Raw genomic sequence first — 56,841 nt, forward strand, 5'->3', positions numbered from 1 at the left:
CTCTTCCGCGGTACCCCCTAGAAAGGAGCCCTACGGCCGAGGTTTTTGGCATTTGACATTGTGCACGCTGTTGAGTTCTCAAGGATCGGACGCACTCGACTTCAAACCCCACAGGGGCTGTCGCTTCGAGGCAACTTACATAACTTAGCTGCCCGGCCACACCCTGTCAAATCACGGAAAGCAGCCGATTCCGAGTGCGCCAAAGCGACTCGGACAACCACCCACCAGACCAAACACGCAGCCGGAGAGAGTTACCATCTTAGGCCTCCCCCACACCCACCTGAGACAGGAACAAGCATGAGACGAAGCGAAAAACTGTGGTTCCACATGAGGCCGGGAAGCTCTGCGGCTTTCCGCACCTGTGGGGTACGTTTGAATACATTACGGCCGACACACCAGGCCGTCAAAACCAGCAACCGCCCGGGCGTGTCACGCCCCAACGGGGCGGAAACACGGCTTCCGTGCAGCCGGGACGGCACCCTATTTCAGCACAGCGGCAGTGCCGCTCGGGGCAAGAGTCTCGGCCTCGTCGTTCTTCACTTCGGCGGAAACCGAGTCATCCGCAACGGGGTGGGCGGCGCCCCTGTCCCCGCGGTACTTCCACAGGCCGATGCCGACCACGACGCCCGCAAGCAGGAGGGACATCAGGAGTTCCATGCGGGTGCGTTCGAGAATGGCCATGCCCGCGAGCAGTGCAACGATGGCGCCGATAGCCAGCCAGGTCAGGTAGGGGAAGGCCCACATCTTCAGGCTCAGGCGACTGGCGGCATCCGTGCCCATGCGCCGTCGCAGGATCAGCTGCGACACGGCGATGACGAGCCAGACGAGAAGCGCGATCGCGCCAGAGGTGTTGACGAGGAGAAGGAAGACCGTGTCGGGCGCGATGTAGTTCAGACCCACCGTGATGAACCCGACGACGGTGGAAGACAAGACGGCGGCGCGCGGCACGCCGCGGACGGAGATTTTCGACCACGCCGGGGGTGCGTCCCCGCGTTCCGACAGGGAGAAAAGCATGCGGCTCGCGGTGTAGAGACCCGAGTTCAGGCAGGAGAGCACACTGGTAAGCACGATGATGTCCATGATCGTGCCGGCCCCGGGGATTCCGTAGAGCTCGATCACAGCGACATAGGGACTCTTGGCCACGGAAGCGCTGTTCCACGGAAGCAGCGTGACGACGACGGCGATGGATCCGATGTAGAAGACGAGGATGCGCCAGACGGTGGATTTGACAGCCTTCTTGACCGCGTCGACCGGGTTCTCGGACTCGCCGGCAGCGATCGTGGCGATTTCGGCGCCGAAGAACGAGAAAACGACCACGAGCACGCCGCCGAGGACGGCGCCGCTACCGCTGGGGAAGAACCCACCGTTGCCGGTGAGGTTGCTCAGGCCGGGGGCCGCGACCCCGGGCATCAACCCGAGGACGGCCACGACGCCGAGCAGCAGGAAGACGGCGATGGCCGCCACCTTGATCGACGCGAACCAGAACTCGAATTCACCGAACATTTTCACGGAGGCGACATTGGTGCCCGTGAGGAGCACCATCAGTAGGAGTGCCCAGACCCACTGGTCGACCTCCGGCACCCAGCGGTGCACGATGGCGGCGCCGGCCGTGGCCTCGATGCCGAGGACGATGATCCAGAACCAGGCGTACAACCAGCCGATGCTCAGCCCCGCCCAGCGACCGAGGGCTTTGTCGGCGTAGGTAGAGAACGAACCGGTTTCTGGATGCGCCGCCGCCATTTCGCCCAGCATCCGCATGACCAGGATAACAAGCAGTCCCGCGGCCGAGTAGGCCACGAGGATGCCCGGCCCGGCCTGCTGGATGGCAGCTCCGGACCCGACGAAAAGGCCGGCTCCGATCACGCCGGCGATTGCGATCATCGAGAGGTGTCGCGGTTTCAGGGACTTGGACAGCTGCTGGCCTCCCCCGCCCTTTTTTGCGGCAGTGCGGTCTGTGTCTGTCTCGTTGGCCATGTCACTCCAGTTTCAGTGGGATGCTGCCACCCCGACGGTGGGGCCGACTGCTATCCATTGGTGCTTCGTGAGTCAGCGTATGACCGGCGATTACCGGCGCCGAAATCAACCCGCGGGTGGAAACGTGCTTGTAACGTGCGATTAATCGGCGGGCATGAGTGCGAGGACTTCGTCGCGGATGCGCACCATCACCTCAGGGGTCCCGGCCTCCACGGTGAGTCGCAGCTCGGGCCGCACCTGCTTCTGTTGCTGCTGCGGCGCTCGCTCCGGCTCGGTGCGCGATGGGCGCACGTTAAACCACCAGAACGGTTCGTCGACGCTCGTGAGGCCGATGACCGTAAGGCCGTCGATCTCCTCGAAGTCGGCGGAACCCGTGTAGGCGTCGACGACGCGCGCGTAGACCCCGGGCAGGTCGTCGACGGCCATGCTGATCTCGCCGGAATGGGCGTAGGGCATGGCATCCGCCGCCAGCGCCGACAACGGGCGGGGCTGGAATCCGAGCTCCGCCAGAACGTGCAGGGCCGCGAGCAGACCGCTGTCGGCGCACCAGAACTGCGGGAAGTAGTAGTCGCCGGAGTACCCGAACCCGAACACTGCCCCGGTGGCCCGCAACTCGGCCCGCATCAGGGATCCGCCGACCGAGGTGGGGACCGCGGCCGCACCGGCCGCCTCGATCGTCTCCGCCACGAAGCGGGAGACGTTGAGGTCGTGCAGAACCACCACATCCCGGCCAGGGTCCTCAATCCGCGCGCTCGCGATGGCGCGCCGGGCGAGCACGGCGCCGATCGCGGACGAGGGCACGACGCACCCGGTCTCGTCGACCACCACGCAGCGGCCGCCGTCGGCGTCGAAGCCGAGCCCGAGGTCGGCCTCGTGCTGGATCACGGCATTCCGCAAATCGGTGAGGGTGGCCGGGTCGGCAGGGTCGATGGTGTGCGGCGGGAGGTCCGGGCCCTGATCGAAGAAGAGCGGGACGATGGTGAGGGCTGCTGCGCGCGGTGTTTCGGCGGGGTCCGCCGCCGCGGAGGCGCCGCCGGCCGGGTCTCCGGCAGCTTCGCGGACATCGTCGCCGAAAACGTAGGGCACCGTGACGGCGGCGGCGCCGCGGCCGGCGTCGACCACGACGGTGAGCGGGCGGATGCCGGTGAGCCCGACGAGCGCGCGCAGCCCGGCCGCGTAGTCGGGCAGCAGGTCGAACTCGCGGCGGCGGCCGGGTGTCGCCACCGGGGCCGGCCCGGCGGCCAGATAGCCGACGGCGCGGTCACGAATGGCGCCGAGACCGTGGTCGTGCCCGATCTCTTGGGCACCCGCCCGAAGCATGGTGAGCGAGGAGGCGGTGATCCGGGCGGCCGGGGCGTTTCGGGCTCCCGAGCCGAATCGAATTTCGTCGGTGGAGCACACGCCGAGGTCGACGACGGTGGCCCCTCGGGCTTCCGCACCCCGGGTGAAGGCGGCCACGAGCTCGCCCGCCTCGCCCCGGCCGTGACCGAGGAGTACCTCGCGGCTCTGCGCACCGACTTCGTCGACGAAGGCAGCGGCGAGGGCAGCCACCAACTGCGCGGTCAACGGTGCGGCAGTCGTGCCGCACACCTCGCCCGGGCCGACGACGGCGCCCAGGCAGGCGGCGGCATCCGTCTGGTCCGTCATTCCGCGGATCCCGACTCGGCGTCCGGCCCGGCGGCCGGCTGTGCGTCCGGCCCGTCGGCCGGCTCGGTCGCCGGCCCGTCGGTGCGGAGGCGCACCAGCTGCCAGCCCTGCGGGGCTGCGGTCAGCCGGGCGTGCCGGGCGCAGAGGTCGAAGGTGTGCGGCTCGCGCTGCACGGCAAGCGGACCGAGGACGGCCATCGCGTCGGCATAGTCGAAAGTGAGAGTCGCGGCGGATTCCTCCGAGCAGGCGACACGGGAGCAGGGCCGGAATGACATTGGCTACAGGATACCCGTCAACGGGTCGAACTAGGATGAGGGCATGTCTCGAGTTCGCCGTTCCGCCGTATCGACGCCGGCCCCCGTTCAGCGCGGGCGAGGTCGGGACCGGCACGGCCGGGGCATCCGCAGCTCGGCGACCGGGCCTTATTTGCCGCCTCTGCAGACGCGCATCGACACCTTCGATATGACCGTGGCGTCAACCGTTGACTACCTCCGCTCGGTCTGGCCGGAGCAGCTGGGTGATGTGAGGTTCGTGGTTGCGGCCGGTCCTTCCTCGGTGCTGCCGGCCATCGGAGTGGAGCGCTGGGCCGTGAACGCCGCGGAGCGTCGCGTGGTCTTCTACCGTTTGCCGATCCAGCGCCTGACGCGGCTGCATCGGAACGACGACCTGCACCGGCGGATGGTGATCGAGAGCTGCGTGTTCCGCGCGATCGCCGAGCTGCTCGGCAAGGACCCGTGGGACCTGGCGCCGGATCGGTTCCGGCACTTCTAAGGTTCCGCTCGCGTCTTTTGCTGGCGGCGGCCGGAGTGCGCTCGGTCGCTTTTTTGTGCCCGGATCCCCGTAATTACGGAGCTTGTGGCCGAAGTTTGCCCCAATTTGAACTAATTCCAAACCGTTTGACGGAGGGGACCGAACCTCATTCAGCACCAAGAACCGCTGAATCCCAACCACAGACCCTAAGGATTTTCTCATGCGCTCATTCACCAAGACCACGCTCAGCCTCGCCACCGCGGGCCTCCTCATCGCCGGCCTCTCCGCCTGCTCGACCACAGCCGATGCGACCGCCCCGGCCGAGAATTCCTCCTCCTCTTCCTCCCCTTCCTCCGAGGGAGCAACCCCCAAGGCCCTCGCTTCGATCCCCGCATTGTCGGGCGTCGACACGTCCGTTCTCCTCGACGCCGACTTCGCTGCGGCGCTGACCAGCCTCGGCCTCACCCCCGGCACCGTGGGCACCGCCACCCTGACCGACGGCAGCCTGCACTTCCCGATCACCGGTGGAAACGTGGACTACTACGACCCCGAAGAGGACTACCGGCCCTTCGTCCAGGGCTCCATCGAGCACGAGGGCTCCGGCTTCTCACTGACCGCCGGCGAGACCACGGTCGAATTGACCAACTTCACGATCGACCCGGGCACCAGCAAGCTGTTCGGTGACGTGAGCGTCAACGGAGAGTCAGCCGCCACTCAGGTCCTCCTCTTCAACCTCTACGGCGGGACCCTGAAGCCGCTCCAGATGGACGGCGATAACGCCATCCTCGAGGGCACCACCGTGCACATCTCGGCTGAGGCCGCCGGCCTGCTCAACGACACGTTCATGACGGATGCTGTCGCTGACCAGCTCCTGGTCGGCATCGCGAAGATCACGGTCGCCACCAAGTAACACCGCTTTTCAGGAAGGGCCCGCTGCGCAGATGCGCAGCGGGCCCTTCCTTGTGTTGCTCGCTGTGGTCGAGACGCTGACCCGGCGGCCCGGCGGCTCGGCGGCCCGGCGGCCCGGTTCTGCCGCCCGCCCGGGGCATCCGGGGCGGCCGCGGTCGCTAACTTCGGGGATTTTCGCAACACGCCGCACACCCAGGCGCCACAACCGGCATTTCGCGAAAATCTCCGCGTTTACGTCACACAGCGGATGCGAGGTGAGGGCCGTGTGACCGATGCCAGCGGCGGACAGTTAAACGGATTGCGCCGTGGCCCCTCTTCTCCTTCACAATATGGGCGTCATCGGGTTATCCACAGAGCGATGACTGGTGCCGATCTGGGGCATGGAATGTCAGTGGATACCCGTAGCGTCTCCCTCATGAAGCCCACTTACAGCGAGAAGTTCGAGGCCCGGGGCGACACTTCGAGGCGATTCAGGCGACGCAGGCGGAGTCCGCCCGAGTCGACGCCCGATTCGCCGCGCAGGTCAATGGAGCCCGCCGGTATTCCGAGATCACGGCCCGGAACGCGACTCGGGGATGCTCCGTGCACCTGCCCGACGGGACGCTGAAGAAGACGTCACCGACCGGGCGCGCCCTCCTCAGCGAACCAGCCACGATCATCCGCCCGGCGGGGCATCCGGCGGAGAAGGAGGAGAAGCCGGAAGAGTAGAAGGTGAAGAAGGCGCGCGAGCCGGATTCGGACGTGCCGGTACCGTTCTGATCGGGCGGAACAGGCGTCGTGCCACCTCGGGGCGGGCGCGGTGGATCGACATGACGACGATGACGACGATAGCCGTGGCGATGGCCACCCGGGTAAGCGGAATCGACGGGACCAGCAAGCGGAGGGTGAGGGCCATCGGCACCAGAAGCCATTCCCAGCGGCCGCTGAGGGCGATGAACGGCAGCAGCAGCAGGGCATACCAGGAGTACCGCGGGCTCAGAATGAGCAGCGCACTGCCGATCATGGCAAGTTGGCCCAGCCAGGGCTGGTCGGGGTCCGTCTTCCAGATCACGAGCACGGCGATGACGAAAAGCAGCACACCGGCAACGATGACGGCCGAGCCGCCCGGGGCGACCAGCGAGAGCAGGGCGAAGCGGGTGCCGTCCTCGTACCCTTCCTCGGAGAGGTAGCCGGGCAGATAGCCGAGCACCCCGATACCGGTGGTCAGCACATACGGCACGTACAGCAGCAGGAAGGTGGCCACGGCGGCCACGGCGACCTTCCACCCCTGGCGCCGCAGCATGGCAGGGGCCGCGAGCACGGGAATCAGCTTGGTCGCGATCGCCGCGCCGAGCGCGATCCCACCGCTCCAATAGCGCCGGCCGGTGACCAGGAACACCGCGCTCAACGTGAAGACGACGCCGAGCATGTCGATGTGGGAATTCGTGACCGCTTCCGTGGCCACGAGCGGACACCAGGCCCAAAGCGCGGCGAACCGCTGGTCGATGCCGCGGCGGCGCATCCCGACCAGCAGCATCACCGTGGTGCCGACGCTGAGCAGGAGGCCCGTCAGTTGCAGGGGCCAGTACTCCGCATTCGGCCCGGTGACCGCCCGGACGCCGGCGAAGAAGATCTCGGCGGCCGGCGGATAGATCGTGGGCACTCCGGTGCGGTTCAGTGCCGAACAGAGAATCTCGTCGGACTCGCTTTTCAGCGCCGTCTGGATGCGTTCGCCGACGCACACGAGATCGCCGGCCGCGGTCAGCTCTGGAGCCGGAAACAACCAGTCGGGGCGCAGGGCGTCGAGCCGATCGTCGGCCGGCGTGTAGGCATACGGCGAAATGCCCGCGGTGGCGACGATGCCGTCCCAGGCGTAGCGCGCGGAGTCCGTGCTCGTGTTCGGCGGACCGACCATGGCCGCGGCCCCGATCCCGACCGAACCCGCCAGGATCAGCACGACCACGGCCCGGCCCCGCACCCCGCGCAGCAGAACCACGGCGAGCGCGAAAAGCAGCCACAGCCCGCTGGTGCAGATGACCAGAGGCACCGTGTCGCGTCCCGGCTTGAACAGGTCATACGCGAGCACGCTGAAGGCCGTCAGGGCCGCACTGGCGGCAAGGAGGAGGGAGACAACGGCGATACGCACCCTGCCATCCTGACGGAACCCGGGCATTCGGGCCCAACCGTCCCGGTGCGCGTCACCGGACCGTAAGGATTGCGCCGCCTCTCCGGGCACCCCGGATGATGCAATGGAACCATGAGACGAATGATGTACGAGGCCCAGCGCGCGCTGGCCTCCCCGGTGCGCAATCCCCGGCTGGCGGTCGTGATCGGCCGGCTGCTCGGCGCCGCGTTCATCGTCTGCTTCGGCACCGGCCTGTACAGCCATTTCCTGCAGGAGCCGCTGCCGTGGATGCGGTTCCCGACCCGGCCCGCGTCGCTCTACCAGATCACCCAGGGCACGCACATCGTGGCCGGCATCGCATGCTTCCCGCTGCTGCTGGCCAAGCTCTACATCGTCTTCCCCGACCTGTTCCAGTGGCCGCCGGTGAAATCGTTCCTACACCTGCTCGAACGCGCGTCGATCGCCCTCTTCGTGGGCGCATCCCTGGTGCAGATCACCATCGGCCTGATCAACACCTACCAGTGGTACCCGTGGCCCTTTCCCTTCCGCGAGGTGCACTACGCCCTCGGCTGGGTGTTGGTGGGACTGCTGGTACTGCACATCGGCATCAAGCTGCCGATCATCACACGGTTCTGGAACGGGCGCGCCGCTGCCGAGCACGAGGCAACGGATGCCGCGAGCGACGTTGAGTCACCGGCCGACGTCGAGGCGGTGCGGCTCTGGGGCAGCGGACGTCCGTCCGGTGTGACGGGCCGGTTGATCGCCTGGATCGACGCCACGCCCCCGTTCGTGAGCGAGACGAAGACCGTGAGCGAGACGACGACCGTGAGTCGCCGGGGCTTCCTCACCACCGTCGGAATCGCCTGCGCCGCCGTGGTGGGGCTGACCGCCGGCCAGACCTTTGCGCCTCTGGACGCGGTGAACGTGTTCGGTCCGCGCAAGAAGGGCGTCGGCCCGCAGGGCCTCCCGGTGAACCGCACGGCCGAGGAGGCAAAGGTCACCGCGTCGGCCGTCGCCGCCGGCTGGGTGCTCACCCTCGCTGCCGGTGGCGTGGAGCGCAGCTTCAGCCGCGCCGAGCTCGAGGCCCTGCCGCAGACCGAGGTGGAACTGCCGATCGCCTGCGTCGAGGGCTGGAGCCAACTGGCGCTCTGGCGCGGGGTTCGCCTGTCGGAACTGGCCGACCTGGTCGGCGCCGACACCGGCGCATCCTTTCGCCTGATCAGTCTCGAAGAGCGCGGCAGCTTCAAGAAGACCGAGATGGGACCGGAATACGTGCGGGACCCGCTGACCCTGGTGGCGCTCGAGCTGAACGGCGAGACGCTCGACCTGCAGCACGGTTACCCGGCACGCATGATCGCCCCGGGACGGCCCGGAGTGCTGCAAACCAAATGGCTGAGCCGGATCGAGGCGATCACCGCATGAACACCGCAGGTATGACAACAGCACGCGCGACCACCGCGCTCCCCCACGCCGGCGACCGACGGATGCGCGCAGCCCGCACCACGCTGATCCTGCTCGGCACGTCCGGGCTCCTCTTCGGCCTCTACGTTCTGTTCGACACAGTGCGGATCACCCGACTGCCCGGGGTGGCGCTCTGGATCGGCGCGGCGATCGTGCTGCACGACGCCGTGCTGGCGCCCCTGGTCTTCTTCTGCGGCCTTCTGCTGCGCCGCGCGGGGCGCCGCGTCACGGGCACGATCGTGCTGGTCGTGCAGGCCGCCATCGTGGTCGGCTCGATCATGACGCTGATCGTGGTGCCCGCGATCGTCGCCCGGTCGCTCACCTCGAACAATCCGAGCATCCTTCCGCTCGACTACGGTCGGAACCTCGCTCTGTTCTGGGTGGCCGTCGCCCTGGTCGCGACGGTCTGGTCGGTCGTGCTCTACGCTCGCAGCAGGCGCGCAAACCAGCGGCCGTCCAGCCGCCAGTCCTGAGCCACGACCAGACCGGTCGCTCCGGCACGGTCGCGGAGGCCGTTAATGCCGATTTCCGCCCAGGGGAACACGGCGCTGCGGCTCCCGGTTGAATCCTCGATGGTGCCGAGGTAGCTGTCGTCCCGGGCCGGGTCGTGGCTGAGTTCGACCAGGAGAACGCCGTCCGGCGCCAGCAGGTCGGCGCAGCGCGTGAGCAGAACGGATGCGTCGCCGCCGATTCCGATGTTGCCGTCGACGAGCAGCGCGGCCGCCCAGCCACCCTCCAGCGGCAGAGGGTCGAAGACGCTGCCCTGCAACACGTCGAGGCCGGCGTCTGCGGCCATGCGCACGGCGGTCGCCGACACGTCGAGGCCGAGCGCGGTCAGCCCCAGCCCCATGGCGGCCCGCACCATGCGGCCGGGGCCGCAGCCGATGTCGAGCACCGGGCCGGTGATCCCGTCGAGCAGGCAGAGGTCGGTGTCGTCGGCGTCGGCGCTCCACCGACCGGCGTCGATGGTGGCGTGCTCGCCGGAGGATATCCGGCGCAGGTAGAGCACGTTGTCGGCGTTCCGCAGCGCGGCGGCATAGGGCTCCGCGCCGCCGGCACCGAAGGTGGTCGGTTCGGCCCACTCCCCCTCGAGTTGTGCGGCCAGCAGCGTCATCGGAAATTGTCCGTCGGGCTCGGCGGCATCATGGCGGCCAGAGCCGTGGCGAATCTGCCGGTGGGCGCGATCCCCGCCACCCGGTGGGCGTCTTCGATGGTGTCCACATCGGTGAGGGTAGGCAGCAGGTTCACGCGCAACCCGGCATCCGTCAGCCGTTTCAGCTGCACAGCGCCAGTATCGTCCCGGGACATCGGCACGCCGCGGATCAGGTCGCCGGTCGGGTCGTTCAGGGCGAGCGCCCAGAAGCCGCCGTCGTTCGCGAAGCCGAACCAGGCATCCACGTCATCGGTCCAGTCGGTGAAGACGGGTTCGAGCAGGGCGGGGGTGACCTGCGGGGTGTCCATGCCGACCAGCAGCATGGGACCCTCGCAGGCGTCGAACACGGCCGCGAGCCGCAGGTCGAGGGTGCCCTCCACCTGTGGCAGGATCTCGTAGCCGGCGGCTGCGTTCGGCGCAATCACACCGTCGAAGGCCAGGATGCGGCGGGTCGCGGGCAGGGTGGCGACCGCGGCGAGAGTGTCGTCGAGGCTGGCCGCCGCCAGATCGGCGGCCTGTTCGAGGCTCAGCGGCGGGTGCAGCCGGGTCTTCACCCGACCGGGAAGGCATTCCTTGGCGATCACGACGATGGTCGTCATCGGCGCGTCTCCCGGAGGAGGGCGGACATGTCATTGACCGCGGTCAGGGTGCCGCGCACGGTTCCGGTCACCTTGCTGCGGCCGACCCTGGGCGAATACGTCGTGTCAACCTCGAGGATGCGCCAGTTCGCCGACGCCGCCTTCAAGAACATCTCCAGCGGATACCCGCTGCGGCGGTCCTGGAGATTGAGGTCCAGCACGGATTCGCGGAGCGCGGCGCGCATGGGGCCGAGGTCATGGATGTTCACCCCTGTTATTCGGCGCAGACGCCAGGACAGACTGGAATTGGCGAGGCGCGCGTGCAGCGGCCAGGATTTGGCGGTCGCGGGCCGGCGGCGGCCGAGCACCAGGTCGGCGGATCCGGCCCGCACGGGATCGACCAGGAGCGGCAGTTCGGCCGGGTCCATCGACGCGTCGGCGTCGCAGAAGGCGACAATCGGCGCGGTGGCCGCCAGGAGGCCCGCGTGAGCGGCGGCTCCGAAGCCGCGGCGCGCCTCGTGCACGACCTGGGCGCCGGCCATGGCGGCGATCTCAGCCGATCCGTCGGTCGAGCCGTTGTCGACGACGATGGCCCGATACCCCTCCGGGAGTCGCGACAGCACCCAGGGCAGGGCGTCGGCCTCGTTCAGGCATGGCAGCACGAGGTCCACCTGGAACACAGTCATGGGTCGACACTATGGGGGCCGGCTCCGCCGAAACGGCCAAAGAGATTACGGAGTGAGGAAGAAACGGTGTCGCCTGCTCCGGCCCGGCACACCCGGTGCCTGCCGCTCTATCCTGATTTCGTGCCTCCTTCCCTGCCCCCGGGCGATTTGCGCCCGCTACCGCCTCTCGAGCGCCGCATCCTCGTCGTCGACGACGACCCGACGGTGTCCGAGATCGTCTGCCGGTATCTGCGGGCGTCCGGGTTCGTGGTCGACGAGGCGGCAGACGGCTTGGACGGGCTCGCGAAAGCCGAACAGCTGCGGCCAGACCTGGTCGTGCTCGACCGGATGCTGCCACTCCTGGACGGAATCGAGGTGTGCCGGCGCATCCGCGGGGACTGGGAGATCCCGGTGATCATGTTGACCGCCCTCAACCAGGAGGAGGACCGCATCGACGGCCTCGAGGCCGGCGCCGACGACTACCTGACCAAACCGTTCTCCCCGCGCGAACTCGTGCTGCGGGTGCAGTCGGTGCTGCGCCGGAGCACCGCGCCCGCCGTGCCGGCCGGTCTGGTCTCGGCCGGCGACTTCGCCCTGGACGCGCAGGCGCACGAGGTGCGGCTGCGCGGCGAGCCACTGGTGCTCACCGCGCGGGAATTCGACCTGCTGGCCCACCTGATCAGGCGACCGCACACCGTGCTCAGCCGAGAGGACCTGCTTCGTTCCGTCTGGGGCTGGGAGTTCGGCGACCTGTCCACGGTGACGGTGCACGTGCGCCGGCTGCGGGAGAAGATCGAGGCTGACCCGGCGCAGCCCCGGCTGCTGAACACGGTCTGGGGGGTCGGCTACCGGTTCGACCCGGTTCCGCTGGCTCCCACGGGGCGGCAGTCATGACACCGGATGTGCTCCTCACGGTCTCGCTGTTCACGCTGGCCTGCGCGGTGGTCGTCGGCGGCGCCGGCCTGCTCACCCTGCGCCTGCTTTCCCGCACCTCCCTCGTACTGCAGCTGATGGTGATCGCCCTTGCCACGGTGGTGTCGGTCGTCGGCGGGATGGCGGCGGTCGCCTCGCAGACATACGTCTCCCGGCACGACCTCACGGTCTTCTACTCCGTGGCCAGTGTCGCCGGACTGGTGTCGCTGGCCATGGCCGCGGTGCTCAGCCGTCAGCTCGCCCGGGACAGCCGCTCCCTGCGCTCGGCCGCGGCCAGCATCGAGCGCGGCGAACGGGTCGCGGCGACCGACCGGCACAGCAACAACGAGTTCACGGCGCTGGCCGGGGAGCTGGCCGCGACCGGGGAACACCTCGCCGAATCCCGTGTCCGCGAGAATCAGATCGAGGAGTCACGGCACGAGCTGATCGCCTGGATCTCTCATGACCTGCGCACGCCGCTCGCGGGCATCCGTGCCATGGCCGAAGCCCTCGAGGATGGCATGGTCGAGGACCCGGAACGGTACTACACGCAGATGCGCGGGCAGGTGGACCGGCTCACGGGCATGGTCGACGACCTGTTCGAGCTGTCGAAAATCCACTCCGGCACCCTGCGCCTGAGGCTGCAGCCGGTCTCGCTCTACGACCTGATCAGCGACACCGTCGCCGGACTCTGGCCGATCGCCCAGGCCAAGTCGCTCGACCTGCGATTCGCCGGAGAGAAGGGGCTGACCATCCTCGCGGACCCGCGCGAACTGTCCCGGGTGGTCGGCAACCTCGTCATGAACGCCATCCAGCATTCGCCGGCCGGCAGCTCGATCGTGGTCTCGGTCACGGCCAGCACCGGATCGGGTGCCGGTGCCACCGACCACGCCGTGATCTCGGTAACGGATGCCGCTGGCGGCATCCCCGAGCAGGACCTCAGCCGGGTCTTCGAAGCCGGCTGGCGGGCGAGCGGTCCGCGCACCCCGGTGGCCGAACCGTTGGGCACCGGCGGCGCTGGCCTCGGCCTGGCCATCGTGCAGGGGATCGTGCGGGCGCACCACGGCGAAGTGCGGGTGCGGAACGTGCCCGGCGGGTGCCGGTTCGAGGTGCTGTTGCCGCGGCATCCGATCGCTACGCGCTGATCCGCGCCGGACGCCCCGAACGAATTCGACGGAGATTTTGCCCATAAACCCTGTTTTCGGCCTCAAACCGACTCTTTTCGGCAAAATCTCCGTCGAATTGGTTCATACCGGGGCTACCGGGTGACGGCGGCGCGCAGGGGCGCGTTCGCGAAAGCGCGCATGCCCTCCTCGAATGAAATGCTGGGTGCCCAGTCCAGTTCGCGGCGGAGTCGCCCCGAGGAGGCAGTGATGTGGCGCACATCGCCGAGCCGGAATTGCCCGGTGACGACGGGGGTCGGTCCGTCGGTGGCCACGCTGAGGGCCGCGGCCATCTCGCCGATGGTGTGCACGACGCCGCTGCCCACGTTGAAGGGGCGGAAAGTGGACGGCTCGATGCCGGCGGTCCAGTCGAGCGCGGCGAGGTTGGCCGAGGCGACGTCGGCGACGTGCACGAAGTCGCGACGCTGGCCGCCGTCTTCGTAGACCCGTGGGGCCTCGCCGCGTTCCAGCGCCGAGCGGAACAACGACGCGACACCCGCGTAGGGCGTGTTCTGCGGCATCCCCGGCCCGTAGACGTTGTGGTAACGGAGCGCCGCGGCCCGGCCTCCGGTGGCGCGGGCCCATGCCGACGCGAGGTATTCCTGTCCCAGCTTGGTGCTCGCGTAGACGTTGCGCGGGTCGAGCGGGTCGTCCTCGGAGATGAGCAGTGGCTCGAGGGCCTCACCGGTGGCCTCATCGACGGGGTCGAACACGCCTCGCAGCAGATCGGCCTCGCGGCGCGGTCCCGGACGCGTGAAACCCTCCGAGCCGCGGTAGCTTCCCTCCCCGTAGACCACCATCGAGGAGGCCAGCACGAACCGGTTGATCCCGGCCTCGGTCATCACCGCGAGCAGAACGGCCGTGCCGACCTCGTTGCTGTGCACATAGTCGGGGGCGTCGGCGAAGTCCACGCCGAGGCCGACCTTCGCGGCCTGGTGACAGACGGCATCCGTGTCGCGGAGAGCGAGCGCGACGACGGATGCGTCGGTCACGTCGCCGACGATCACGTCAACACCGTTCGGCAGCACCGGGAGTCCACCGTGCACGTCACTGCGGAGGGAATCGAGCACCCGTACCTGCCAGCCGCGGGCGAGCGCGTCCCGGACGATCGCGCCGCCGATGAAACCGGCCCCACCCGTGACGAGCAGGCGCCGGGTCACGCGTCGGCTCCGGCCGGCGCGGCAGGGGCAGGTGCAGGACGACGATCGAGCACGACGCCGACCTGCTCGGGGGCGATCAGCTCGCGAGGGGAGAAATTCTCGGGCAGGGCACGCAGGATGCCGTCGATCGCGGCCAGGATCCGCGGCTGGGCGGCCCGGAGACGCGTGAAGACCAGGCTGGCGGAAACGGTATCCGGGTCGGCCTCGACCTCGGCCTGAGGTGTGTCGATCTGAGCGGTGTCGGTTTGAACGGTGGGCACCGGGGCCAGGCCTGCGTCGGCGTCGGTGACGAAGGAGAGATTGACCGTGCCCATGTTGAGTTCGGCGGCCAGGACGACCTCCGGGTACTGCGTCATGTTGACGGTGTGCGCGCCCGCGGCGCGGAACCAGAGCGATTCCGCCCGGGTGGAGAACCGCGGGCCCTGAATCACGACGCAGGTGCCGGTGGGTGCGAAGTTCTCCTCCAGCGTCGCGAGCGCGCCGATCGCGAGGCGGCGCAACTCCGGATCGAACGGGTCGGCCGCGGCCAGGTGCGCGACCGTGCCCTGGTCGTAGAAGGTGTCGGCACGGCCCGAGGTGCGGTCGATGAACTGGTCGGTCACCACCAGCATCCCCGGCGGGTATGCGGGGCTGACGCCGCCGACGGCCGACGAGGAGATGATGGCCTTCACGCCCAGCGACGCGAGCGCCCAGATGTTGGCCCGATAGTTGATCAGGTGCGGCGCCACCGAATGGTCGCCGCCGTGCCGGGCCAGGAAGGCGACCCGCCGGCCGGCCCGCAATCCGATGGAGATCGACGCCGAGGGAGGGCCATAGGGCGTGATGATGTCGACGGATGTCTCGGTGCCGGCGTCGAAGAGCCGGTACAGTCCGGACCCGCCGATGACGGCGACGCCCACGTCGGCGGTGCTGGTGGTGCTAGTGGTGGTGCTGGTGGTCTCGATCACGGGATCTCCAGAGGTTGGAAGACGGTTAGCGGGGGTAGACCCGGATCGGGGCCGCCAGCGGCCCGGCCTGGCTCAGCGGGAATGCCGCGAGCAGCCCGTCGCCCGCGTAGGCCACCGAAGCCACGGTCGAGGTGCCGCCGGACACGAGGTAGCGCTGCGACTGCTCCAACGGCATCGTGGCCGAGCCGCCGGCCGGCACCGCCACTGTGCTGGATGTGCCATTGTCGGGGGTGGCCGTGTAGGTGGCGTCGACGGTGCCCATGTTGACCAGGTTGAGTTGCGGGGACGGGCCGTCGGCGGCGGCCACCAGGAACTCGTCGGCGAGAGCGTCGGACGACGCGAACCAGGCGAAGTCGCGGCCTGCGGAACCCGCCGCGGAACTCTGCGCCGCGGCCACGATCGGCTCGCTGGCGGTCAGTTCCAGCGAGTAGGTACCGGGCACGAGCCCGGTCAGGGGCACCTCGGTGGCAACCCCCGGCTGGATGTCGACCTGGACCGAGGCCCCGGCCGCCTGGCCGGTCGCACCGGTCACACCGACCTGGACCGTCGCCGCCACCGTTCCGGGAACAAGCACCCGCACCGAGGTGACGTCGTCACTAAGACCGCCGACCTCGTCGGGGGCATCCGATCCGGCAGCGTTGGAGACGATCACGCCGGCGATCGCCAGGGCTTCGGCGGGGCCGTTTGAGGGACCGAGGAGGTCGACGCCGCCGGGTTCCAGCCCGCGCACAATGCTCTGCTGCAGCGTGGCCGCCACCTGGCCGCCCTTGGATTGCACGTGCAGCACGGGTGAGCGGAGGTTGGGGGCCAGTCCGGCGAGGGAAACGACCCGCTGGGTGCCCGGCTGCACGAGGATTCCGGTGGAGCCGGGGGCATCCACCTGACCGGTCTCGCCGAACACGGCCAGGTCGACGGTGGCCACGACCGTGGTGGGGTTGCTGAGCAGCACGAGGCTGGTGCGGCCGATGTCGGTGGAACCGCCGACGAGCCAGCTATCACCGGCCGCCTCCCCGCAGCCCGCGACGGCCAGGCCACCGAGCGATTCGCCGCCCGCGATCTGGGACTGGCTGCCCGTGACCAGCGGTGCCGCCCCCGACCCGGGCGGGGTCGGCACGCGCAGCAACTGCGGTGCGCCGAACGATTCGGGGTTCGCGTTGTCCGGGGCCGCGATGGCTGTAACCTCCGGTTCGATCCACCCCGGCTCGCCCGACGCCGCATGGGCGCCGAAAACGGCTGCAGCGCTTCCGACGGAACTGGCTGCCTGTGCCTGGCTGGAATCCTCGGCCAGCACGAGGAGCGGCCCCGGGCAGACTCGTTGCTGCTCGCTCGGAGTCGGCGACACGATGATGGACGACGGCCCCTTCTCAAACATGGGCCAGGTGACGAGGGTTGCCGCGCCGACGGATGCGACGACGACGCCGAGACCGACCAATCCGGCCACCGCCCGCGCCCCGAGCAGGGCGATTCCGCCTTTACTGGGCATGGTCGTGCTCCTCCGAACGGGCGCCGATTTCCGTGTCAGGTCCGGAATCGGGTCCGGTACCGGAACCGGAACCGGAACCGACGTACGGTGACGTTCCAGGGACGGCTTCAGTCGACGTGACCGGTGCGGCTGTGTCGAAGGCGCCCGCCGCCGCGGGCGTGACGGCGCGCTCGGTGGAGGGCCGGAAGCCGGGCGCGGGCTTCCTACGGGCCGCCGCCTTGGCGATACGTTTGTTCTCTCTGGTGCGGGCCTTCGCCGTGTTGCGGATGGCGTCCCGGCTGGCCTGACGCACCGCCTCCGGCCCCGCACCGGTGGGGATCGACAGGAGCACGGTGGCCCCGACCACAAGCACGGCGATGACGAGGAACACCAGACCGAGGGTGCCGCCGGCGTTGGCCGGGATGGCGCCGTTGGCCGCGGTGGGGACCGGGGCATCCGTCACCTCGTACTGCCAGAGCCGGCCGAAGACCGTGTCTCCCACCGGTGCCAGGGCGGCGTTGCCGTCGAGGGCGGTCGTGGTGCGGCCGGCGGTCTCTTCTGCCGCGGGGGTGACCGGCGCCGTGTTTCCGGGACCGGCCGGTGCGACGGCGGCCGGTCGAAGCAGCACGAAACGGATGCCGAAGTCGGCCAGGCCGGCCGCGGCGTCGAGCCCGCTGCGCGAGGCGAGGTTTCCGGCCAAAGTGGCCAGCTCCTCCTCCCGCGGGCTGAGGGTCACGTCGGTGCTGCTGAGGGTGGACTGGGTGTTCAGGGTGGCGCCGGGACCGCGCACGATGGTGGCGAGGATGCCCCCGTCGGGTTGCGGCACGATCTGCAGGGTGCCGACCCGGGCATCCGTCTGCGCCTCGGCGCTGACGAACGCGGGCTGGGTGCGGTCGATGCCCTCGGCCACGACACTGGTGCCGAGGGGCAGGGCTGCGACCAGCGGCGCCACCACGATCACGAGCAGGGCGACCACGGTGACCGCCGGGGCGATGGCGAAGCGGCGCAGGCCGCGCAGGGCGAAGACGACCGCGCCGACCAGTCCGAGCCAGTACAGGCTGAGCCCGGCGCCGGCCCAGATGCCGACCGGCTGGCCGCCGACCGAGGAAAGGGAGAGCTGGCTGGCGGCGATGGCCGTGCCCGCACCGAGCAGGGCGGTCAGCAGCGCGAAGCTCGCGCCGCGGGCCCCAGGCAGGAAGAGGGCAAGGGCGCCGAGTACGGCCAGCGGGATCAGGAGCACCGGCACGAGCACGGACGCGTCGACACCGGGCAGCCCGAGCGTCTCGAGCAGCGGGGTCCACCCGCCGAGCTCACCGGACGGGAAGCCGAGCAACAGCTGCCACACCGAGACGTCGGGGGCGGGCAGAGGCAGGCCCGGGTCCGCCAGCAGGGCCAGCCAGTTGCCGCGCAGTCCCTGATTCCAGATCAGAGGTGCCGCGAGGGCGAGCGCCGGCAGAGGGATGCCGATGAACCGCATACCACTGCGCCCACTGAGCAGCATGGCGATCAGCCAGACCACCAGGAGCGCGGGCGCGAGCGACGGCGCCGCAGCCACGATGGCGGCGAACAGCAGGGCCGCGGAGCCGGACGCCGACCACGAGCGGGCGGCCATGAACCCGGCGAAGAACAGCCACGGCAGCAGCAGGTGCACGAGGATCGCAGCCGGACGCCCGGCAGCGAGGGCGCTGAGGAAGGTGGGCGACAGCATCCAGAGCACGGCGGCGATGGCGCGAATGGACGCGCGCTCGGAGAGGCGGGTCGCGGCAAGCCAGGCGCCGAGGGCGGCCAGCGGCAGGGCAAGGAAGTGGAGCAGGACGAGCGAGAAGGACGGCGCCCAGAAGGTGAGCGAGCCCAGCACCGCCAGCACCGTGGCGAATGGGTCGGCGCCGCCGACAAAGCCCAGGCCGATGTCGCGCCAGCCGTAGCCGATGCTCCCCCAGAGTTCGGCGGGGGTGTCCGACAGTGGCAGCAGCCCGCCGCCGGTGAGGGTGCGGGCGCCGATCAGAGGGCCCAGGACGATGAGGCCGGCCACCAGGGCGGCCAACACGGTCCACGCGCCGCCACCGGAGATGAAGCGGATTTCGGGCACCTCGCCGTTCACGCTGGTGAGGCTGGCCTCACGGCGGAGCGCCTGGCGGCGGCGCACCTCGACGGTGGGCACGCGCAGCGAGGCGATCGACGCCCAGCCCAGGGTGCGGGTGGCACCGAAGCGGCGCCGGGCAGCACTCACCCGCAGACCGCTGAAAGCCGCGGCGAACGCGGCGGAGTACTCACCCAGAATCGCCCCGGGTTCCTTCTGCAGCAACTGCCCGAACGAGCGCAGCACCGCGAGGGGAACCAGGGCCAGCCAGTGCAGAGGGATCATCCAGCGCGGGGAGTAGACAAGCCGGCGATGCAGCTGCGCGGCGCGCATGGCACGGAGGCGCTTGCGGCGCGCGCGGCCGCGGGAGGAGCCGCTGGTGCCGGCAACGCCGTCTCCGGCTGAGGCCACCTGAGCCGCGGCGACGCCGGAGACGCGGTAACCGGCCATCCGCACGCGCACACAGAAATCGAGGGAGTCGTCCGCGGACGGCAGGGCCGGGTCGAAGCCGCCGAGCTGCTGCCAGACGAGGTGGCGCACCAGCATGCCGCCGGCGCTCACAGCGAGCACGTCGCCCATTCCATCGTGCTGGCCCTGGTCGAGTTCGCTCTCCACCAGGGTGACGGTCGCACCGCCGGGCGTCAGGGACTGCCCGAATTCGTGGATATAGTCGCCGGCGTCCCAGTCCATGACCTTGGGACCGGCCACGGCAACGGATGGCGCAATCTCCAGTTCGCCGAGCAGGGCCGTCAGGGCGTCGGGTTCCGGCGCACTGTCCTGGGCGAGGAGCCACAGCATTTCGCTATCGGACTCGGCGGGCGCGATGACCCTCTCGGCCGTGACGATGGCCTCGCCGAAGCTGAGTCCGGCATCCGCTGAGATGAAGTGAGTCGGTGCGTAGGCAGCCAGAAGCGCGGCCGTAGTGTCGGTCGATCCGCAGTCGACCGTGATCACGACGTCGGGTTGACGTGTCTGGCGACTCAGCGCCTCGAGAGTGCGGTCGAGGTGCTTGGCGCCGTTACGGGCAACGAGGATGGCGGTGACTCTGGCATGCATATGGAGAACAGCCTAGATTGGTTCGGGCCCGATGAGGAGCAATGGGAGGGGCGAGCCTGAAAAACACTGCTTCGCCTCCGGTGCCGCAGCCGGCGTCGGGTCCGGATTCGCATGCCGTGGGTCGTTTTACGGCCCGTCTGAGGCCTAGCTGGCCCGCTTGCGCAGTTTGCGCCGTTCCCGCTCGGACAGGCCGCCCCAGATTCCGAACCGCTCGTCGTTGGCGAGCGCGTATTGCAGGCACTGGGTTTTCACCTCGCACGAGGAGCAGATCTTCTTGGCATCGCGGGTCGACCCTCCCTTTTCGGGGAAGAACGCCTCCGGATCGGTCTGCGCGCAGAGCGAGTCCGATTGCCACGACAGAAGATCGCCGTCGCCCACTTCCTTACGGACCCCGGGAACACCCAGACGAACCGGGTCAATGAACCAGTCCTCCGGTACCCCGGCACGAGACTCTGATAGCGCCATATCGTCATCCACCCCACTGCAAAATGTGCCCAAAATTACGCGTCAGCCCTAATTACAGCCGTGTAATTCCTTGCCGTCAAGTCGCTGATACTAAACCGTCAATATTTGTTGGAGGGTTTCGACTCGCCCAAGAGCGAAAATCGGTGCGATTTGATTGGTCACAACGCTGAGACGGATGCCGCCTGCCGCGATTCCCAGGCGCTTTGCACCATCTCCTCCAGGCTGTGGCGCATGGCCCAGTCCAGATCGCGGGCCGCGAGTTCGCCGGAGGCGACGATCCGGTCGGGGTCGCCCGCGCGGCGCGGACCGATCACGGGCGCGAAGTCGATGCCGGTGACGGCCGCCACGGTGGACATGATCTGCCCCACCGACACTCCGTCGCCGCTGCCGAGGTTGTAGACGGGCAGCACCGGCTCGCCGGCGTCCAGGTGCCGGGCCGCGGCCACGTGCGAGAGGGCCAGGTCTGCCACGTGGATGTAGTCCCGCACGCACGTTCCGTCGGCGGTGGCGTAGTCGTCGCCGTTGATGCTCGGGATGCGGCCCTCCATCAGCGCGTCGAAGACGAGGGGGAAGAGGTTGTGCGGGCTGGTGTCGCGCAGGTCGAGCGCTCCGGACCCGACCACGTTGAAGTAGCGCAGCGCCGTGTAGCGCAGTCCGGCGGCGACGGCCTGATCGCGCAGCAACCATTCGCCGATCAGTTTGGACTCACCGTAGGGAGATTCGGGGTTCTTCGGGGTTTCCTCGGTGACCAGGTCGGTGTGCGGGGTGCCGTAGACGGCCGCGCTCGAGGAGAACACCATCCGTTTGACCTCGCACTCCTGCATGACCGCCAGCAGGGTGGCCATGGCCGTGACGTTCTGCTCGTAGGTGTGCAGCGGGCGCTGCACCGAGACCCCGGCGTACTTGTAACCCGCGACGTGCACGACGCCGGTCACGGTGTGCTCGGCGAAGGTGCGCACCAGCAGCTCGCGGTCGAGGAGGGTGCCGCGCACAAACGGCACGTCGGCAGGCACGAATTCAGCGTGCCCGCTGGAGAGGTCGTCGATGACGACCACCTCGATGCCCTCTTTCAGGAAAGCACGAACGATGTGGGAACCGATGTATCCGGCACCTCCGGTGACAAGCCACGCCATCTGAACCTCGCAAGATCTGACGGCAATCAAGCACTGCCGCTCTGCAAGCCTAGCCTCGGTGGCGGGGCTGTCGCTGGTCGATCAGCGCGGCAGGTCGTCGGGGCGGGTCGCCCGGACGCCCGGCGCAGCCTGCCGCTGCCCGGCGCGAGTTCCCGGAGGGTGGCGGACGCGGGGGCGGGCAGGGTCGGGCAACGGATGGGGCCGTGATCGCGACGCGCGCGGGTGCGCCAGGCGGCTCGACCGCGAGCTGATCGGGTGCTCGCCGCGGCGCAGGGGCGACACCTGATGCGGGGGCCGGGAACCGACCCGGGCCCTAGCCGAGACGGTGGCGCGCCCGCAGCATCCGCTCGTGGAACGGCGGAAACGCTGCCGACGGCTCGCGCTGGTAGTCGTACTCCAGCGCCGTGACCATCGCCCGCACACACAACCCCCACTGTTTGCGAAGGAGCGTGTAGCTGAACCTCAGGGTGCGCCCGTTCTGGCTTGCAACCAGCAGATCGCGTTCCCGGTCGACCTCGAAGGCGATCGGATCGTCATGCCAGTCCTTCCCCTCGATCTCGACGAAGGTCGACGGCCCGATCTGGCCATCGAGATGCCCGACCCCGCTGACGAACGGTTGCGGAACGAAGGGGATGCCCGCGGCCAGGGCCTTGAGTCGGAATTCCGTTTCCCCACCCGCGGCGGCGCGTCCGTCGACCTCGTCACGCCAGGACTGAACCCGCAGCGGCGCGCGGGCGAAGATCCAGCCCAGGTCGTCGCGGATAATCCCGACGCCGTTTTCCTGGGCGCTGTGCAACGCGGCATCCAGACACACGATTGCGGTGACCCGGTCGTGGTTGTGCAGAATGCGCACCAGGGCCTCGTGCACGCTGGTACGCCACACGCAGTCGCCCCGTCCGTCGATCGCGTCGTCGCTCCACGTCACGCGACACCGCACACCGTCGAGCACATCCAGCCGTGCGCGCATGTCCGTCGGGCGCCGCAACCCGCGCGCGGCGCTGGGGACGCTGACGTGGAGCCTGCCGGTGGTCGGGGTCCAGATCCCGTAGGACTTCAGGCAGCTCAATCCGGCCAGCCGGCCTCCGATCCGGAACGCCTCGACGGCCGACGGCGGCGCCGACGGAACCGAGTACCAGCCCTTGCGCACCCGCACGACCGTTCCCCGGTTGACCTCGCCGCGGAGGTGCCCATCGCTCCAGCCTCGGGCGCGGAGTGCGGCGCGTTTGACGAAGAGTCCGTGGTCGAGGATGTCCCTGGTGAGTGAGCGCATGGCCCGCAGCCTCGCAGCGGAGTCGAACCCGCGCCGCGGCATCCGTCACCTTGGGGATAACACGCCGCCCCCACCGGGTCGGGGGCACCGTTTCCCGCCCGGACGCTACCGATCAGACCGCCCCAGCACCCCCGCGCTGCTGCGCGGAAGGGCGACCGCGAACGAATTCGACGGAGATTTTGCTCCGAACAGCGCACAAACCGGCAAATAGCGGGTTCGAGCGCAAAATCTCCGTCGAATTGGTGGGGAGCCAGGGCTAGGGGGTCGTGGCCAGGAAGACCTCGCCGACGCCGGCGAACGTGAGCGTGCCTTCGTCGGGCGTGATGTAGACGGACTCGCCGCGCTTGAGGGCGACGGATGCCCCCGCACCGGCCACCAGGAATCCCCCGGCCGTGCAGATGGCGATCGCGGGCCCCGTCAGCGTGAACTGCCGCATCGGCACTCCCGCGCGAGAAGCCGCAGCCGCATGAGCACCAGCACCCGCATCCCCGGGAGAAGCCGCAGCCGCAGGCGCGCCCGCACCCCCGGCTTCCGCCGCGATGTGCACGAGCACGAAGTCGTCCACGTCGGGTCGGTACTCCGAGACGCCCGGAGACGACAGCACGGGCGGAAGGTACGGCACGGGCAGCGGCGTGAATTCGAGCACCTCGAGCAGTTCGTCGACGTCGATGTGCTTGGGGCTCAGCCCGCCGCGCAGCACGTTGTCCGAGGCGGCCATCAGCTCCACACCGAGGCCGGACAGGTAGGCGTGGATGTTCCCGGCAGGCAGGTAGAGCACCTCGCCTCGGCGCAGCGACACCCGGTTCGTCAGCAGCGAGATCACGATGCCGGGATCCCCCGGGTAGGCACGGGCCAGGTCCCGCACGGTGGCGAGTTCGAGCGGGTAGTCGAGGATCGCGCCGCTCTCGGCCAGGTCGGCCGCGCTGACGGCGAGGGCAACCACCCGCTCGACCAGCCAGGCCACCTCGCCGGAATCGCCGCCGCGGCCGTCGCGCAACAACCAGTCGACGCAGTCGCGCAGTGCGTCGTCGCCGAGCAGGTGCCGCTCGAGCGCATCGAGCGCGCCGGGCTGCGGGTCGTCCGAGGCCACGTCGAGGGCGCGCAGCTCGCCCAGGATGCCGCGGATCTCGACCGGCTCGCGGAACCCACAGAGGGCCTCGAAGGTGTCGCTCAGGGCGAAAATCACCTCGGGCTTATGGAACGGGTCGCGGTAGTTGCGGTCCGCCGCATCCTGCGGAATACCGGCCGCGTTCTCCAGGCCGAAGCCGATCCGTGCCCGCTCCGCGGTCGGGTGCGCCTGCAGCGAGAGCGGTCCCGCGGCGGCGAGGATCTTCAGGAGATACGGCAACCGCGGAGCAGCGGGCGCGGCGAGCGCGGCGCCGAGGGCCTCCTCCGGGGCTGCGTGGATCCAGTCCAGGAGGGTGTGGTGGCCGCCGACCTGCTCGGGGTCGGTGATGACGCTCGGCGATCCCGGGTGTGCGCCCAGCCAGAGTTCGGCCTCAGCTGTGCCCGACGGATCGTAGCCGAGCAGACCCGCGATGGCGGTGGTCGAACCCCAGGCATAGTGCCGCGGCGTATTGGTGATGCCCACAAACATGGCGCTCTCCTGCACTCTTAGGTTTAGACCAAACTACCAACCGCTTGCGGCGTGCCGGTTCCGCGACCGTAGGCTGCGAACATCCGCCGACCGCCGCACGCCGGCCGTCGCCACCTTTGCAATGGAGCACCTGATGACCTTCGAGCTACTTCCCAGCGACTTCTACGGCTACGAGAATCTGCTGACCGATCAGGAGAAGACCGCGCTCGCCAATCTGCGCGCCTACCTCGAGTCCGACGTTCGGCCCATCGTGAACGGATGCTGGGAGCGCGCCGAGTTCCCGGCCGAGGTCATCCGGCCGCTGGCGGCGCTCGGGGCCTACTCCTTCGGCTGGCCTGAGACCCGGCCCTTCCAGAACTCCGCGGTGTTCCGCGGCTTCGTGGCCCTGGAGACGGCGCGCGTGGACGCATCCGTCGCCACGTTCGTCGGCGTGCAGAACGGCCTCGCCTGCGGAACCGTCTCGGCGACCGGCTCGCCGGAGCAACGCGACGAGTGGCTGCCGCGCCTGGCGAGCGGGGAGCTCGTGGGGGCATTCGGGCTGACCGAGCCGCTCTCCGGCTCGGACGCGGCGCAGGGACTGCGCACGACGGCCACCCGCACCGGCGACACTTGGCTTCTGAACGGCGCCAAGCGCTGGATCGGCAACGCCACCTTTTCCGACATCACCATCATCTGGGCGAAAGACACCGCCGACGGCATGGTCAAGGGCTTCATCGTGACCACCGACACCCCCGGCTACAGCGCCACCCGCATCGAGGGCAAGATCAGCCTGCGCTCGGTGCAGAACGCCGACATCGTGCTCGAGAACGTGATCGTGCCCGAAAAGAACCGGCTGCAGAACGCGAACTCGTTCAAGGACACCGCCAAGGTTCTGCGCCTGACCCGAGCCGAGGTGGCCTGGGCGGCCGTGGGAACGTCGATCGGCGCCTACGAGGCGGCCGTCGCGTACGCGAAGGAGCGCACGCAGTTCGGCAAGGAGATCGGCGGCCACCAGCTGGTGCAGGACCTGCTGGTGAAGTCGCTGGGCAACATCACCGCCAGCCTGGGCATGGTCGTGCGGGTCTCGCAGATGCTCGACGAGGGCAGCCAGCGCGACGAGCACGCCGCCCTGGCCAAGCTCTTCACGACTGCCCGGATGCGCGAAACGGTCGCCTGGTGCCGCGAACTATTCGGCGGCAACGGCATCGTGCTCTCGTACGATGTGGCGCGCTTCTTCTCCGACGCCGAGGCCGTCTACTCCTATGAGGGCACCCGGGAGATGAACACCCTGATCGTGGGGCGCAGCATCACCGGCCAGGCGGCCTTCGTCTAGGCGAGTCAGGGGCCGCGCCCGCCCTAGCCGCGAGCCCCGAGCCCCGAGCCCCGAACCGCGAGCCCCGAGCCCCGAACGAATTCGACGGAGATTTTGGCCAAACTAGTCCCCAGAACCCCGAAAAAGCGCTTTCACGGGAGAATCTCCGTCGAATTGGTTCAACGCCGAGCGGGCCCGACTCGCGTCGGGAGGCTACGCCAGCGTCAGGAAGAGCTTCTCCAGCTCCTCGACCGTGAGGGAGTTCTCCCCCTGCGGGTTGTCGAGGCACTCGCGCATCGCCGTGGAGACGATGACGAAACCGGCCTTGTCGAGGGCGCTGGACACGGCGGCGAGCTGAGTGACGACATCCTTGCAGCTGCCGCCGGCCTCGACGGCGGTGATGACCGCCGCGAGCTGGCCCTGGGCCCGGCGCAACCGGTTGAGGATCTTCTTCTGGTTCTGTTCCCCAGCGACGTCGGCAGCAGCGACGTCGGCAGCGGTAGCGGTGATTTCGGTCATGCCGGAATCCTTTCAGACTTGGCGGCGATGAGGGGCATCAGGCCGAGAGCGGTTTCGCCGGCGATCCAGGTGCGGTAGCCGCCGTCGAGGTTCTGCACGTCCAGCCCGTTCTGGCTCAAAATGCGTGCGGCCGTGTGCCCGCGCTGGCCCACCTGGCAGTGCACGATCACAGGTGCGTCGGGCAGCTCGGCCAGGCGGTCCCGCAGTTCGTCCACCGGAACGTTGATCGCGCCGGGAATGTTCCCGGCGGCGAACTCCGCCGCCGAGCGCACATCCACGAGCACCGCGCCCGCGGCCCGGGCGGCGGCCAGCTCGTGCCACTGCAGCGCACGCGTCGTTCCCGCGGCAAGGTTGTCGGCGACATAGCCGAGCTGGTTGATCGGGTCCTTCGCCGACGCGTACTGCGGCGCGTAAGCCAGCTCGAGGCGGGTGAGAGCGGATGCCGTCAGTCCGCCGGTCATCGCCGTCGCCAAGATGTCGATGCGCTTGTCGACGCCGCTGCCGCCGACGATCTGGGCGCCGAGGATGGCATCCGTCGCCGGGTCGACCAGGAGCTTCATCGACATGCCCTCGGCGCCGGGGTAGTAGGTGGCGTGCGACGCCGGGTGGGTGTGCACGACCCGGTGCGCGCGGCCGCGCTGCACGAGACGCTTCTCGCTCCAGCCGACCATGGCCGCCGTCAGGCCGAAGATGCCGAGGATGGCGGTTCCGAGCACCGGGGAGGCCGACGCGGGCTCGCCGGCGATGCTGTCGGCGGCCGCCCGGCCGTGCCGGTTTGCGAGGCCGGCCATGGTGATCAGGATGCCGCTGTCGTCGACGGCGTCGATCTTCTCGACGCCGTCGCCGACCGCGTAGATCGACGGGTCGTTGGTCTGCTGACTGCCATCGACGGCGATACCGCCGCTCGCGCCGATCGTGATGCCCGCCCGGGCGGCGAGCGAGGTGTCGGGGAGCACGCCGACGGAGTCGATGACGAGGTCGGCCGGAACGACGGATCCGTCGCTGAGCTTGACTCCCGCGTCGGCGGCGGCGACGACGGTCGTGTTCAGGCGTACGTCAACGCCCCGCAAGAGCAGCTCGTCGAAGATCGGCGCGGCCATCTCGGCGTCGAAGGGCCCGAAGACCTGGGAGCCGAACTCGACCAGGGTCACGTGCACGCCGCGGCGAACGAGGTTTTCGACGGCCTCCAAGCCGATGAACCCGGCGCCGATGACGACGGCGGAGGCCTGACCCGTGACGCCGGCCAGCAGAGCGGTGATGTGGTCGACGTCGTCGACCGTGCGCAGGGTGCGAGTGGCGAGGCCGGCCGGGGTGATCCCGGTTCGGGCCGTCGCTCCGGCAGCCAGGATGAGGCGGTCGTACGTCTCGGTGATCTCGGCGCCGGTCTGCGTTTGGCGCACGGAGACCGTCTTCGCCTCCCGGTCGATCGCCGTGACCTCGTGGTCGACGCGCACGTCGAGGCGGAAGCGGGCCCCGAGGGATGCCGGGGTCTGGAGTAAAAGATTGCTGCGGTCCGTGATCACGCCGCCCACGTAATAGGGAAGTCCGCAGTTTGCGAACGAGACATAGTGGCCGCGTTCAAATACAATGATGTCTGCCGTCTCGTCCAGCCGACGCAACCGCGTCGCCGCCGACATTCCGCCCGCAACTCCACCAACAATGATCGTTTTCATTCGAACCTCCGGAATAAGTATACCCCAGGGGGTATAGAAAATGATCGGTGACCGCCCCGGCACGCTTTAGCCTTAGACACATGCCCGCCGTCCAGAGCCGATTCGTCGTTCGCACCTTCGCGACGCTCGTCTTTTTCTCCGTCCTGGCCGGCCAGTTCTGGCGCAGCCTGTTCGGCTGGTGGGGCTACGGCGCGATCGCGCTGGTCATCGTCGTGAGCAGCGTCGTCGCCCTCGTCACATTGAACCCGGACTGGATGTGGTCGCGGTTCCCGAAATCGCTCATCGCCTTCCTCGGTCTGGCCACCCTGTCGCTGGCCTGGTCGTTCTACCTCGGCGCCTCCCTGATCGGAGTCACCCTGCAGTGGGCAACCACGCTGGCCGCATTGTTCCTCGCCCTGTGCCTGAGTTGGGCAGAGCTGCTGCGCACGCTCGCCGCCGCACTGCGCTGGATCCTCGCCCTGTCCCTCGCCTTCGAGCTCATCGTCGCCCTGTTCGTGCGGCAGGCCGTGCTCCCCTTCTGGGTCGACTACGGCACCCGCAACGTGCCGGAGTCGTACTACTGGACCCGCGGTATCCTGCTGCAGGGCGGGCCAATCGAGGGCATCGTCGCCAACCGCAATTTGCTCGGGTTCGTGGCACTGATCGCCGTGATCGTCTTCGCCGTTCAGCTCGCCGCCGGCACCGTGAGCCGCAACTGGGGTCTGGCGTGGCTGGGCCTCGGGGTGTTCGTGCTGCTGCTGACCCGGTCCGCGACCGTGACGCTTGCTGCTGCCGCCGTCGCCGCAGCGCTGCTTTTCGCCCTCTGGGCCCGCCGCCGGCTCCCCGAGGGGCGCCGGCCGGTGTACCTGGTGGCCGGGGCATCCGTGGTCGTCGGCGGTGTCGGCCTGGTGGCCCTCACGCCGCAGCTCCTCGCCCTGCTCGGCAAATCCGCCGACCTCACCGGCCGCCTCGACATCTGGCGCAGCGTGGCCGGGCTGGCCGCCGAGCGCCCGGTGTTCGGCTGGGGGTGGGTGAGCTACTGGGCCCCCTGGGTCGAACCCTTCGAGGGTCTCGCCGTGCGCCGCGGCGTCGTCTACCTTCAGGCGCACAACGCCTGGCTCGACGTCTGGCTTCAGCTGGGCGTCCTCGGGCTGATCATCTTCGCCGCCGCCGTTTTCTCCACGCTGTGGCGCTGCTGGTTCCTCGCGGTCGACCGGCCCAGGCGCGCCCTCGCCGACACGGAACCCTACGCGGCCTCCGCCCTGCTCCCGCTGCTGCTCCTGGTAGCCCTGATCGCCCAGAGCCTGGCCGAAAGCCGCATCCTGATCGAGTCCGGCTGGCTGCTGCTGGTCGTGCTCGCCGTGATCACGAAGCGACAGCAGGCAACCAATCAACGGATGCCTTAGGCGGTAGCGTGGGAACGTCATGACCTACCGCGCGTATCCCCCCGCCGTGCCGGACCAGTTCACACGGCTGTTCGCCTCCCCCAAGTTCGCCTCCTCGCTGGCGCTGGTCATCATCGGCTTCGCCTTTTCGACCACTGCCCTGCGCGCCGTGATCGGCCCGCCCGGCGTCGTCGGCATTCTCGTGGGCCTCGTCGTGCTGGCCGCGTTCTCGCTCACCGCCCGCTGGGCCGGCGTCGACTGGCACGGGCTCCTGCCGATCTCGATCATGGTCTTCGTGGGCTGGTGTGCCCTGTCGGTGCTGTGGTCCAGCTACCCGCTGCACACCCTCAGCGCCTCGCTCTACCAGCTCGCCTTCACCTTTTTGGCCATCTACATCGCCCTGGCCCGCGACACCATCCAGGTCGTGCGCGCCACCGGCGACGTGCTGCGGGTGCTGCTCGGAGTGTCCCTGGCTCTGGAGGTGCTCTCCGGCCTGCTGCTCGACACGCCCTTCGTCTTCCTCGGCATCCAGGGCAACATCGACTCTTTCGGGCCCGTGCAGGGCCTCTTCGGCTCCCGCAACGTGTTTGGGTTGGTCTCGCTGATCGCGGCGGTCACTTTCGCGGTCGAGCTGCGGTCCCGGTCGGTGCGGCGCGGGCTCGGCATCGGCTCCATCGCCCTGGCCGTGTTCGGCCTGCTACTCACCCGCTCCCCCGTCATCCTCGTGGTGGCCCTGTTCGTGGGCCTCGCCGCGCTGGCGCTGATCTGGCTGCGCGCCACGCCCGCCGCGAACCGGTGGCTGCTACAGATCGGGCTGCTCGGCGGCACCGTCGTGGCCGGCATCATCGCGATTGCGGCCCGCGCGCGCATCACCGACCAGCTGAACGCGGGCAGCGAGTTCGAGGCCCGCACCACACTCTGGGGCGAAATCTGGCGTCTGGCCATGCTGAACCCGCTCGAGGGCTGGGGCTGGGCCGGTCTCTGGCCCATCGACGTCACGCCCTACGGCTGGCTCAGCTTCGTCACCGGGCGCCCGCAGGCCTCCGCGCTGAACGCGTTCCTCGACGTCTACTTCCAGGTCGGCCTGGTCGGCCTCCTGTCGTTCCTCGCGCTCGTGACGCTCGCCTTCTGGCGGTCGTGGCTGCTCGCCTCGGACAAACGCTCGATAGTCTATGTCTGGTCGCCGCTGGTGCTGGTGACCCTGCTGGTCACCTCGGCGGCCGAAAGCACTGTTCTGGTCGACTTCGGCTGGCTGCTGCTGCTGATCTGCGCCGTGAAGGCCGCGCAGGGCAAGAGCTGGCGCAGCCTGTTGCAGCCCACCCCGCACCGGCACCCGGAGAACTGAGCAAGGGCCAACCCGAGCGAAAGCTCAGACCGGCTGCACCAGGTCGCGCAGCATGTCCTGCAGGCCGAGGCCGAAGCGACGGTAGTCGCCGGCACGCCAGCCCGCGAAAACGGACGCGACCCGGGCCGCGCGCAGGGCCGGAAGGGTGCTGCGCCGGCGTTCGTGGGCCAGCTTGGCGTCGATCAGGGCGAGCGTTCCGGCTGCCGGCGCAGGCTGCAGCTGCGCCGCCCGCGCCTGCAGCGCCTGAGCTCGGGCCAGCAAACGGGCGTTGCGCGCCGTGCGCGGCGCCCGCAGCCGGCCAAGCCTGCCGGCCGCGTCGAGGCTGGAGGCGCCGATCTGGTTACCTGCGTGCTGGCGGTAGTCCAGCAGCGGGATTTCAAGCAGGTCGACCTCGCCGGTCGCGGCGGCAACGATCGCCAGCCATTCGTCGTGCACCCACGCCGCCGGAAACGGTCGTGCACGCTGCACCAGCCCGCGGCGCAGCATCACGGTGGCGCCGGTTACGATGTTGCGGCGCAGCAGGATGTCGAAGGCGTTCCCCTCATGCTCCGCGGCACGCTCCGCGGCGGTGACCCCCAGGGTGGCGAGCAAGGTGCGGCCCGTCGGCAGGCCCGCCTCGTCGACGAGTCGGGCATCCGTATGCAGCAGTTGCAGGTCCGGGCGAGCCCGGAACTCGGCGATCAGCAGGGCCAGCCGCTCCGGGGGCCACACGTCATCCTGGTCGCTGAGCGCGATCAGCTCGCCCGTGCAGTCAGTGAGCGCCTGCTCGAAGTTCGCGGTGACGCCCAGCGGCGCAGAGTTGCGGATCAGGCGCAGGGTCACGGCCTGCCGCGGATGCTCTACCTTCCAAGCGGCGAAGACGCTTTCCACCTCAGCCGGGGTGTCGTCAGTGGAGCCGTCGTCGGAGACGACGATCTCGTCGGCGGGCGCGGTCTGGCCGAGGATGCTGCGCAGCTGCTCCTCGATGAACGCGGAGCCGTTGTAGGTGCAGAGGGCCACGGACACGCGCGGCAGGGATGCCGCGGGCGCGCGCGACGAGGAAGCGGTGGAGCGAGCCATCAGCGTCGCTTCAGGCCGACCGACAGCACGCCGAGGAAGAGGCCGCCCATGACCGTCTGCGAGCCCAGCATCATCAGTAGGGCAGATGGGATGGCCACCCGCACGGTGGCACCGGCCTCAAGCGCGCCATAACCGCCCGCCGCCCAGCCGATCAGCTGCGACAAGGCTATGCCCAGGCCGATCAGGAACAGCACGACCCCGAGGATCGCACCGCTCTCGAGGCTGATGCGTTTCTCGAGCCGTTCGAAGTTGCGGCTGCGGGGGATGCGGAACCCCTCGTGCTGGGCGTAGATCTTGGTGAGCAGGGCGAACAGGAAGGCCTGGTAGCCGACGACCGCCATTGCGGCCAGGTAGATCTGACTGGAGTAGGTGAAGCCCACCTCCCCCACCACGACGGGTCCGAAGCCGAGCAGCACGGTGCCGACCAGGCCGATCAGGAACGCGGAGATGCCGGGGATCAGGAACAGCCAGCGCGGGCTGAAGATGAGCAGGAACCGCAGGTGCCGCCAGCCGTCCCGCCAGCTGCGCAGGTGCGGCGGCCGGCTGCGGCCGTCCTTCTTGAGCGTGGTCGGCACTTCGCTCACCCGGGACCCACCGAGTGTGGACTTGACCACCATCTCGCTGGCGAACTCCATGCCCGAGGTCTGCAAGTGCAGGGCAAGCATCGACTGGCGGTTGAAGCCGCGCAGCCCGCAGTGGAAATCCTTGATCGGGGAACGGAACAGGGAGCGCCCGATCCACGACAGCACCGGGTTTCCGAGGTACCGGTGCAGCGGCGGCATGGCGCCGGGTTCGATGCCTCCGCGAAAGCGGTTGCCCATGACCAGTTCATCGCTCGCACGCAGCCGCTCAACGAAACCGTCGAGTTCGCTGAAGTCGTAGCTGTCGTCGGCGTCACCCATGATGACGAAGGTGCCCTGGGCGGCCTCCATGCCTACGATGAGAGCGCTGCCATAGCCTTTTTCCGTGACATTCACGACCCGGGCCCCGTGCGCCTCGGCGATCTGCTGCGACCCGTCAGTGCTACCGTTGTCGGCGATCAGGACCTCACCGGTGATGCCGCTTCGCCGCAGATATCCCTGGGCCTTGTCGATGCAGATCGCAAGCGTCTCGGCCTCATTGAGGCACGGCATCAGGATCGAAAGTTCAATGGTTGCGGTGATTGTCATGCTCGCTGCAAGTCCCGTCATTGTTGGTCTGGCCCCCTCATCGTACAGACTGGGCTGTGTGGACCTTGGACTGGTTGTGTCGACGCTCGGCCGTGTCGAGGGTCTGAAGCGACTCTTCGATTCCCTGTCTGGTCAGCTATTGGTGGGTGACACGCTCCTTGTGGTCGCCCAGCGAAACCTGTCTGAAGTGGAGGCCCTCGCATCCGTCTATCGCTCGGAGAGCATGCGAATCATCGTGACGACGTCGCCGCCCGGGGCTGCCCGCGGCCGGAACGCGGGCGTCGCGGCGCTGCCGGCCGACCAGGATCTGCTGCTCAATTTTCCCAATGACACCACCTGGTACCCACCGGGCGCGCTGCAACGAATGAGGCTTCTCCCCGAGGGCTTCCTTGCGGGCGCCCTCACAGTGGTCGACGAGAACGGGCCTAAGTTCGTGCTGCCCGAGCCGGGCGCGGCCCTGACACGGTGGACGGTCTGGAGCGTGATCGAGATGGGCATCCTGATCCGGCGCAGCGTGTTCGACCGGATCGGGGGCTTCGACCCGGAGATTGGCACCGGCGCCCCGACGCCCTGGCAGGCCGGGGAGGCCACGGACCTGCTCCTGAAACTGATCCGTGCCGGGGAGCACCTCGGCTTCGCCTGGCAGCCGCCCGCGCTCACGGTGGGCGGGATCAGCGACCCGAGCGGGCTCAGCAGCGCGGAACGCCGTCACAAGCTGCGCGGCTACGGCCGCGGGCTGGGACGCCTGGTGACCCGCTGGCGGTATCCGTTGTGGTGGCGGTTCGCGTTCCTCGGCGGCGGTCTGTTCTTCGGTCTGCGCAATCGCGGCACGAACGCCCTCACTGACGGCTGGTGGGTGCTCCTCGGCCGGCTCGAAGGAATGCTCGGGCGCACCCTCGGCCCCGTCGGCACGCTCACCGCGGTGACCCGATGACGGCCGATCTGCCCGCCCCTCTCCGTCTGCGCCGGGCCATACTCAGCCTGATCACCCTGCTCGGGGGTGTATCGCTGGCCGTCATCCCCGCGGCCACGGTCGCCATCTCGTCCCGACTGTTCAGCCGGCCGGAGCAGGGCGTCATTGCCGTGGCGGTGATGGTGGCCACCTTCGCCGGCCAGCTCACCTTCGCGGTCGTGCTGGAATCCCGGCTCAGCTCGGCGGCAACCGACCGCCGGGTGGTGTTCCCGCTCTGGCTGGCCGGCCTTGCCCTGGTCGCCGCCGTGGTGATCGCCCTCAACGCCACGAACCCGGTCGTGCTCTGTCTCGGCCTGCCTCTGCTGATCGCCGCGCTGGAAGTGGGCCGGGGCGTCTCGGTCGCCGAGCGTCTCGACCTGCGGGAGATCTGGGCATCCATCGCCGTGGGGCTCGGTGCCCTCGCCGGTGTGGCGGCAGCGTTCACCGGCCAGGACTGGGCGCTGATCCCGCTCGTGGCCGGAATCGCCCTGGCCACCCTGGTGCGCTGCCTGCCGGTGACGCACCGGGCCAGTCGCCCCGAGCCGGCCGTGATGAGCTGGGTGGTGGCCGACACGGCGATCACCGGGGTGATCTATCCGCTCCTGAATGTCATGATCTTGACACTGATCGGGCCCGGCGGCGCAGTGCTGTTCACGGCGATCGCGACGGTGTCCGGCCTGCTCGCGATCCCTCTGAACTTCATGCGACTGCGGCTGCTCAAGGAGCATTCCCGCCTCGACATCGTGGTGTCGGCCGGCGCGGTGGTCGCGGCCGTGGTGGTGCTGATGATGCTGGAGCTCACCGGAGTGCTCGGCTTCATCTTCGGCGGCGTCTGGACCGGCTCGGCCGCCGTCCTGCCGCTGGTGCTCGCGTGCGGCTGGCGGGCCGCGTCGCTCGCCACGACGATTCCGTTCGCCGCGCTGCGCCGGATGGGCGAGGTGCGGCTGCTCACCGGGCTGCGCGCCGCAGTCTCCGTCATAGCGTTCGTCCTCGCCGGGATCGGCCTGGCGCTGAACAGCCTATCCGCCGTGTTTCTAGGGCTGCTCATCGCTGAGCTGGCCTCGGCGGTGGTCTACGAGCTCGCGCGACGCCGCCGGGTGCGCGCCGCCGCGCCGGTCGTGGCGGCCGCCGCATGAGCCGTGTCCTCGTCGATCTGCTCTTCTACACCGGCCGCAAGGGCGGCATGGAGTCGTACGTGCGGGAGGTGTACGGCCGGATCGAACCGGATGCCGGCGGGATCGAATTCATCGGCCTCGCGTCGAGCGAGCTGGCCGGCTCGGACACGTCCTGGTTCCCCGGCGAGATCGTCGACTCGGGCATCAGCGGTGAGAACCGGATCGCCTGGGCCCGCGGTGAGCTCGTCACCGTCGCCCGCGCGGCCCGCCGGCTGCGCGCCGATCTGGTGCACTGTCCGGCAAACCTCGGCCCGGTCTGGTCGCGGGTGCCCGTGGTGCTCACGGTGCATGACCTGCTGCCGTTCCGGCATCCGGAATACGTGCCTGGGGTCTATTCGCGCATTCTCCGCACCATGATCCGGGTGGCCGCGCACGGCGCCCGCCGCGTTCTCACCGTGAGCGTCGCCTCGGCAGAAGACATCGTGCGCTACCTGCGGGTTCCGGCCGCCCGCATCGACGTAGTGCCGCTCGCGGGCAAGGACCCGGCTGCGAACCCGGACCCTGTGCCTCTCCCCCGGTTGCCTGGCCGGCTAATGGCCGTGGGCAACCGGATGCCGCACAAGAACTTCCCCCTGCTGCTGGAGGCCCTCGCCCTGATCCCCGCCGCGTCCCGGCCGCACCTGACGGTCACCGGCAGCCACGGCGACGACCCGCTCACCCCCGCCGTTGCCCGGCTCGGTCTGGAGGCGTGGGTGTCACTGCGGGGCTGGCTGAGCGCCGAGGAACTCGACCGGTGCTACGCCGAGTCGAGCCTGATCGTGTTCCCGACTCTGTTCGAGGGCTTCGGCCTGCCGGTGCTGGAGGCCATGTCCCGAGGCTGCCCCGTGGTCTGCTCCGATATCCCGGTGCTGCACGAGGTCGCCGGCGACGCGGCCGTGTACGTGACGCCGCAGGATGCCGCCGCCCTCGCGGCGACGCTGTCCCGCCTACTCGACGACCCGGCCGAGCTGGCGCGCCTGTCAGCACAGGGCCGTGACCGCGCCCGCGCCTTCTCGTGGGCGAAGACCGCCCTGGACACCCTGGCGTCGTTTCAGCGGGCCCTCGCCGAGCGGTAGCGCGCCAGGATCTGGTCGACCGAGGCGCTCAGGCCGTGGCTGACCCGCTCGCGCCGGAACCAGTCGAGCGTGGAGCGTCTCAGGGGCTCGCCGGCCTCGACCGCTCGCACGATAGCCCCGCCAAGTTCGGCGGGCGCCACGGAAAGGGCCACGTAGCCGTTGACGCCGTCGACGACCAGCTCCGCTGCGGCGTTGTCGGGGCCCGCCACCACCACGCTGGGTGTGCCGAAGGCCGCCGCCTCGGCGATGACGAGCCCGAACCCCTCCCGGGCCGACGGGTTGACTAGCACCCGAGCACCCTGCACGAGGTCCCTCAGCTCGTCATCGCTCACCCGGCCGAGCAGCTCGACGGCGGAGTCCAGGCCGAGTTCGGTCACCCGGGCGGCCACGCGGGGCGTTTCCGGGCCGGTGCCCACGATAACCGCGCGCAGGGCCGGAACCTGGCTGCGGGCCTCCCGCAGGGCCGGAATGAGATCGATCACGCGTTTGTCGGCGATGTGCCGACCCACGAAGACCAGGTACGGGTCTTCGTGCCGTTCGGTCGTGGCATCGGGCTCGTCGCCGACGAGGTCGACCAGGCCCAGGGCGACCGGCTGGGCACGGCGCCGATAGCGGCGAAGCCGGGCACCGGTGAACTCGCTGTTGACGGTGTGCAGGTCACCGAGGCGGATGCCCACGGTCTGCAACAGGAAGGCGATCGTTCCCGGCAGCGCGCCGGCGTACTCCCGCCACTTCGGCCACGGCCAGACCTCGAGCCAGTCGGCGACCACGAGTGCCGGCGTGCCGACGAGGGCCAGCCGCACCGCGAACAGGTTCAGCACTGGCAGGGTGCTGACGACCACGACGTCGTAGCTTCCGCGCCGACGGAGGAAGTGGCGAAACAGCGCCGCTGCGAAAGCGATCGCGCTCCGTGGCGTGCGGGTGCCGCGGGCATCGTAGATGTCGCCCTGCCACACCGGCACGATGGTGAAAGGCACCGCCGGGGGCGCATCCGTCGGCCATTGCCGGCGGGTCACGTAGTCGACCGGGCACCGTCGGGCCCCGAAAAGCTCCGCCAGGCGGCGGTACACGCGTTCGCCGCCACCGGTGTTGACCGGGTAGAGGCAGTCGAAGGCGACCGCCACCCGCGGTTCAACCACGGACGGTCTCGGTCTCAGGCTCGGGCAACGCGGATGCATCGGTGTCGGTTTCTGCCTCGGCGGCATCGTCGGCCCGCGCGGATCTGACCGCCAGCCGGCCCGACCACAGCACGAAAAGGAGTGAAACGAGGCCGTAGAGGGCCACCAGGGTCATCGCGCCGAGCGGTGGCTCCCAGTCGGGGTTCTCCCACATTGTGCTGAACGATTCGTCCGTGCCGACCACGTAGCGCCGCAGCACCAGGAAGAACGCCCCCAGGCCGTAGACGGCGACGAGGGTGACGCCGATCCAGGTCAGGCGGGTGGACAGGAACGCCAGACGCCGCCCCGAACGCCCGGACAGGAGCCAGGCGGCCACGAGCGTCACCCCCACGTAGAGGAAGAGCCCGTAGCGGCCCTGCCAGATGATGCCGGTCTGGTGCACGCTGTAGCCCTGCACGAGAGCGGGGACCAGCACCGCGGCAGCCGCAACGACACCCATGGTCACTACGCTGCGTCGGTCCAGTCCGGTGCAGGCGAGCGCCACCAAGATGGCCGTGGCGGCCACGAACGGCCAGTAGTTCGGCCCGGAGAGGGGCGTGTCGAGCCAACCGAAGAACCCGATGGCCTGATGAAAATAGTCCGGCGTCAGGCGGATGACATAGGCGAAGCCCTGCACGAAGGAGGCCCCCACCTGGGGCGCATCCGAGGCATCCGCCTGGCCGGAGAGGCTGCCGCCGCGGAGGGTCCAGAGGATCGAGAACAGCCCGCCGGCCGCCACGAAAGCCAGCCCGAGATAGGAGGAACCCGTCGTGAAAAGAGTCTTCACCGCCCGCCAACCTGTGGCCGCGAAGCACAGCCCGACCACGACCACGAGCCACAGCGGCCCCGTCGCTCGAGCGGTGACCAGCACGATCGACGCAACCGTGACGATGAGCCAGAGGTGGCGACGGGATAGCGACGACACCACTCCCGGGTCACGGCCGTCGAAGTGCTGCAGCAGCCGGAGCAGGGAGATCCAGAGCGCGCCGGCCGCAGCGATCTCGATGCCGTTGGGATTAACAGATCCGAAGAGGTACACGACCATGGGCGCCGCAAGAAAGGCCTGCCCGAACGGCAGCCAGCGGGAACGCCGCACCGACATAGCGGATTGGAAGGCCCAGGCCACGAAGACCGAGCACAGCAGGCCGCTGATGATGCGCATGGAGTAGATCCCGGCCGATCCGTCGAGCAGGAGAGTCGGCCAGCCGACGAGGTAGTAGTAGATCGGGTTGTACGCGCTCACCCAGGTGTTGAACGAATCGTTGCCGCCTTCGTCCCCGAGTTCGAACCCGCAGTCTGCGGTCATCTCCGAGTGGAAGAGGTAGCAGACGATCTGCTGGCTGTAGGAATACTCCTCCGGCAGGTCGACGACGGAGTGTTTGACCCCTTCCACGGCGTGCCCGGTGAGGTCACCCCGAACCTGTGCGATGGCCTTCGTTGCGTGGGCGTTCTCGTCGGGGACGGAGAAAATCGGGCTGGCCAGCGACCACAGGGTGGCGAGCGTCGCCATCAGGGCGAAGGCCGTCCAGAAGACGGACCGGGTGTGCGCTGGTTCGTAGCGGACGCGGGGTGCCGTCCGGGAAGACAGCGCCCTCATGGCACGTCTCGTGGGAGGTGGTCTCGCCGTTGCGCAGACGCCCGCACGACAGACGTGATGTGAATGAACAGACCGGCGGCGGGCCCGATGACCAGAGCTGCAATCACGCGATCACCGATGGCCCAGGGCATCAGCACCGCGCCCATGGCGATGACGGCCGCAACGACCCACCCGGCCGTGTAGGCGGTGTGACTGTCACGGGAAAGAACGGCCGGCCCGGTCACGAAGAGCCCGGCGATCATCCCAGATGCGAACACCAGCGGAACCAGGAGGTCGCTCACCTGCCTCACCGTGTCGCCGAACAGCCAGACGAAGACCTGTTCGCCCCAGAGCGCCGTCATCCCCGCGAAGACCGCAGTACCGATCGCGACGACCGTGAGGAAAAGGACCAGAGCGCGGATGATGCTCGCTTCACGGGACGCAAAGAAGACCAGCAGGTAACTCTGAAATGCAGTGAGTGGCACGAGCAGGGGCGCCCGGAGGAGTGTGATAGCCAGAATGAGAGCGCCGAAATAGGTCCGGTCGACTCCGTCAGCGAACAGCGCGAGGAGCGCCGGGAACCCGGTGACCATCGCCGCCATGGCCGCAGCCGCCAGCATGGTGCGGGAACTGTTCCAGAGCAGGCCGCGATAGGTGCCGTCGACGTACCGTGCACGTGCCAGCCGCTTGCGGGCAACCAGCAGGGCGATTCCCATCATGATCGGGAACGGTGCGATCACAGCCCAGGCCAGCCAGGTCTGGTCACCGCCGAGCGCGAGCACCGTCAGGACCGCTGCGAGGCGCAGAGCGCCATCCAGGCCCACGATCAGAGCCAGGTCCGCCCAGAGTCCCAGTCCGGAGAGGACCCCGCTGAGGGAGGCGACCGCGACACAGGCCACCGCTCCCACCGCCAACGGCACGACCAGTCCGAGCTGACTCGCCCCGAAAGCCGGGAGCGCCCAGAGCGGGAAACTCACCGCGATCACGATACCGACGATCCCGGCCGCGAGAAGAACGAACTTCGGGACCGGAACGCGGGGCTGCCCCGGTGCCTCGGCGGTGGTGCGTGCGCGGGTGCGCGCCGATACGGCTCGGGTCATCTCCTGTTGAAGGCCGAAGAGACATCCCACGATGAAGTAGAGAACGGCCCAGAAGACAGCGAACACAGAATAGGCAGCGAGGCCGGCCTGCTGGGCCACCGCCAAGGTGACGAGATAGCCGGAAACCCCGGCCACCACGGCCGCTCCCCCGATGAGGAGGATGCTGAGCTTTCCCCGCCGGCCGCTGCCGGTGGATTCACTCACCGAAATGATTCCTGGGCGCTCCAAGCTGAGCTCACCATGTCGCTCAGGGAGCGGGTCGCTGACCATCCCAGGACTCGACCGATCTTGTCGACCTCGGCGACCACGGAGGCAGGGTCGCCCGGGCGGGGAGACTCGACGGACGGGTGCAGGTCGGTACCGGAGACAACGGCAACCTCGTTGACCACATCACGCACCGAATACCCCCGTCCTGTCCCGACGTTGAAAACGTCGAAGGCATCGGCCTGCACCTGGAGCCGGGACAGTGCCGCGATGTGCGCATCCGCGAGATCGGCTACATGGATGAAGTCCCTGACACACGTGCCGTCGGCCGTGTCGTACGTGTCGCCGAAGATGACGGGGTTCTTACCCTCGGCCATCTTCTGGAAGACCATCGGTATCAGATTGAGCACTGCTCGGTCGGCCAGCTCGGGCCGGGCGGCGCCCGCCACGTTGAAGTAGCGCAGGCTGATTGCGCGCAGTGGCCGCACCGCTGTCTCGTCTCGGATCATCCACTCGCCGACGAGCTTGGTCTCGCCGTAGGGGTTCACCGGCCGTGTCTCGTCCGTTTCCAGGAGCGGGACCCCGGCACCGTTGCCGTACACAGCGGCCGAAGATGAGAAGACCAGGCGGGACACCCCCGCCTCGCCCATGGCCGCCAACAGATTGGCCAGACCACCGAGGTTCTGCTGGAAATACCATGTGGGGCGCTGCACCGACTCGCCGACCTGCTTACGCGCGGCCAGGTGCACGACCTCGTCCACATCGTGCTCGATCATCAGGTCGCGAAGGCGTGCGACCGCGGTGTCTTCGGACAACTCCAAACGCACGATCGGCACGCCGGGCACCCGGCCTTCGATGCCGGTGACGACGTCGTCCGCGATCACGACCGACCGCCCCTGCTTGCACAGAAGATCCACGATATGAGCTCCGATGTAGCCTGTGCCACCGGTCACCAGGGTTGTCATGCGGGGTTGACATCTTCCGTCGGGGTTCGGCCTTCGCGCGCCGTGATTGCTTCGGTCAGTGCGATCTGGCGGGCCAGGTCGGTTATCTGCCGGTCGAGTCGCCGGTTGTGAGCGGATGACGTGACGGCGAAGCCGAGGAAGACCACGATCAGCCCGTAGAGGAGCAGGTCCGTTCCGCGGCCGACTCCGAGCACGGCAGCGACCGAGTTGGTCAGGTTCGGGAAGATGACGGCGATGACCGCACTCACCATGACCAGCAACAGAGTCAGACGACGGATGGCCATTCCACGCGCACCGCGGCGGGGCAGCAGGATCACCAGACCCAGAACCGCGAAGACTGTGATCAAGACAACCTTGATCAGGATTTGATTAGCGTCCATGGGGTTCCGTCCCTCGCAGTCCGGTCATTTGAAGATGAGGTCGCTGATAATGTTGACGGAGTTCCAGACGGACTGGCCCTTCGACCTCGAATAGTCCGTATAGATGATGTGCACCGGCTGCTCGGCGTACCGGAGTCCCAGCCGCCCGATTTCATTGACGATCTCGGAGGCGTGGGCCATCCGGTTCTGGGTCACTCGAATCGAACTCGCCGCCTGGCGAGACAGGGCCCGAAGTCCGTTGTGCGCATCGGTGAGGCGCACACCGGACGTGACGTTCTGGAAGACGACGGCGGCCTTGAGCACCAGCCGTTTGATCGCGCCGGGTTTCGTGCGGTCGTCGAGGAAGCGCGACCCCACCACGATATCCAGCGGCTCCGTCGCCAGGCGCCTGACCATGTCCAGAGCATCCTCGACCCGGTGCTGCCCGTCGGAGTCAAAGGTCACGAAGTACTCTGCCCCCGGGTCGGTGAGCGCATACCGCAGGCCGGTCTGCAGCGACGCGCCCTGGCCCAGATTGATGGGGTGATGCACGACGTGGGCACCGGCCCGCCGTGCCGCCTCGGCGGAGTCGTCGGTGCTGCCGTCGTCCACGCACACCACGTGGGGGAAAGTCTCCCTGGCGTGACGGATGACGTCCCCCACCACGGCTGCTTCATTGAAGAGCGGGATGACGAGCCACGTCTTTTCCGCGACCATCCGGTCCGCTTCGCTCATCGCCACATCCGTCGGACTAACGCCCTTGGTCGTATCATCTGCCTTATAACCCATCGGACTTGGCTGTGCCTTTCCCACTCGCTCTCGAGCCTAGGCCCTTGCTCCCTGGGGGACGGACCCGGAACAACAGTGCGTAGGCGACCCTTAATGCGCGTTGCGGGAGTGCCCTGAACGCACTTCGGACCAGCAGGTTCGCATACATTCGAGGCGTTCTGATCAGACCGTACGAGCGCAGGTTGCGCTGCATCTGCACCTCCGCGGCGAACATCCCTCGGGCGGACCGACGCTTGAACATGGCCGGGTCGGCCCGGAATAGGAGCAGCGGCTCCGCGAGATTCAGCATCGGATAGCCCCCGGCAGCCAGCCGGGCGAACAGGTCGTAGTCCTCCATATTGGGGACATGACGCACGCCGCCGACCGCCAGGGCCGCGTCCCGGTCCAGGAAGAGCGTCGGATTGTTGATCGGGCTGTTGGTCAGAACGTATCGCCGGATCCGTTCTTCCGTGAGCGGCATAACCCGCAGTCCGACGATGTTCTCCTCGTCGCCCTCGAATTCCAGCATGGCGGCGCCGATCGCCGCGTAGTGCCCACCGGAGGCGGCCTGCGCCTGCATTTCCAGCCGGTTGGGCAGGGAGACGTCATCGGCGTCCATCCGGGCGACCCAGCGGTTTTTCGCCGCTTCAATGCCGGCCTGCATCGCGTAGGCCACGCCCCGATTCTGCGCCAGGGAGATTCGGCGCACCCGGGAGTCGACCCCGCCGAGTTCGGCCACGACCGCGTCAAGGCCCGCGCCCAACGGCCCGTCCTCCACGATCAGGATTTCGTCGGCCGGAAGAGTCTGTTCCTGCATACTCCCGAGGGCCCTGCGCAGGTGGCCGGGCTCGACTCCGCTGTAGACGGGGATCACCACGGTGATCGGTTCGAAGGATTCGCCGACTGGGCTCACGGTGCTATCCATCCTTCTGTTCGTTGTACCCCGCTGCCGGGGATTATCTGCGCTCCCGACTAGGGTCGAAGTACCTATGGTACGTGGCCCACTAGATGGAGCGCGCACCCGTTCACGCCCCATCCGTCTTCCAGATATCGGGGCTGCCGGTATTCTCGACGGAATCCGGGTCGCCTCCGAGAGATTGATATGACCGTGTCACACGAGCAAACCATCACCCCCGCCGCCCCGCCCCAGTCGCGATGGAGGCGCCTCTTCATCGCCCTCTGGGTGCCAGTCGTTCTGGTCATTGCCTCGTTCGGGATGTCAGCCGTCGTGACCGCGAACCACGGACCGGCTCTCTCCCCTGTTGACGAGTGGGTCTATGTCGACTACCTGTTCAAACTCCCCGTTCAGGGCATCGTGCATGAGGGCGAGAAGATCGGCAAGGAAGCCCTCGTCATCATGTCGTGCGACGGCGTCACGCCGTACGGCCCGATGGGCCCGGCGTGCGGCAGCAGCGTCGCAGACCTGTCGACATTCCCGTATAAGGGCGTCACGTCGGCCGATGCTTACACTCCCGCCTACTTCGCGGTGACGCGTGTGATCGGAGACGCCGTCCACACGCTCACGGGCATCAGCCAGCTCTCGTCATGGCGGGTCACCGGGGCGCTCTGGCTCGGGCTGGCCTCCGTGCTTCTGCACCTCCTACTTCGGCAGTGGCGCATCCGGCGCCCGGTCATCCTCGGCCTTGGGTTGGCCCTGATCGCATCGCCGTTCGCCTGGTGGACCTATACGTATATCAGCACGGACGCTCCCTCCCTCGCCTTCGGCATCCTCATCCTCCTGGCGGCGGTAAAGATCGGCCGGGGCCAGTGGTCCGGGTGGTGGCTCGCGGTGATCTCAACGGCGGCGGTTCTCTTCAAAGTGACGAATGTTCTCGGCGTCTGCCTGGCTGCTCTGTACTTGCTCATACTGTGGCTGCTGGAGCGGAAAGAAACACAGTGGGCAGGCTGGAAGACTCGCAGACCATATCAGCGGAACCGGTCATCGCTCGGGCTACTTTTCTTCGCCGTCCTCGCGCTCGGCGCGTCGGTAGGCGCCCAGCTGGCCTGGCTGGCATTCCGCTCAGCAGAAGCGGTCGGCATCCCCGTCGATCAGGCGATCGGCATTCCGCTCACGCCTGAGGAGCTCGTCTCTCAGGTCGCGACGTTCCTTCCCGGCACAATCACCTCCAACGTCAATATCTCGGGCTCGTCCGACCTTGCCTATGCGATTCCCGGCTTCGTGGTTGCGCCGCTCTCATGGATTTGCGTGGCCGGGGTGCTGGGAGCCTTTTGGGCCCTGCGCAAGGGATCGAAGCTCACCCCTATGGTGGTGTCTGTGACGATGGCCGCTCTGTTCTTCGCGCCCATGCTCGCAATCATGATCCATGTGACGACCGGCAACTACTTTCCGCTGCCGCCGCGGTACGGAGCCTCGATCCTAGGGTCGTTCCTGCTGCTGGCCGGTCTCACGATCCGGAACCGCTGGGCTGTTGGCATCCTCGTAACCTACTCAGTCGCCCTTTACGCTTACGTTCTCGTCAACGCACCGTTGCTTGCCTGACACGGGCCCGGCGGCAGAGAACTGGCCCCGTGCGCTGTGCGCGCGGGGCCAGTTCTCTGGAAACCACGAAACGGCGGTTCCGGTCAGCTCCGCGTTCCACCGGTTCCAGGCGTCCAGGTGAGAACGCCACCGGAGAACGACTGAGTGCACACCGAGGCTCCGTCGCACGTCATCTCAGTCTTGGGCCAACCGATCGAGCCGCCCAGGCCTCCGAGCGCGTTGTAGTACGTGCGCATCTCGCCTCGGAGGGCATAGGCGCCGAACTGCTTCGACGCGGCGATGGCCCCCTTCTCGAAGGTCTGCACCGATCCTCCCCCGTTCGCGGCGACGAAGATCTCGCCACTGGTGGGCCATCCCAGGGCGCCTGTGGGTCCACCGGAAGTCGTGTAGGCACCGTTGATGGCGGTCCCGACGATCGATGCACCCTGTGTCGACGACCAGTACAGCGTGCCGCCCACGAACATCTGTGAACACCGCGAGGCATCGCTGCAGGACTGATCCCCGGTGGGCCATCCCAGCGTTCCGCCTATGCCACCGGCCTGATTGAACGCGGTGCGGATGTCCCCGGTAAGAGCGTGCGCTCCGCCGTTCGCAGACCAGGCGATGGCGCCCTTCTCGAATGCTTCAACCACACCGCCGCCGTTGGCTGACAGTGCCACGACGCCGGACGTCGGCCGGCCGAGTGAGCCGCTTGTGCCACCCAGCTGGTCGTACAGGCCCACCATCCTGGCGTCGACGTAGGCCCCCTGACCAGCGGTCGTCCAGTAGAGCTTCGCACCCTGGAACGATTGTGAGCAGTCGGCTTGTCCGCAGACCTGGTCCGACGTCGGCCAGCCGGCCGATCCGCCGATTCCGCCGACTGTGCCGAAGTAATCGCGCAGGGCACCGGAGAGTACGTGCGCCCCGCCGTTCGGGGACCAGGCGATGGCACCCTTGGCGAATCCCTGCACGCGCCCGCCACCGTTGACGGTGAGCGTCGATGGCGCCGTGGTCGGCAGGCCCAGGCTTCCCGCCGGACCACCGGCAGCCGTGTAGGCCCCCAGCAGTGCGGTCGGCACGAAGCTGCCGCCCGCGGCAGGCGAGGCATAGAACGTGCCTCCGGTAAAGGCCTGCTTGCACAGACCCGTCCCGTCGCAGGTCTGGGCGGCGGTCGCCCACCCGGGTTCGCCGGTGATTCCACCGGCTCGCGCCAGCTGGTTCCGGATCTCCCCGGTCAGGAGCCACGCTCCGGCCTTGGAGGACACGATGGCGCCCTTTTGGAAGCCCTGGACCGTGCCGCCACCGTTCTCAGCGACAACGTTAGGGTCTGTGATCGGCCATCCCAGCGCGCCCGTGATGCCCCCCGCCGCTCCATAGGCGGTGCGGATGGCGCCCGTGAGGACGTACGCGGTGGTGCCGGTTGACCAGGCGATGGCGCCGTTGACGTAGCCGCGAACGTAGCCGCCGCCGTTTGCCGTGTATTTGGTGACGCGCGTCGTCGGAGCACCCAGGTACCCGCCAGAACCGCCGGTACGCTGGTAGGCCCCTTCAATGTAGGTCTCGGGTCCTTCGATCGGAGATCCGAACCAGTCCGAGTACATGCGCCAGAAATTGCGGTTGCCGTACGAACTGCAGGTGTTGCCCGAGCCGTAGAGATTCGAGAGAGCCGGCCCGTTGGGCTGGTACGGCGTGTAGTTGTAGAGCCCGGCCGTGGCCTGGTTCCTGATGTAGACCGAGCTACTTCCGCACGCGGTATTCGGGTGGTACCACACGGCGTTCCAGCGATCAGGAGCGTGACGCCACCGGGTCGGATTGTTGGCGTAGTACTGGAATTGCAGCGCGGCCGCGTAGACTTGGTTGAAGAAGCCGTAGTAACTCGTGTCACAGTCGGCCGTGTCAGGGCATCCGTAGCCGGTGGCGCTGCGATACTGCCGCGCCGACGGCCAATCGTCCGTCACGATCCCCTGTTCCTTTTCGAGCAGAACGATTATTGCTTTCTGGCTGATATCACAAGCAAGGCCCACCTTGGCAATGATCTGCGCGGCGGACTCATTGGCTTGGCCCACATAAGCGGCGCAGTCGTCGGAGACCGCGGCGCGCGTTGGCGTGTCCTGTCGATAGTCCTTCAAACAGACGTAGCCAGCACGACACGTCGGCACCCTCTCATTAAGGAATTGCTGAACCTGGGATGCGCTCATGGCGGACCCGTCGAAGAACAGGTTGTCGCTGATGATGTATGCCGGATCAAAAAAAGAAGCATCGGCAGCCTGGGCAGCTGGCGGCGGAGCGACTGCCATAAGAAGTGCGCCGGCAAGGGCCACCGCCAGCGTCAGCCCAGTCAGGCGTTTGAATCTCACAGGATCTCCATCTTGGTCGGCATGACGCCGGGTTGGCCAGGCGATCCCAGCAGCGAGAGATTCAGGCTCTCGTCGGCTACACCATTCCCCTGGAGGTAAGCAGATCCCAAGGCTATCGACTCACAGGGGATGCGGAGCCTGCAACACGACACGATTTCGCCTAGACTTGTCCAGGTCCGGCCCCACAATCGAGAGTTGTTCATGTCATTGGCACAAGCCCGCGATCGCGAACAGCGAGTTGCAAGGGAGAACCTCAAACCGGTCGGGCAGTCGACACATTTTGTGACCGGCACCTGGGCCTCCCTCAAGGACGTCTGGGGCAGCCGCGAGCTGACCTCCCTTCTGGTGCGACGAGAGCTCAAGGCACGTTACAAAGACAGCTCGCTCGGCATTGTCTGGAGCCTCGTCCGACCTCTCGCCCAGCTGCTCATCTACTACTTCGCTATCGGCCAAATCCTGGGCGTAGCACGCAGCATTCCGAGCTTCGCGATCTTCGTCTTCGTCGGGCTCACCACATGGGGGCTATTCGTCGAGATCGTCCAAGGCGGAACGACCTCCATCACCAACAACTCCGGCTTGATCAAGAAGATCTACTTGCCACGTGAGATCTTCCCGCTGGCAAGCGTCGGCGGTGCCCTCTTCAATTTTGGCGTGCAACTCATCATCCTCATTCTGGCCACGATAGTGGCCGGCCAGATTCCTCTTGACTTCAATCTGTTGTACGCCCCACTCTCGCTCGCTGTCCTCATCTCCTTCGCCACCGGGTTGGGGATACTCCTCGCCGGTTTGAACGTCTACTTGCGTGACGTGCAGCACCTTGTCGAGGTGGCGATCATGGTTCTCTTCTGGGCTTCGCCGATCGTTTACTCATTCTCTTTCGTGCACGACAAGCTCCAGGGAAACTGGCTCGAACAGATGTACCTAGCCAATCCGATTACCGTCGCCGTGCTCGGGATGCAGCGTGCATTCTGGGTGGCCGGCACCACCGAATCCACCTCGCAGAACTGGCCGGACGACCTGGCCATCCGGCTGTGGATCGCCCTGGGCATCAGTATCGTGATCCTCTGGATCGGCCAGCGCATCTTCTCGCGCATTCAAGGCAATTTCGCACAGGAGCTGTAACCCGATGACCACGCCGACAATCATTCACGTGGAAGATGTCTCCAAAAGATTCGTCATGCACAAAGACAAGTCCATCAAGGAACGCATCCTCAACTTTTCCCGGGCGCGTAAGCACCAAGACGATTTTTGGGCCCTCAAGGACATATCCCTCGATATCACCATGGGCACAACCGTGGGACTCGTCGGTCACAACGGATCGGGCAAGAGCACGCTGCTGAAGGTCGTCGGCGGGATCATCCAGCCCACGACTGGCAATGTCAGCCGGCGCGGGCGGATGGCTGCTCTCCTCGAGCTGGGTGCGGGGTTCCACCCGGATCTCACCGGCCGGGAGAACGTGTACCTTAACTCCGCCATCCTCGGACTCAGCCGCAGCGAAACCGACAGGTACTTCGATGAGATTGTGGACTTCTCCGGCATCGAGGACTTCATTGATACCCAGGTTAAGTTCTATAGTTCGGGCATGTACGTCAGACTGGCGTTCGCCGTGGCCGTGCACGTCGACCCCGACCTGCTCCTCGTCGACGAAGTTCTTGCCGTGGGAGACGAACCGTTCCAGCGCAAGTGCATGGCCAAGATCGCGCAGTTCCAAGCCGAAGGCCGAACGATCGTCCTGGTCAGCCACTCCGCCGAACAGGTCGGTGCACTCTGCGACAGAGTCGTCGTACTCGAACACGGTGAGATGCTCCACGACGGCGACCCGGCACAGGCGCTGCGGGTGCTCCGAGGCAGTTTCTCCGACGAGCAGGTCCGGCATGAGGAGAAACTCGAGGCTGAAGGCAGGCCAGAGCACCACGTCGTCGCGGTCCCCCAGGTCAGCGTGACCGCATCGCGGCTGGACGCAGCCAGCGTCATTGCTCCGGGCTCCGACATCTACGTGAGCGTGCAGTACGAGGTTCTCGAAACCATCGACCCCTGGCTGATCGGCGTTGCCCTCGAGACCGCGGTCGGCAATGTGGTCTATCGGATGACAACCCGTGAACTCGGTGAGAAACTCCCGCTGGAACCCGGCACCTATAAGTTGAACGTGACGTTCAAGAATCACAATCTGGGTGGGGGTTCGTACTCCGTCAGCGTTGGCCTGGCCTATGAGGCCGGCGAAACGATCCTGGTCGTGAACCCTGCCGCCACGTTCGAGGTCGCCGACTACGGCATCGGGCGTGGCGCGATCCGTCTGGATGTCGAATCGAGCGTGCAGCGGCTAGAGGCCGCCCGGGCCGCCGGCCTCACCTAGAGACCGCCCAGCATCGAACGCAGCTTCCGGAAGGTCCGGTTCACCCAGCTGTGCCGGATTCGGCTCAGGGTGCGGAAGAGCTGGCTCGAGTAGAGCTCGGCCTGTTCCTGCCTCATCGTGGTGAGCGCGTCTTCCTGCTCGAGTAGCTCTGCCTCGAGCTTGATTGTGGCTGCCTCGAGCTCGATCGCGGCCGCCTTGAGCTCGTTGGAGAGTGCCTCCATCCGGATCCACTCACGCACGTAGGAGCCGAAAGCGGCCTGAACGTTCTCGTGTCCCTGAATCTGCTGAGGGGTGAGCTTACTGACCGGCCTGCGCCGTTCCGAGACGAACTCGAGCAGGTCCTCGAGCCGTTCCGGTAGGAGATACACGCGAGTCCAGTCGCGACGCACCAGGGCCGCCTCCGCGACCGCGTCGTCGAATCCTTCGGAGATCTCTACGACGATTTCCGCAGCCGTCTTTGTGCCCGCTCGCCTGCCGGAAAAGTTCTCCCAGCGGGCGTCCTCGATGTTCGCCCGGGTGATCCAGCCAGGGCCTCCGAAATGGTCGTAGCAGTACACGGGGACGCCGGCGACGATCGAGTACTGCACCGTCTTGCCGATGGAGATCATCGCGTCGGTGCCGGCCAGGGTATCGGGCGTCACCCGACGCGGCGTGGCGCCCAGCTCGGATTGGGAGCCGATGACGACCAGGTCGAACCGTTCCCGGATCCCCTCAAACGCGGCGACGAGTTCGGGCGGGATGTGATTGGAGACCACCGTGATTCGACGCTCGTTGTTCGGGGTCGGTGAAACGTCGCCGAATCGGGCTGGTGCAGCGTTCCCCATGACTTGGAGACGATCTGGGTCCACATCCTCGTAGACCCCCGTCGCCCGATGGATTTCAAGCGATCGCGGTGACTCGAACAGAACGGCGGTGGCCAATGCCGATTCCAAGACCGCAGCCATCGTGAACTCAGCCGGGAGAATCGATGACATGTGGTGGAACACGAACAGGATCTCGTCGGCGTGTTCCAGTACGACCACTGGAATAATGGAGTGCTGAATCCAAGCGAGGTCAGGAAGCCGCTCCTGAAGGTTCGCAGCGAGGGCGTCCTCCCACAACTCAAACACCGTGACACCCTCAATCCGGTCGAACTCCTGGCGGATGGGATAGCCGAAGGAGTGGGTCGCGATGACGACCTCCACACCTTGCCCGGCAAGATACTCCGCCAGCTCCAGGGTGACGATCTCGGCGCCCATGTAGCGCAGCAGGTGCGCCTGAGTGATTAGGAACTTCGACCCTTTTAGCTGCATTTCAGATCCTTGGAAGTCGTGGAGTCGGGCCAGACGAGAGTCACTCAGATTTTCCGCGACTTCTCCAGCGATCCCGAGTCCAGGGCAGCCTGGTCGGTGAGATCCGTCAGCGTCGCCGCTCGGTAACTCGTCCACTTCCGCACCTGGTAGCGCGGGTTCATGGCGAGCCAGAAGAGCCGTCGCTTCCAGCTGAAGTCACGATCTCTGAGGATGCGCAGCGTGTCGCCGACGACTCCCCGAGTGGTGAGGCGAAGTTGCGTCCGACCCGTCATGGGCGGAATCGGGAAACCGATCTGTCGTAGGCCGATGGTCTCGTCGAAGATCCGCTTGCCGTACTCGGACAGAGTGAGGTCGTTGGAGTGCTCGACTGCTGCGCGACCGGCATACGCTTTGCGATAGCCGGCCTCGATCAGGTCCTTGCCGAAAAGCTGGTCCTCCGCGTAGCGAACATCGCGGTAGGGGATGGTGTTGAGCAGGAAGTCGCGCCGCGCGGCCGAATTGACGTCCGAGTAGAAACTGATGGCGTTCAGCACGCCCTCACTCTGCACGAACGCGTCCTTGTAGAACACAGAGGTGCCGAAGTCCGGCCCGAAGCCCGCGAATACGCCCTGGATCTCATACTTGAGCAGAGGGAAGCAGCCGGCGCGCGGAAGCTGCTTGCCCATCACGGCGACGATACGCTCGTCGAGCCGGAACGGTTCCAACAGTTCGCGCAGCCACTGACGCGAGGCCGGGATGGCGTCGTGGGTCAGGTAGGCCACGAACTCGCCGGTCGCCAGCTGTGCGGCCAGGTTGCGGGTCTTGCCGTGGCCGAACTCCGAATTCGGGATCTCGTGCAGGCGCACCGAAGGGAATCGGCGCACGATGTCCAGGGTCGAATCCGTCGACCCAGAATCGACCACGAGCACCTCGACGGCACCGTCCAGCTCCTGACCGAGTACTTCGGTCAGGATGCGTTCGAGGTAGTCCTCACCGTTGTAGGTGAGGATCGCGACCGTTGCACGGATCGGGGTCGCGGCGGTTGGATCAGTCATTCGGGTGGTCTCGGATCTCTTCGTAGGTCAGCCTGACGCCCTCGTCAAGCTCGGTCATGTCTGCGGTTCCGAACTCCGCCCGGTAGCGCTCAGTGTCCAGCACGACCCGGTCGACGAACGTGGGCGGGGCCGGTCGTTCCTCGACAGCGAAGTCGATTCCGGTGACCCGGTGCAGGGAGTTGATGATGTCGGTCACCGAGTAGCCGATGCCGCTGCCCAGGTTGTACAGGTCGAATTCGGTGTCCACGCCCACCATCGGCGTCACCATCCGAACCAGGTCCTCCACATAGACGTAGTCGCGCACCATCAACCCGTTACCGAGCCGGATCACCGGCCTGCCCAAGGAGATCTGGCGCAGGGCGATCGGGATCAGACCCTGCTTCTTGTTGGGCTTCTGGCGCGTGCCGTAGGGGTTCGAAATACGCAACGCGGTGGACTCGAGGCCGTGCGTGGCCTTGAAGTAGTGCAGGTAGTGCTCAATCGACAGCTTGCCGATCCCATACGGGGAAATCGGCAGCGCCCGGTCCATCTCGGAATACTCGGCCTTGCCCTGCGGACCGTAGATGGCACCGCCGGTCGAGGCGAAGTAGAACCGCTTGATCCCCGCGGTCGCGGCCGATTCGAGGAGTTCAACGGTCTGGGCGACGTTGGTGCGGATGTCCAGGGTCGGATCGCTCTCCGCGGTCGCCGGGCTCGTGGTCGAGAGGAAGTGGAAGACGTAGTCCTGGCCGTCGACGGCCCCCTCGAGATCCGAGCGGCTGAGGAACTCACCCTGCAGGACCCGAACTCCCGGGGCGGTGAAGGTCGGCTGCTGCGAGCTAAACCGGTCGAAGGCGGTGACGGAGTGCCCGCCGGCGGCGAGAGAATCGACCAGGTGGGAGCCGATGAAGCCGTTGGCGCCGATGACGACTGTCCTAGCCACGCATGGCCCCTTCGAACGCCGCGAGGAATTGCACGCCGGAATCCGACCAGTTGACCTGGGCGACCGACTCCGACATCGCGATCGATCGTGCGACCGCATCGGGGTGGTCGAACACCTCGGCCATCTTGCGCGCGATGGCCAGCGGCGAGGCAGGCACGTACTCGATGAAGGGGTTGTCCGAGACCATCCGGTTGTTCGGCCCGTCGTTGACCACGGGAGTGACACCGCTTGACAACAGTTCCAGCGGAAGCAGGGACATATTGGACAGCGACATCACCAGACCCGCGGCGCAGCGGTTATACACGGCGTTGAGTTCGGAGATGTCGAGGCTCGAGAGGTTCGTGTATTCGAATGGGATGTTCCAGTTCGAGACGTCCCAACCGGCCAGGTTGATGCGCACCTCGGGCTTGAGCCGGGCGAACTCCGTCAGGGCGAGCAGCCCGAATTCGAAGGCGCGGCGTGGTGTGACCGGGCGGGCATAGAAGAAGACCTCAGTGCGCCGTCCCACATTCGTGACGCTGTAGTGGGTCTTGTCCACCGCGAAATCGAAGTGGTCCGTGGTCATGCCATATTCGGTGGCGAGCTTGTGGGCCAGCCACCCGCCGGCGGTGATGCCGTGAAAGCCGAATTTGTAAGTGTTGCCAGCTAGCAGGGATTCGGTGCCAAGCGGGTAGAAGCTGGCCTCGTAGTCCTGCACGAAATAGAACCGGCGAGCATCGGACTTGTCAAGGTAGGTTGGATAGGCGGTCTCCCACCCGGTGGCGACGAGGGCTTGGGTACTCGCGTCGACGCCCTGCTCGCGGTCGTACATCGTGATGCGGGCCGCTACTTCCGGGTATGCCCCGGCAGACTTCAACATCGCGCGGATGTCGGGGATGCTCACGGCGGCGGCACTCGTCGTGTAGAGATAGATCGAACAGCGGTGCCCGGCTTTCTCGGCGATGTCGATGAACCGGAACAGGTTTTGGTGCCCCCCGCTCTCGAGCCCGGGAGGCGACATGATCCAGGCGATGTCCACAGGGCCCTCCTCGACTACGGTCGGCGAGACGCGCCAATGCGGGGACTGGGTCCAGTCCAGCTCCGCCGCATCCTCGTTCGCGACGAGCATGACGGTCTCATGGCGCGCGATCTTCGTGCTGGCCTTGGTCAGGCTGCGCACGATGAAGACGCGCGGGCCCTCCGCGCGCAGAACACGCACGGGTCGAAGGGCGATGTGCAGCGCCTTGCCAACATAAACTCGGAGACCCTGTTCGCGGATAATACGAAGGCTCCTGCGGAACACGGTCAAGAGATCCCCTTGTGGGTCGGCATCGGATCGGTGTCAGTAGATGTAGGCATATCAGAATTAGTCTATCAACCGGCTCGGGGCAGGTGATCCCGGCCCAGTCCCGCGACGGCCCGGGGCAACACGGGCACTGAGTATGCTTGACCCTGATGTCTAGCCCTCTCCTCGAGTCCACGGTAGTGGTCACAGTCACCTACAATTCGAGCTCCCACCTGCCGAAATTCCTCGACTCGGTGCGGACCAGCGAGGACCTTCAGCTCACCGTGATCGTGGCCGACAACCACTCATCAGACCTCGAGGCTACAACGCACATCGTCCGGCTACAGGGCGCGCGCCTGCTGGCCCTGGGCGAGAACCGGGGCTATGGCGGTGCCATCAATGCGGCAATCTTGTCCCTGCCACCCCACGTCACGTCGATCCTGATCTCGAATCCGGATGTCGAACTCAGCCATGGCGCGACCAGTGCACTGCTCGCTGAGCTGGCGGCTGATCCTCTCGTAGGCTCGGTCGGACCGAGAGTCCTCAACTCCGACGGCACCACGTACCCGTCCGGGCGAGAGCTTCCCTCGCTCCGAACCGGCGTGGGTCATGCGCTCTTCGCCCGCATTTGGCCCGCCAACCCGTGGAGCCGCTCCTACCGGGCCGAGCGACAGGGTTCCGACGTGCGGCGAGCCGTCGGCTGGCTGTCCGGTTCCTGCCTCCTCGTCCGTCGCACCGCGTTCGAGGAGCTGAACGGATTCGACGAGGGTTTCTTCATGTACTTCGAAGACGTCGATCTGGGCTACCGGCTGGGAAAGGCGGGGTGGAAGAACATCTACACGCCCGAAGCGTCGGTCGTGCACACCGGTGCGCACTCGACCAGCACCGAGTCCGGCAAGATGGTGCGCGCCCACCATGACAGCGCGTACCGCTACCTCGAGAAGAAGTACTCGGCTCCCTACCTGGCTCCCGTGCGCTGGGCGCTCAGGCTCGGCCTGGCGGTGCGGGCCCGCGTCTTGGCCCGCACCGGCCGGCTCGGCTGATCAGTCGTTCGTGGCGATGAGCCCGGTCAGATAACGCCCGTATCCGCTCTTCTGGAGCGGCTCCGCCAGCGTCTCGAGTTCGGAATTCGAGATCCAGCCGGCTCGCCAGGCGATCTCCTCAATGCAGCCGACCTTGAATCCCTGGCGGTCTTCGATCACGCGCACGTACTCGGATGCTTGCATCATTGACTCGAACGTGCCGGTGTCCAGCCACGCCGTGCCCCGGTCGAGAACCTGAACGTGCAGGTTGCCCTGGGCGAGGTAGCGCTCGTTGACGGTGCTGATCTCGAGTTCGCCGCGCGCGCTGGGCTCGATGGTCTTCGCGATCTTGACAACCGAATTGTCATAGAAGTAGAGGCCGGGAACCGCGTAGTTGCTCTTCGGCTTCGTCGGCTTCTCCTCGATCGACAGCGCGGTCATGCTGTCGTCGAATTCCACCACGCCGTAGGCGGTGGGATTGCTCACGTGGTAGGCGAAGATCCGGGCGCCCACCAGATGGGCGTTGCCGCGCAGGGCCGAACCCAGCCCGGCACCATGGAAGATGTTGTCGCCGAGCACGAGAGCGACGCTCTGGTCCCCGATGAATTCCTCACCGATGATAAATGCCTGGGCGAGCCCGTCCGGCGACGGCTGGGAGGCGTACTCGATCCGCAGGCCGAGGTGAGACCCGTCGCCGAGCAGCGCCCGGAACTGGTCGTTGTACTCGGGAGTGGTGATGATCAGGATCTCGTTGATGTCCGCCATCATCAGCGTCGACAGGGGGTAGTAGATCATCGGCTTGTCGTAGATGGGCATCAGCTGCTTGGAGATGGCCTTGGTAATGGGCCACAGCCGGGTGCCGGAACCGCCGGCGAGGATGATTCCGCGCATTGTTACTTTCCTTCGTTCAGGGAGGTGTAAAAAGCCCGGGCGTCAGCCCAGGTGGGCAGCAGGCCGTTGGCGGCGGCTTCGGTCAGGCTCGGGGCATCCGTGTCCTTCGGAGACAGGAGCAGTTCGCCGGCTTCGGGCGGGAAGACCAGGCCGATGTCGGAGTCGAGCGGGTTGATGCCGTGTTCGCGTCCCGGATTGAAGGGCGCGGTCACGAGGTAGCTGACCGTGGCATCGTCGGTGAGTGCCACGAAGCAGTGGCCGAGGCCCTCGGCGATGTAGATCGCTCGACGGTCGGTGTCGTCGAGCAGAACACTGTCCCACTGGCCGAACGTCGGGGACCCCACGCGGATGTCGATGACGAAGTCGAGCACCGCGCCGTGCGTCGCCGTGACATACTTCGCCTGGCTCGGCGGGATGTCGGCGAAATGGATGCCGCGCACGGAACCGCGCTTGGACACCGACGTGTTGGCTTGGGCGATGTCGAGGCGGTGCCCGATCGTCTCCTCGAGACGGTCGAAGCGGTACCACTCGAGGAAAACTCCCCGGTTGTCTCCGAACTGCTTCGGAGTGATTTCATAGGAATCGGGGATGGAGAGTTCGCGAATCTTCACCGAGTAAGCCTACCAAGCGCGTTCCGGTAGAATCGCGGGGGCACTTTCATCAAACGGAACGGTTACCTCCATATGAAGATCCTCGTCACCGGCGGAGCCGGTTTCATCGGCTCGAACTTTGTTCGGCGCACCCTCGAAGACGCCTACCCGGGCCTCGAAGGAGCCGAGGTCGTCGTGCTCGACGCCCTCACCTACTCGGGCAACCTCGAGAACCTGGCCCCCGTCGCCGGGTCTCCGCGTTACTCGTTCGTGCACGGCGACATCCGTGACGCCGCACTGCTCGACGAGCTCTTCCCTTCTCTCGACGCCGTGGTGCACTTCGCCGCCGAGTCCCACGTGGACCGCTCGGTGCGCGACGCGTCGATCTTCGTCGAGACGAATGTGCTCGGCACGCAGCAG

50 protein-coding genes (1 of these 50 only partly in view) are annotated in these 56,841 nt (G+C 67.5%); 17 read left to right on the plus strand and 33 right to left on the minus strand.

The window, feature by feature from the left end; translation table 11 throughout:
* Window positions 1–480: 480 nt before the first annotated feature.
* The 3 genes from E3O47_RS10890 to E3O47_RS10900 form a co-directional block, all read right to left on the minus strand.
* Complete coding sequence (locus tag E3O47_RS10890) at window positions 481–1,974, minus strand: amino acid permease (protein WP_134420499.1); 1,494 nt, start codon at window positions 1,972–1,974, stop codon at window positions 481–483.
* Between the two features lie 141 nt (window positions 1,975–2,115).
* Window positions 2,116–3,621 (minus strand): phosphomannomutase/phosphoglucomutase, encoded by a 1,506-nt coding sequence (manB, locus tag E3O47_RS10895; protein WP_134420501.1) that lies wholly within the window; start codon window positions 3,619–3,621, stop codon window positions 2,116–2,118.
* On the minus strand, window positions 3,618–3,896 hold the full coding sequence (locus tag E3O47_RS10900) for a DUF3499 family protein (RefSeq protein ID WP_104099183.1): 279 nt from the start codon (window positions 3,894–3,896) through the stop codon (window positions 3,618–3,620). The genes manB and E3O47_RS10900 overlap by 4 nt, the downstream gene beginning before the upstream one ends.
* A 43-nt stretch (window positions 3,897–3,939) precedes the next feature.
* Here E3O47_RS10900 and E3O47_RS10905 point away from each other — a divergent pair, with 43 nt between their 5' ends.
* Together E3O47_RS10905 and E3O47_RS10910 are read left to right on the plus strand one after the other, a co-directional pair.
* Window positions 3,940–4,392 carry a metallopeptidase family protein gene (locus E3O47_RS10905; RefSeq protein WP_134420503.1) on the plus strand — a complete coding sequence of 151 codons (453 nt, stop codon included), beginning with the start codon at window positions 3,940–3,942 and terminating at the stop codon, window positions 4,390–4,392.
* A 199-nt stretch (window positions 4,393–4,591) separates the two neighbouring features.
* On the plus strand, window positions 4,592–5,281 hold the full coding sequence (locus E3O47_RS10910) for a hypothetical protein (protein ID WP_104099185.1): 690 nt from the start codon (window positions 4,592–4,594) through the stop codon (window positions 5,279–5,281).
* A gap of 654 nt (window positions 5,282–5,935) precedes the next feature.
* On the opposite strand, the gene E3O47_RS10915 is transcribed toward E3O47_RS10910, so the two are convergent.
* On the minus strand, window positions 5,936–7,405 hold the full coding sequence (locus E3O47_RS10915) for a glycosyltransferase family 87 protein (protein WP_134420505.1): 1,470 nt from the start codon (window positions 7,403–7,405) through the stop codon (window positions 5,936–5,938).
* Between the two features lie 111 nt (window positions 7,406–7,516).
* Here E3O47_RS10915 and E3O47_RS10920 point away from each other — a divergent pair, with 111 nt between their 5' ends.
* Together E3O47_RS10920 and E3O47_RS10925 are read left to right on the plus strand one after the other, a co-directional pair.
* Window positions 7,517–8,806, plus strand: coding sequence for a molybdopterin-dependent oxidoreductase (locus E3O47_RS10920; protein ID WP_134401193.1), 1,290 nt, complete (start codon window positions 7,517–7,519; stop codon window positions 8,804–8,806).
* Window positions 8,807–8,817: 11 nt separating this feature from the next.
* Window positions 8,818–9,318, plus strand: coding sequence for a hypothetical protein (locus E3O47_RS10925; RefSeq protein ID WP_104099189.1), 501 nt, complete (start codon window positions 8,818–8,820; stop codon window positions 9,316–9,318).
* Here E3O47_RS10925 and E3O47_RS10930 read toward each other — a convergent pair.
* From E3O47_RS10930 to E3O47_RS10940, 3 genes are read right to left on the minus strand one after another with little or no spacing between them, the layout of a single operon-like run.
* Window positions 9,267–9,959, minus strand: a complete 693-nt coding sequence (locus E3O47_RS10930) for a methyltransferase domain-containing protein (protein ID WP_104099190.1) — start codon at window positions 9,957–9,959, stop codon at window positions 9,267–9,269. The two genes, E3O47_RS10925 and E3O47_RS10930, sit on opposite strands and share 52 nt — an antisense overlap.
* Window positions 9,956–10,597, minus strand: coding sequence for a DUF2064 domain-containing protein (locus E3O47_RS10935; protein WP_134401194.1), 642 nt, complete (start codon window positions 10,595–10,597; stop codon window positions 9,956–9,958). The genes E3O47_RS10930 and E3O47_RS10935 overlap by 4 nt, the downstream gene beginning before the upstream one ends.
* On the minus strand, window positions 10,594–11,262 hold the full coding sequence (locus E3O47_RS10940; protein ID WP_104099192.1) for a glycosyltransferase family 2 protein: 669 nt from the start codon (window positions 11,260–11,262) through the stop codon (window positions 10,594–10,596). Before E3O47_RS10940 ends, E3O47_RS10935 begins: the two co-directional genes overlap by 4 nt.
* A 120-nt stretch (window positions 11,263–11,382) precedes the next feature.
* Between E3O47_RS10940 and E3O47_RS10945 the strand changes: the two genes are divergently transcribed.
* Window positions 11,383–12,135, plus strand: coding sequence for a response regulator transcription factor (locus E3O47_RS10945; protein WP_233191092.1), 753 nt, complete (start codon window positions 11,383–11,385; stop codon window positions 12,133–12,135).
* Complete coding sequence (locus tag E3O47_RS10950) at window positions 12,132–13,298, plus strand: HAMP domain-containing sensor histidine kinase (protein ID WP_134401195.1); 1,167 nt, start codon at window positions 12,132–12,134, stop codon at window positions 13,296–13,298. The genes E3O47_RS10945 and E3O47_RS10950 overlap by 4 nt, the downstream gene beginning before the upstream one ends.
* Window positions 13,299–13,411: 113 nt before the next feature.
* Here the strand turns inward: E3O47_RS10950 and E3O47_RS10955 are convergent, their stop codons facing one another.
* The 8 genes from E3O47_RS10955 to manA form a co-directional block, all read right to left on the minus strand.
* Window positions 13,412–14,476 carry an NAD-dependent epimerase/dehydratase family protein gene (locus E3O47_RS10955; RefSeq protein ID WP_134401196.1) on the minus strand — a complete coding sequence of 355 codons (1,065 nt, stop codon included), beginning with the start codon at window positions 14,474–14,476 and terminating at the stop codon, window positions 13,412–13,414.
* The gene (locus E3O47_RS10960; protein WP_134401197.1) at window positions 14,473–15,423 is read right to left on the minus strand and encodes an MTAP family purine nucleoside phosphorylase; all 951 of its coding nucleotides are present in this window, start codon (window positions 15,421–15,423) and stop codon (window positions 14,473–14,475) included. Before E3O47_RS10960 ends, E3O47_RS10955 begins: the two co-directional genes overlap by 4 nt.
* Window positions 15,424–15,448: 25 nt before the next feature.
* A complete protein-coding gene (locus tag E3O47_RS10965; RefSeq protein WP_134420507.1) occupies window positions 15,449–16,906 on the minus strand; it encodes a DUF5719 family protein in 1,458 nt (485 codons plus the stop codon).
* Complete coding sequence (locus tag E3O47_RS10970; RefSeq protein WP_134420509.1) at window positions 16,896–20,021, minus strand: glycosyltransferase; 3,126 nt, start codon at window positions 20,019–20,021, stop codon at window positions 16,896–16,898. Before E3O47_RS10970 ends, E3O47_RS10965 begins: the two co-directional genes overlap by 11 nt.
* A 144-nt stretch (window positions 20,022–20,165) precedes the next feature.
* A complete protein-coding gene (locus E3O47_RS10975; RefSeq protein ID WP_134342688.1) occupies window positions 20,166–20,486 on the minus strand; it encodes a WhiB family transcriptional regulator in 321 nt (106 codons plus the stop codon).
* Between the two features lie 158 nt (window positions 20,487–20,644).
* Complete coding sequence (gene galE, locus E3O47_RS10980; protein ID WP_134342642.1) at window positions 20,645–21,619, minus strand: UDP-glucose 4-epimerase GalE; 975 nt, start codon at window positions 21,617–21,619, stop codon at window positions 20,645–20,647.
* A gap of 313 nt (window positions 21,620–21,932) precedes the next feature.
* A complete protein-coding gene (locus tag E3O47_RS10985) occupies window positions 21,933–22,889 on the minus strand; it encodes a hypothetical protein (RefSeq protein ID WP_134401200.1) in 957 nt (318 codons plus the stop codon).
* 256 nt (window positions 22,890–23,145) lie between these two features.
* Complete coding sequence (manA, locus tag E3O47_RS10990) at window positions 23,146–24,486, minus strand: mannose-6-phosphate isomerase, class I (protein ID WP_134420511.1); 1,341 nt, start codon at window positions 24,484–24,486, stop codon at window positions 23,146–23,148.
* A 133-nt stretch (window positions 24,487–24,619) separates the two neighbouring features.
* Between manA and E3O47_RS10995 the strand changes: the two genes are divergently transcribed.
* Window positions 24,620–25,798 carry an acyl-CoA dehydrogenase family protein gene (locus E3O47_RS10995; RefSeq protein ID WP_134420513.1) on the plus strand — a complete coding sequence of 393 codons (1,179 nt, stop codon included), beginning with the start codon at window positions 24,620–24,622 and terminating at the stop codon, window positions 25,796–25,798.
* Window positions 25,799–25,990: 192 nt separating this feature from the next.
* On the opposite strand, the gene E3O47_RS11000 is transcribed toward E3O47_RS10995, so the two are convergent.
* Complete coding sequence (locus tag E3O47_RS11000) at window positions 25,991–26,296, minus strand: metal-sensitive transcriptional regulator (protein ID WP_104100304.1); 306 nt, start codon at window positions 26,294–26,296, stop codon at window positions 25,991–25,993.
* Window positions 26,293–27,969 (minus strand): FAD-dependent oxidoreductase, encoded by a 1,677-nt coding sequence (locus E3O47_RS11005; RefSeq protein ID WP_134420515.1) that lies wholly within the window; start codon window positions 27,967–27,969, stop codon window positions 26,293–26,295. The genes E3O47_RS11000 and E3O47_RS11005 overlap by 4 nt, the downstream gene beginning before the upstream one ends.
* A gap of 80 nt (window positions 27,970–28,049) precedes the next feature.
* On the opposite strand from E3O47_RS11005, the gene E3O47_RS11010 reads away from it, so the two are divergent.
* Both E3O47_RS11010 and E3O47_RS11015 read left to right on the plus strand, forming a co-directional pair.
* The gene (locus tag E3O47_RS11010) at window positions 28,050–29,354 is read left to right on the plus strand and encodes an O-antigen ligase family protein (protein WP_134420517.1); all 1,305 of its coding nucleotides are present in this window, start codon (window positions 28,050–28,052) and stop codon (window positions 29,352–29,354) included.
* A gap of 19 nt (window positions 29,355–29,373) precedes the next feature.
* A complete protein-coding gene (locus tag E3O47_RS11015) occupies window positions 29,374–30,678 on the plus strand; it encodes an O-antigen ligase family protein (protein ID WP_134401201.1) in 1,305 nt (434 codons plus the stop codon).
* A gap of 24 nt (window positions 30,679–30,702) precedes the next feature.
* Here the strand turns inward: E3O47_RS11015 and E3O47_RS11020 are convergent, their stop codons facing one another.
* Both E3O47_RS11020 and E3O47_RS11025 read right to left on the minus strand, forming a co-directional pair.
* Window positions 30,703–31,737 (minus strand): glycosyltransferase family 2 protein, encoded by a 1,035-nt coding sequence (locus E3O47_RS11020; RefSeq protein ID WP_134420519.1) that lies wholly within the window; start codon window positions 31,735–31,737, stop codon window positions 30,703–30,705.
* Entirely contained in the window at window positions 31,737–32,906 is a 1,170-nt protein-coding gene (locus tag E3O47_RS11025) for a glycosyltransferase family 2 protein (RefSeq protein WP_241986180.1), read from the minus strand. The genes E3O47_RS11020 and E3O47_RS11025 overlap by 1 nt, the downstream gene beginning before the upstream one ends.
* Window positions 32,907–32,964: 58 nt before the next feature.
* Here E3O47_RS11025 and E3O47_RS11030 point away from each other — a divergent pair, with 58 nt between their 5' ends.
* Genes E3O47_RS11030 through E3O47_RS11040 form a run of 3 tightly spaced genes read left to right on the plus strand, consistent with a single transcriptional unit; the run spans window position 32,965 to window position 36,088 of the window.
* A complete protein-coding gene (locus E3O47_RS11030; protein WP_134420523.1) occupies window positions 32,965–33,840 on the plus strand; it encodes a hypothetical protein in 876 nt (291 codons plus the stop codon).
* Window positions 33,837–34,994, plus strand: a complete 1,158-nt coding sequence (locus E3O47_RS11035; RefSeq protein WP_134420525.1) for a hypothetical protein — start codon at window positions 33,837–33,839, stop codon at window positions 34,992–34,994. The genes E3O47_RS11030 and E3O47_RS11035 overlap by 4 nt, the downstream gene beginning before the upstream one ends.
* Window positions 34,991–36,088, plus strand: coding sequence for a glycosyltransferase family 1 protein (locus E3O47_RS11040; protein WP_134420527.1), 1,098 nt, complete (start codon window positions 34,991–34,993; stop codon window positions 36,086–36,088). The genes E3O47_RS11035 and E3O47_RS11040 overlap by 4 nt, the downstream gene beginning before the upstream one ends.
* Here the strand turns inward: E3O47_RS11040 and E3O47_RS11045 are convergent.
* Genes E3O47_RS11045 through E3O47_RS11075 form a run of 7 tightly spaced genes read right to left on the minus strand, consistent with a single transcriptional unit; the run spans window position 36,064 to window position 43,130 of the window.
* Window positions 36,064–37,227 (minus strand): glycosyltransferase family 4 protein, encoded by a 1,164-nt coding sequence (locus E3O47_RS11045; RefSeq protein WP_166785383.1) that lies wholly within the window; start codon window positions 37,225–37,227, stop codon window positions 36,064–36,066. The genes E3O47_RS11040 and E3O47_RS11045 overlap by 25 nt on opposite strands.
* Window positions 37,220–38,842, minus strand: a complete 1,623-nt coding sequence (locus tag E3O47_RS11050; RefSeq protein ID WP_134420531.1) for a DUF2142 domain-containing protein — start codon at window positions 38,840–38,842, stop codon at window positions 37,220–37,222. Before E3O47_RS11050 ends, E3O47_RS11045 begins: the two co-directional genes overlap by 8 nt.
* Window positions 38,839–40,125 (minus strand): hypothetical protein, encoded by a 1,287-nt coding sequence (locus tag E3O47_RS11055; protein ID WP_134420533.1) that lies wholly within the window; start codon window positions 40,123–40,125, stop codon window positions 38,839–38,841. Before E3O47_RS11055 ends, E3O47_RS11050 begins: the two co-directional genes overlap by 4 nt.
* On the minus strand, window positions 40,122–41,090 hold the full coding sequence (gene galE / locus E3O47_RS11060; protein WP_134420535.1) for a UDP-glucose 4-epimerase GalE: 969 nt from the start codon (window positions 41,088–41,090) through the stop codon (window positions 40,122–40,124). Before galE (E3O47_RS11060) ends, E3O47_RS11055 begins: the two co-directional genes overlap by 4 nt.
* Window positions 41,087–41,470: a DUF2304 domain-containing protein gene (locus E3O47_RS11065; protein WP_134401211.1), complete on the minus strand. Its 384-nt coding sequence runs from the start codon at window positions 41,468–41,470 to the stop codon at window positions 41,087–41,089. The genes galE (E3O47_RS11060) and E3O47_RS11065 overlap by 4 nt, the downstream gene beginning before the upstream one ends.
* A gap of 24 nt (window positions 41,471–41,494) precedes the next feature.
* Window positions 41,495–42,184 (minus strand): glycosyltransferase family 2 protein, encoded by a 690-nt coding sequence (locus E3O47_RS11070; RefSeq protein ID WP_134401285.1) that lies wholly within the window; start codon window positions 42,182–42,184, stop codon window positions 41,495–41,497.
* Window positions 42,185–42,227: 43 nt separating this feature from the next.
* A complete protein-coding gene (locus E3O47_RS11075; RefSeq protein WP_166785384.1) occupies window positions 42,228–43,130 on the minus strand; it encodes a glycosyltransferase in 903 nt (300 codons plus the stop codon).
* 195 nt (window positions 43,131–43,325) lie between these two features.
* Here E3O47_RS11075 and E3O47_RS11080 point away from each other — a divergent pair, with 195 nt between their 5' ends.
* A complete protein-coding gene (locus E3O47_RS11080; protein WP_134420539.1) occupies window positions 43,326–44,717 on the plus strand; it encodes a hypothetical protein in 1,392 nt (463 codons plus the stop codon).
* An 83-nt stretch (window positions 44,718–44,800) separates the two neighbouring features.
* On the opposite strand, the gene E3O47_RS11085 is transcribed toward E3O47_RS11080, so the two are convergent.
* Window positions 44,801–47,053: a hypothetical protein gene (locus E3O47_RS11085; RefSeq protein ID WP_134401214.1), complete on the minus strand. Its 2,253-nt coding sequence runs from the start codon at window positions 47,051–47,053 to the stop codon at window positions 44,801–44,803.
* Window positions 47,054–47,254: 201 nt separating this feature from the next.
* Between E3O47_RS11085 and E3O47_RS11090 the strand changes: the two genes are divergently transcribed.
* Both E3O47_RS11090 and E3O47_RS11095 read left to right on the plus strand, forming a co-directional pair.
* Window positions 47,255–48,175: an ABC transporter permease gene (locus E3O47_RS11090; protein ID WP_134420541.1), complete on the plus strand. Its 921-nt coding sequence runs from the start codon at window positions 47,255–47,257 to the stop codon at window positions 48,173–48,175.
* 4 nt (window positions 48,176–48,179) lie between these two features.
* Window positions 48,180–49,406, plus strand: coding sequence for an ABC transporter ATP-binding protein (locus E3O47_RS11095; protein ID WP_134420543.1), 1,227 nt, complete (start codon window positions 48,180–48,182; stop codon window positions 49,404–49,406).
* On the opposite strand, the gene E3O47_RS11100 is transcribed toward E3O47_RS11095, so the two are convergent.
* From E3O47_RS11100 to E3O47_RS11115, 4 genes are read right to left on the minus strand one after another with little or no spacing between them, the layout of a single operon-like run.
* Window positions 49,403–50,698 carry a glycosyltransferase family 4 protein gene (locus E3O47_RS11100; RefSeq protein WP_134420545.1) on the minus strand — a complete coding sequence of 432 codons (1,296 nt, stop codon included), beginning with the start codon at window positions 50,696–50,698 and terminating at the stop codon, window positions 49,403–49,405. The two genes, E3O47_RS11095 and E3O47_RS11100, sit on opposite strands and share 4 nt — an antisense overlap.
* A 44-nt stretch (window positions 50,699–50,742) precedes the next feature.
* Entirely contained in the window at window positions 50,743–51,732 is a 990-nt protein-coding gene (locus E3O47_RS11105; protein ID WP_166785385.1) for a glycosyltransferase family 2 protein, read from the minus strand.
* The gene (locus E3O47_RS11110) at window positions 51,725–52,654 is read right to left on the minus strand and encodes an NAD-dependent epimerase/dehydratase family protein (RefSeq protein WP_134401218.1); all 930 of its coding nucleotides are present in this window, start codon (window positions 52,652–52,654) and stop codon (window positions 51,725–51,727) included. The genes E3O47_RS11105 and E3O47_RS11110 overlap by 8 nt, the downstream gene beginning before the upstream one ends.
* A complete protein-coding gene (locus E3O47_RS11115; RefSeq protein ID WP_134401219.1) occupies window positions 52,647–53,852 on the minus strand; it encodes a glycosyltransferase family 1 protein in 1,206 nt (401 codons plus the stop codon). The genes E3O47_RS11110 and E3O47_RS11115 overlap by 8 nt, the downstream gene beginning before the upstream one ends.
* A 236-nt stretch (window positions 53,853–54,088) precedes the next feature.
* Here E3O47_RS11115 and E3O47_RS11120 point away from each other — a divergent pair, with 236 nt between their 5' ends.
* Window positions 54,089–54,961: a glycosyltransferase family 2 protein gene (locus tag E3O47_RS11120; protein WP_134420547.1), complete on the plus strand. Its 873-nt coding sequence runs from the start codon at window positions 54,089–54,091 to the stop codon at window positions 54,959–54,961.
* Here E3O47_RS11120 and rfbA read toward each other — a convergent pair whose 3' ends face one another.
* Both rfbA and rfbC read right to left on the minus strand, forming a co-directional pair.
* Entirely contained in the window at window positions 54,962–55,831 is an 870-nt protein-coding gene (gene rfbA, locus E3O47_RS11125) for a glucose-1-phosphate thymidylyltransferase RfbA (RefSeq protein WP_134420549.1), read from the minus strand.
* A 2-nt stretch (window positions 55,832–55,833) separates the two neighbouring features.
* Entirely contained in the window at window positions 55,834–56,442 is a 609-nt protein-coding gene (rfbC, locus tag E3O47_RS11130) for a dTDP-4-dehydrorhamnose 3,5-epimerase (protein ID WP_134420551.1), read from the minus strand.
* Window positions 56,443–56,514: 72 nt separating this feature from the next.
* Here rfbC and rfbB point away from each other — a divergent pair, with 72 nt between their 5' ends.
* Window positions 56,515–56,841: the 5' portion of a dTDP-glucose 4,6-dehydratase gene (gene rfbB / locus E3O47_RS11135; protein WP_134420553.1), read on the plus strand. It continues 660 nt past the right edge of the window; the window shows 327 of its 987 coding nt (coding positions 1–327); it begins with the start codon at window positions 56,515–56,517; its stop codon lies off the right edge, out of view.

This window comes from Cryobacterium sp. TMT2-17-1, from assembly GCF_004402765.1.
GTDB lineage: Bacteria > Actinomycetota > Actinomycetes > Actinomycetales > Microbacteriaceae > Cryobacterium > Cryobacterium sandaracinum.

What these genes read in the sequence shown, in the direction of transcription:
- manB (WP_134420501.1), bottom strand. Translation starts at nt 3,621, where the DNA reads ATGACGGACCAGACGGATGCCGCCGCCTGCCTGGGCGCCGTCGTCGGC.
- E3O47_RS10930 (WP_104099190.1), bottom strand. Translation starts at nt 9,959, where the DNA reads ATGACGCTGCTGGCCGCACAACTCGAGGGGGAGTGGGCCGAACCGACC.
- E3O47_RS11070 (WP_134401285.1), bottom strand. Translation starts at nt 42,184, where the DNA reads ATGAGCGAAGCGGACCGGATGGTCGCGGAAAAGACGTGGCTCGTCATC.
- E3O47_RS11010 (WP_134420517.1), top strand. Translation starts at nt 28,050, where the DNA reads ATGCCCGCCGTCCAGAGCCGATTCGTCGTTCGCACCTTCGCGACGCTC.
- E3O47_RS11035 (WP_134420525.1), top strand. Translation starts at nt 33,837, where the DNA reads ATGACGGCCGATCTGCCCGCCCCTCTCCGTCTGCGCCGGGCCATACTC.
- E3O47_RS10985 (WP_134401200.1), bottom strand. Translation starts at nt 22,889, where the DNA reads ATGCGCTCACTCACCAGGGACATCCTCGACCACGGACTCTTCGTCAAA.
- rfbA (WP_134420549.1), bottom strand. Translation starts at nt 55,831, where the DNA reads ATGCGCGGAATCATCCTCGCCGGCGGTTCCGGCACCCGGCTGTGGCCC.
- E3O47_RS11090 (WP_134420541.1), top strand. Translation starts at nt 47,255, where the DNA reads ATGTCATTGGCACAAGCCCGCGATCGCGAACAGCGAGTTGCAAGGGAG.
- E3O47_RS11105 (WP_166785385.1), bottom strand. Translation starts at nt 51,732, where the DNA reads ATGACTGATCCAACCGCCGCGACCCCGATCCGTGCAACGGTCGCGATC.
- E3O47_RS10920 (WP_134401193.1), top strand. Translation starts at nt 7,517, where the DNA reads ATGAGACGAATGATGTACGAGGCCCAGCGCGCGCTGGCCTCCCCGGTG.
- E3O47_RS11015 (WP_134401201.1), top strand. Translation starts at nt 29,374, where the DNA reads ATGACCTACCGCGCGTATCCCCCCGCCGTGCCGGACCAGTTCACACGG.
- E3O47_RS11040 (WP_134420527.1), top strand. Translation starts at nt 34,991, where the DNA reads ATGAGCCGTGTCCTCGTCGATCTGCTCTTCTACACCGGCCGCAAGGGC.
- E3O47_RS10910 (WP_104099185.1), top strand. Translation starts at nt 4,592, where the DNA reads ATGCGCTCATTCACCAAGACCACGCTCAGCCTCGCCACCGCGGGCCTC.
- E3O47_RS10975 (WP_134342688.1), bottom strand. Translation starts at nt 20,486, where the DNA reads ATGGCGCTATCAGAGTCTCGTGCCGGGGTACCGGAGGACTGGTTCATT.
- galE (WP_134420535.1), bottom strand. Translation starts at nt 41,090, where the DNA reads ATGACAACCCTGGTGACCGGTGGCACAGGCTACATCGGAGCTCATATC.
- E3O47_RS10900 (WP_104099183.1), bottom strand. Translation starts at nt 3,896, where the DNA reads ATGTCATTCCGGCCCTGCTCCCGTGTCGCCTGCTCGGAGGAATCCGCC.
- E3O47_RS10890 (WP_134420499.1), bottom strand. Translation starts at nt 1,974, where the DNA reads ATGGCCAACGAGACAGACACAGACCGCACTGCCGCAAAAAAGGGCGGG.
- E3O47_RS10935 (WP_134401194.1), bottom strand. Translation starts at nt 10,597, where the DNA reads ATGACGACCATCGTCGTGATCGCCAAGGAATGCCTTCCCGGTCGGGTG.
- E3O47_RS11020 (WP_134420519.1), bottom strand. Translation starts at nt 31,737, where the DNA reads ATGGCTCGCTCCACCGCTTCCTCGTCGCGCGCGCCCGCGGCATCCCTG.
- E3O47_RS10925 (WP_104099189.1), top strand. Translation starts at nt 8,818, where the DNA reads ATGACAACAGCACGCGCGACCACCGCGCTCCCCCACGCCGGCGACCGA.
- E3O47_RS11025 (WP_241986180.1), bottom strand. Translation starts at nt 32,906, where the DNA reads ATGACAATCACCGCAACCATTGAACTTTCGATCCTGATGCCGTGCCTC.
- E3O47_RS10995 (WP_134420513.1), top strand. Translation starts at nt 24,620, where the DNA reads ATGACCTTCGAGCTACTTCCCAGCGACTTCTACGGCTACGAGAATCTG.
- E3O47_RS10965 (WP_134420507.1), bottom strand. Translation starts at nt 16,906, where the DNA reads ATGCCCAGTAAAGGCGGAATCGCCCTGCTCGGGGCGCGGGCGGTGGCC.
- E3O47_RS10940 (WP_104099192.1), bottom strand. Translation starts at nt 11,262, where the DNA reads ATGACTGTGTTCCAGGTGGACCTCGTGCTGCCATGCCTGAACGAGGCC.
- E3O47_RS10905 (WP_134420503.1), top strand. Translation starts at nt 3,940, where the DNA reads ATGTCTCGAGTTCGCCGTTCCGCCGTATCGACGCCGGCCCCCGTTCAG.
- E3O47_RS10950 (WP_134401195.1), top strand. Translation starts at nt 12,132, where the DNA reads ATGACACCGGATGTGCTCCTCACGGTCTCGCTGTTCACGCTGGCCTGC.
- E3O47_RS11000 (WP_104100304.1), bottom strand. Translation starts at nt 26,296, where the DNA reads ATGACCGAAATCACCGCTACCGCTGCCGACGTCGCTGCTGCCGACGTC.
- E3O47_RS11100 (WP_134420545.1), bottom strand. Translation starts at nt 50,698, where the DNA reads ATGCAGCTAAAAGGGTCGAAGTTCCTAATCACTCAGGCGCACCTGCTG.
- E3O47_RS11005 (WP_134420515.1), bottom strand. Translation starts at nt 27,969, where the DNA reads ATGAAAACGATCATTGTTGGTGGAGTTGCGGGCGGAATGTCGGCGGCG.
- E3O47_RS11095 (WP_134420543.1), top strand. Translation starts at nt 48,180, where the DNA reads ATGACCACGCCGACAATCATTCACGTGGAAGATGTCTCCAAAAGATTC.
- manA (WP_134420511.1), bottom strand. Translation starts at nt 24,486, where the DNA reads ATGTTTGTGGGCATCACCAATACGCCGCGGCACTATGCCTGGGGTTCG.
- E3O47_RS11050 (WP_134420531.1), bottom strand. Translation starts at nt 38,842, where the DNA reads ATGAGGGCGCTGTCTTCCCGGACGGCACCCCGCGTCCGCTACGAACCA.
- E3O47_RS10970 (WP_134420509.1), bottom strand. Translation starts at nt 20,021, where the DNA reads ATGCATGCCAGAGTCACCGCCATCCTCGTTGCCCGTAACGGCGCCAAG.
- E3O47_RS11065 (WP_134401211.1), bottom strand. Translation starts at nt 41,470, where the DNA reads ATGGACGCTAATCAAATCCTGATCAAGGTTGTCTTGATCACAGTCTTC.
- galE (WP_134342642.1), bottom strand. Translation starts at nt 21,619, where the DNA reads ATGGCGTGGCTTGTCACCGGAGGTGCCGGATACATCGGTTCCCACATC.
- E3O47_RS11120 (WP_134420547.1), top strand. Translation starts at nt 54,089, where the DNA reads ATGTCTAGCCCTCTCCTCGAGTCCACGGTAGTGGTCACAGTCACCTAC.